This window comes from Micromonospora sp. NPDC049151 (assembly GCF_040648395.1).
In the GTDB taxonomy this organism is placed as follows: domain Bacteria; phylum Actinomycetota; class Actinomycetes; order Mycobacteriales; family Micromonosporaceae; genus Micromonospora.
The window spans coordinates 155,849-212,567 of sequence record NZ_JBEZDP010000009.1; the positions used below are offsets into that span (position 1 = coordinate 155,849).

The window sequence follows — 56,719 nt, forward strand, 5'->3', positions numbered from 1 at the left end:
CTCCTCGCGCTCACGCTGCTTCGCCGAACGCGAGGTCGCTGGCGAGCACGGCCGCGCCGGCGACGCCGGCGCGCGGGCCCAGCTCGGACAGGACGACGGGCAGGTTGCCGGTGGCCAGCGGCAGCGACCGGCGGTAGACCACACTGCGGATCTCGGCGAGCAGGATGTGGCCGAGCTGGGCGAGCCCGCCGCCGATGACGATCATCGACGGGTTGGTGAAGCTCACCAGCCCGGCCAGCACCCCGCCGACCCGCCGGCCGCCGTCGCGGATCAGCCGGATGCAGGTGACGTCCCCCTCGACCGCCCCCTGCGCCACGTCCAGCGCGGTCACCCCACCCCGGGCGGACAGCCGCTCGGCCAGCACCGGGGACGTCTCGGCGCGGGCCGCGACCGCCGCCTCCCGGGCCAGCGCGGCGCCGCTGAACACCGCCTCCAGGCAGCCGAGGTTGCCGCAGGAGCACATCGGACCGTTCGGGTCGACCTGGATGTGACCGATGTCCCCGGCGCAGCCGTCGGTGCCCCGGTAGACCTCGCCGTGCAGGTAGATGCCGCAGCCGATGCCGGTACCGATCTTGATGAACAGGAAGTCGTCGACGGAGTGGGCCACGCCGCCGTGCCGCTCCCCGATCGCCATGATGTTGACGTCGTTGTCGACCACCGCCGGGCAGCCGTGCTCGCGGGTGAGCAACTCGCGGACCGGGAACCGGTCCCAGCCCGGCATGATCGGCGGGGAGACCGGCACGCCGTCGCGGAAGCTCACCGGCCCGGGTACGCCGATGCCGACCGCGTCGAGCCGCTCGTACGCGCCCTCCACCCTGGCCTTGTGCAGCAGCTCGTTCACCCGCTGGAGCGTCACCTTCGGGCCGGAGCGGATGTCAGCGGCCTCGGTGTAGGCGGCCACCGCCTCCAGCCGGCCGTTCACCACCTCCACGTCGATCGAGCTGGCACCCAGGTCGACGGCGGCGAAGCGCAGGTGCGGGCTCAGCTCGACGAGCGTGGATCGTCGCCCGCCCCGCGAGGCGGCCAGTCCGGCCTCGGCCACGTACCGGAGGGAGACGAGCCGTTCCAGCTCGGCGACCAGTCGCGGGCGGGGCATCTGGAGCCGGTCGCCGAGTTCGGCGCGGGACACCGGGCCCTCGTCCCGGAGCAGCCGCAGCAGCCGTACGTGCAGGGGGTCGACCGTCCGCACCGGCAGTCACCTCCGCATCGGAGTCCGCCACATCGACGATGACGATGTGTGTCGTGCCCGACACAGTAGGAGCCTTCCGGGTCGCATGTCCATAGCTTCGGCACGCACGATGCAAACTTTTGTCCATACGAACAAAAGCATGGCGTGGATCATGAAAAGCAGCACCCCGCCCGTATTCCTTCCGGGCGGGGTGCTGCGGTTTTCGGGTCAACGGGAGTTCTTCCGGTCCTTCTTGCGCAGCTTGCGGTCGTCACGCAGCTCCACGTAGGGCTCCTCGTCGGCCGGGTGCCCGGCCGCGATGGCGCGGCTGCGCTCCAACTCGGCGTCGAACTCCGCGCCGAGCAGGATGGCGACGTTGCTCAACCACAGCCACACCAGGAAGATGATCACGCCGGCCACCGCGCCGTACGTCTTGTTGTACGAGCCGAAGTTGCTGACGTAGAGCGCGAACAGGCCGGAGACCACCAGCCAGAGCACCACCGCGAGCACGCCACCCGGACTCACCCAGCGGAAGCCACCGTGCCGGGCGTTCGGCGAAGCCCAGTAGAGGATCGCGAACATCAGGCTCACGATCAGCAGCAGCACCGGCCACTTGGCGATGTTCCACGCCGTCACGGCGGTCTCGCCGAGCCCGATCGCGTTTCCCGCCTGCTCGGCCAGGCCGCCGGTGAACACCACGATCACGGCGCTGACGAGCAGCATCACCCCGATCACCGCGGTCACGCCGAGGCGTACCGGCAACGTCTTCCAGATCGGCCGCCCCTCCGGCACGTCGTAGATGCTGTTCGAGGCGCGCATGAACGCGGCGATGTAGCCGGAGGCCGACCAGAACGCCGCCACCAGACCGACAATCGCCGCGATGCTCGCCAGCCCGCCGGACTGGCCGGCCTGGTCGATCGCGCTCTCGATGATGCGTCGGATGTTCGGCTCCGGCACCGCCTGCCCGACGGTGTCCCGTACCCCCTCGGTGGCCCGGTCGCCGAGCAGGCCGAGCAGCGAGATCAGCACCAGGACGCCCGGGAAGATGGAGAGCACGCCGTAGTAGGTGAGCGCGGCGGCCCAGTCGGTCAGGCTGTCGTCCTGGAACTCCCGTACGGTCCGCTTGAGCGTCGCCATCCAGCGCGTGCCAGACAGGTCGGCCGGGCTGTCCGGCCCGTCGTCGGGCCCCACCGGCCCCACCCGGTCCCGCCCGGCCGGCCGGTCGCCCCGGTCGCGGGGTGCGGGCCGGCCTCCGGCACCGGGCTGGTCGTGCGAAGCGGGGGCGTCGTCGTGCCCGTCTCGGGCGTCGTCGTGGACGTCGCGGGCGGCCATGGCACCTCCTGATCGGCATGTCGTCCCGGACGACATGCCCTGACGGCGGCGGCGATAACCACCGCGCCCGCAACCGGCCACTCGACCGCCACCCGTCGCCCCGCTCACCCCGTCGGTTGGCGCCCCACTCGGGCTTCCACCGCGTCATGCCAATGCCTTGCTCTGCAGCCACCCGCGCGACAAACACGCTCCGTGATCATGTGCGCCGACGGATGCAGAGCAGCAAGGGCGACGCGGCACCCTCACCGGCACCCCGCCACCCCCTTCCGCGACAGTGGCGACTTGTCGGCCGCCACAAATATCCACTCGCGCAATATCTCGACGGTCGTCACGGCGAGTGGAACGTCATGGGTGTCTCCGCCCGCCGTTGACACCCATGACGTTCCACTCCCCGGAGCCGGCGGCGCGGTTGGGCGAGCGGGCAGACCGGGGCGCGCATGACGACACCGCCGGCTCGACGAAGCGGCGGTGTCGTCGCGGGACCGATGTCACCACCTCGGCGAAGTCGCTACGGGCGTGGTCGCGCGCGGTCCCGCCAGCGGCTCACCCGCCGCTCGACGCCCCGGCGGCGTGGCCGACGCCAGGGCGGACAGCCCGGCTCGGGCCGGTACGGCGGGTGCCGCTCCCACGAGAGGACACCGGACCTATCGACCACGTTCCGTGACGGCAGCAGTTCCAGGGGAACGCGTTTGCATCGTTGCAGAAACCGCCCGCCCACAGTCGTGAGTGAGCTGCGAGAGACCGCCCTCAGCCATTGCGAAACGGTTTCAAGAAATGAGTCCCATGAGTGAGCGAAGCCCCATTCCGTCACTCATTGCAATCACGATCGGCAATGTTCCCACCATGCGCGCTATTCGCGTATCGTGCCCCCTCGTGCCGTCCGTTCGCCCCCCCGACGCGACTCCCCCCAAACCCCGGCCGCCGTCCGACGGACGACCGGGGTCCGACGTGGACGCCGAGGTGGTGCCGCTGCCTCCGGACGACGGGAGCGTGGCCGGCCCCGAGTGGGCCGACGACGGGCCGGGCGAGACGCACCACCACAGCCGGGCCGAACACCACGCCGCGGCCGAGCAGCACAGCACGGACGAGCGGCACCGGACGGACGAGCAGCACCGGACGGACGAGCAGCACAGCCCCGGCGGAAGCGACACCCACACCCCCGGCCAGAGCCTGGAACAGACGAAGGACGCCCGGGAACTGGCGGCCCGGTTCGAGGAGGAGAAGCCGGGACGGGTGCTCGCCGGGCCGGTCGGGCTCCTCTTCACCGGCGTCACCGTCGCGGTCGGGCTGCTGACGCTCTGGCAGGTGTTCTTCCCGCTGGCCCAGGGCAGCAAGTACTACCTCATCTTCTTCCTGGCCGGCATCCTGCCGATGGTTTTCCTCGCGTACCCCTCGGGGGTGCGGCTGCGCCGCACGGCGACCGAGGTGGACGACCGGCACGGACCGACGCCTGTGGACTGGCTGCTGGCCGCCGCGGCGCTCGTGGTCTGCCTCTACCCGGTACTGCCGGTCACCGTCGGCGCCGGTGGCGGCGGCTACGACGCCTTCCTCGACCGGCAGGGCCTGCTGGATCCGCTGGACGTGGCGTTCGGCACCGGGCTGCTGCTCCTGCTGCTGGAGGCGTGCCGGCGCACCACCGGCTGGATCCTGCCGGCGGTCTGCGTGCTGTTCCTCGGGTACGGCTACTACGGCGGGCTGCTGCCGCAGGGCTGGCCGGTGGCGCACGCGGGGCTCGACTTCGGGCAGCTCGTCGACGCGTTCTACAACTCCGACAGCGGCTTCTACGGCACCCCGCTGGACGTGGCCGCCTCGTACATCGTGCTGTTCACCATCTACGGCGCGGTGCTCGACCTGTCCGGCGCGGGCCGGTTCTTCGTGGAGCTGTCCGCGGCCGCGTTCCGCCGCTCCCGGACGGCCGCCGGGCGCACCGCCGTCGCCTCGGGCTTCCTGCTCGGCACGGTCTCCGGTTCCGGCGCCGCCACCACCGTCAGCATCGGCGCGGTGACCTGGCCGATCCTGCGCCGCGCCGGCTACCCGGCCGAACGCGCGGGCGGCATGCTCGCCGCCGCCGGAGTCGGGGCGATCCTGTCGCCGCCCACGCTCGGCGCCGCGGCGTTCATCATCGCCGAGTACCTGGGTGTGTCCTACCTCCAGGTGCTCGGCTGGGCCACCGTGCCGACGATCCTCTACTACCTGGGGATCCTGCTCTCCGTCGAGATCGACGCCCGGCGCTCCGGCGTCCGGCCGGTGGTCATCGACACCGGCTCGGCCTGGCGGCTGCTGGCCCGCTTCGGCTATCACTTCCTCTCGCTTCTCGTGATCATCCTGGTGCTGGCGCTCGGCGCCTCGGCGACGCGGGCGGTGGTCATCGCCACAGTGATCGCGGCGGTGCTGTCCTTCCTGGACCGGCGGCACCGGCTCACGCCCGCCCGGCTGGTGGCGGCGCTGCGCGACGGCGTACGCGGGGTGCTCGCGGTGAGCGCCGTCTGTGCCGCGGCCGGCATCATCACCGCCACCACCACGAAGACCGGCCTCGGGCCGCAGGCCGCCGCGCTGCTGATCGACGGCGCGCAGTCGGTCAGTTCCGAGCCGGCCGTGGTGCTGGCGCTGACCGCCGTGCTCGCCGCCGTCGCGTTGAGCCTGCTCGGCCTCGCCGTGCCGGTCACCGCGTCCTTCGTCATCGGCTGGGTGATCATCGGTCCGGCGCTGCTGAACCTGGGCGTCGCCGCGCCCGCCGCGGCCATGTTCGTCTTCTACTTCGCGGTGCTGTCCGAGGTCTCGCCGCCGACCGCGCTCGCAGCGGTCGCCGCCGCCGCCGTCACCGGCGGCCGGCTGGTGCCGACCATGTGGCAGACCCTGCGGTACGCGCTGCCGGCGTACCTGATCCCGCTGGCCTTCGTGGTCACGCCGACCGGTCTCGGGCTGCTCGGCATCGGCGGCGCCGGGCGGATCGTGACCGCCGGCCTGGTGTCGGCGCTGGGCGTGGCCGTGCTGGCGGTCGCGGCCGGTGGCTGGCTCCCCGGTGTGGGCCCGGCCGGCGCGCCGGAGCGGATCGTCGGCGCGTTCGCCGGACTGGTGCTGCTCTGGCTGGAACCGCTGCCCATGGCGATCGGCGCGGCGCTCACCGCGCTCGCGGTCGCGGGCGTGTACGTCCGACGTGGCGCCGCCGGGCACGCCGGCCACCCGTCGGTCGAAAAATCCGTGGACCATGGGGAGGAGAGAGAGTGGGACGGATCGACGCGAGGATAGTGGCGGGTGTCGGAGCGCTCGTCCTGGTCGCCGCCGGTGCCGCCGGCTGCGGGGGCCGTCAGGACGGCGCGGCGAAGGACGACGCCGCCCGCGAGGTCAGCTGCAAGGTCACCAAGGACACCCGGGTCGGCATCGCCACCGGCAACGCCACCGGCGTGTACTACGTGGTCGGCAACGCGCTCGCCGGTGAGCTGAGCAAGGCCACCGACGGCAAGCTCACCGGGACGGCCGCCGAGACCGGCGCCTCGGTGCAGAACGTCGAACAGCTCGTCGCCGGCCAGTACGACGTGGCGTTCTCCCTGTTCGACACCGCTGTCAACGCGGTGCAGGGCAAGGGGAGCTTCAGCTCGCCACAGCCGGTCAAGGCGCTGGCCCGGATCTACGACAACTACACCCAGGTGGTGGTCCGCGCCGACGCGGGGATCACGTCGGTGGCCGACATGAAGGGCAAGAAGATCTCCACCGGCTCGCCCAAGTCCGGCACCGAGGTCATCGCCAACCGGCTGCTCACCGCCGCCGGGCTGGACCCGGCAAAGGACGTCCAGGCGCAGCGGCTGGACCTCACCAAGACCGTCGACGGCATGAAGGACGGCAGCGTCGACGGCTTCTTCTGGTCCGGCGGCGTCCCGACCGGCGGGGTCACCGACCTGTTCACCACGTCCGGTGACAAGGTGAAGTTCCTCGACATCAGCCCGCTGCTGCCGAAGATGGCCGAGCTGAACCCGGCGTACCAGGCCGGCACCATCGGCAAGGACGTCTACCGGACCCCGGCCGACGTGCCCACCATCGTGGTGCCGAACGTGCTGCTGGTGCGGGACAACCTGGACGCCGACGTGGCCTGCGCGATCACCCGGACGGTCTTCGACTCCAAGGACGCCCTGGCCCAGGCGAACCCGGCGGCGAAGGGCATCGAGCTGGGCAACGCACGCAAGACCGACCCGGTGCCGCTGCACCGTGGCGCGGAGCGGGCGCTGAGCGACCTCGGCGCGAGCTGACCCGAACGGGCCGGGCCCGGACGTGCGTCCGGGCCCGGCCCACCGACCCGACCCGGAGACCCCCGTGCCGCTGCCCCACCCGGCTCGCGTACGCCGGCATCACCGCTCCGCGGACCGCACCGGACGCCTCCGCTCGGTCCGCGTCCAACTGCTGGCCCCGATCCTGGTGGCCACCGCCGGCCTGATCGTGCTGGGGACGGCGCAGACCGGCGCCGCGCTCGACGCGTCCGCCGACGCCGACCGGGCACGCGTCCTGGCCGGCACGGCCACCGCGACCGTGCGGCTGGTGCACGAGCTGGAACGCGAACTGGCCGAGACGGCCGCGTTGCGTCAGCGCGGTGGCACGTCCGGCCGCCCGCTCGTGGACGCGCAGCGCCGCCGGGTGGACACGGCCGTGGAGCGCTACCGCTCGGCCCAGGGGGACGCGCGCCGGGCCGCCCCCGATCTGGCCGGGGTGCTGGACGACGCGCGCGGGCGTCTGGAACAGCTCGCGCCCACCCGGGATCTGGCCCTGGCCGGTGAGCGTGGCGATCCCGCATACGTGTCGCTGGTGGAGTCGCTGCTCGCGGTCGCGGACGCGCTGCCGAGCCAGCTCCGCGACGCCGGCCTGGCCAACCAGGCGCGCGAGGTGGCCTCGGTGGCCGCCCAGGAGCATCTGTCCGCGCTGGAGCGCGACCTGCTGCGGGCGGTGTTCGTCCGGGGTGGACTGCAAAGTGGCGAACTGGCCCGGCTGGGCCGGCTGCGGGGCGCCCGGGAGCAGCGGCAGGCCGAGTTCCTGCGGATCGCCTCCGCCCCGGCGAACAGGGCCTGGTACCGCCTGGTCGACGGCACCGACGTGACCACTGCCCGCCGGATAGGTGACGCCGTGCTCGACTCCGACGGCGCGCCGGGCACGGTGAAGACCGACGGTGACGCCTGGTACGTGGCGCAGAGCGGTGCGATCCGCCGGTACAACCTGCTCGGCCGTGACCTGACCGACGGGCTGGACCGGGACGCGGCAGACCTGGCCGGCGCGGCCCGGGTGCGTGCGGTGCTGACAGCTGGCGCGACGAGCACAGTCGCGCTCGGCTCGCTGGTCACCGCCGTGCTGCTGGCGGTACGCACCAGCCGGCGGCTGCGCCGGCTGCGGGTAGCCGCCCTGACCATGGCGAACCGGGAGCTGCCGGAACGGATCACCGCGATCGCGGCGGGCGAGCGGACACCCGCCGAGGGTCCGGCGACCCGGATGACCGACGGGATCCGGCGTGGCCAGGACGAGGTGGCGCAGGTCGCCGAGGCGTTCGACACGGTGAACCGGGCGGCGTTGCGGCTGGCCGGGCAGCAGGCCGAGTTGCGGCTGGACGTGACCCGGATGGCGGAGGCGCTGGCCCGCCGCATCCGTACGCTCATCACCCGGCAGCTGCGGCTGCTCGACGACTTCGAGCGCGAGGAGACCGACCCGGACGCGCTGGCCCGGCTGTTCGCGCTCGACCACCTCGCCGCCCGGCTGCGGCGCAACGGGGAGAACCTGCTGGTGCTCGCCGGTGGCGAGCCCGGCCGGGGCCACGAGGGCGCGTTGCTGCTCGACGACGTGGTGCGGGCGGCGGCCTCCGAGATCGAGGACTATCCGCGGGTGGAGATCGACGTGCCGACCGCGGCGGTGCACGGCGCGGCGGCCGGCAACCTGGTGCACCTGCTGGCCGAGCTGCTGGAGAACGCCACCGTCTACTCGCCACCTGACGCCCGGGTGCTCGTCGACGGGCGGCGCACAGTCGACGGGCTGGTGCTGCGCGTACACGACCAGGGCATCGGCGTCAGCGAGAGCCGGCTTGCCGAGATCAACGAGCGGCTGGCCGCGCCGGCCACGCTCTCCAGCGCCGCGGCGGGCAGCATGGGCCTGCACGTGGTGGCCCACCTGGCCGCGCGGCACGGCATCCGGGTGCAGTTGCACAACCCCGGCACCGGCACGGTGGCGCAGGTCGACGTACCGGAGTCGGTGCTGACCCGGGTGGAGTCGGTGGCGTCCCGGCCGGTTGTGGAGCGGCGACCGCGCGCCGCAGCCTGGTTCAAGGCGGGGCCCGCCGCACGGTCGGCGGCCGGCTCCCGTGACCTGGTCACCGCGGCTCCGGCAGCCGTCGGCCCGGTGCGCGGGGTCGCCGCCGTCCGCACGCCCGGTGGCGCCTTGCTGGCACCGAGCGCGGCGCGGATCCGGCCGGTGAGCACGCCGCCGACGCCCGTGCCGACCACCGCCGCCGGGCTGCCCCGGCGGCCGGTGGGCGGGCACCTGCCCGAGCAGATGCCGGGCGCCGTCGCGCCGCCGCCGGCGACCGATCTGCTCGACCCCGAAGTGGTACGCGCCCGGCTGTCCGCCCTCGCCGAGGGGGTGGCCAGCGCCACGCGCCGTGCCCCGAACACCACACCCAACGGGAGAAGACCATGACCTCACCGTCCTCCACGGGACTGGACTGGCTGCTGGCGAACTTCGCCGAGCAGGTGCCGGACGTCTCACACGCGCTCGCCGTCTCCGAGGACGGACTGCGGCTGGCGTCCTCGCCGGACCTCTCCCTCGACCAGGTAGACCAGCTCTCGGCGGTGATCAGCGGACTGGCGAGCCTGACCGTGGGCGCGGCCCGGCTGATGTCCGCCGGCCGGGTACGCCAGCAGATCGTGGACATGGACGGCGGCGTGATGCTGGTGATGGCGGTGGGCGAACGGGCGCTGCTGGGTGTGCTGGCCGCGCCCGGCTGCGACCTGGGCCAGATCGGTTACGAGACGGCGACGCTGGTGCAGCGGGTCGCGGAGGCGCTGGAACCGGCGGTCCGCCGGTGACCGGCCGGCCGCTGCGGCTGGTGGCCGCGCTGATGACGGCGGTGCTGGTGACCGCCGGCTGCGCGGCCGAGGACTCCGCCCCCGAGGCGTGGCACGGCGGCCGGATCTTCCTGGCCACCGGCAACACCACGGGCGTCTACTACCAGCTCGGCGGCGGGTACGCCGACCTGATCACCCGCCACCTGCCCGGGTACGAGGCGCGGGCGGAGCCGACCGGCGCGTCGGTGGAGAACATCACCCGGGTGGCGAGCGGGGACATGGAGATCGCGTTCAGCCTGGCCGACACGGCGGCGGACGCGGTCGACGGGCGCGGCGCGTTCGACAAGCAGCCGCAGCCGGTACGGGCGCTGGCCCGGGTCTACAGCAACTACACCCACGTGATCGTCCGCGCCGACGGCAAGATCCGCAGCTTCGCCGACCTGCGCGGCAAGCGCATCTCCACCGGTTCGCCGAAGTCCGGTACCGACATCATCGCCGGGCGCCTGCTCACCGCCGGTGGCATCGACCCGACCCGGGACATCCAGCGGTTCAACCTGTCGCTGCCGGAGACGGTCAAGCGGATGCGGGCCAAGGGCCTGGACGCCATGTTCTTCTCCGGCGGCCTGCCCACACCGGGTGTCAAGGACCTGCTCACCTCCGCTCCGGGCACGTTCCGGCTGCTGCCGCTCAACGAGCTGATCGAGCCGTTGAGCGCGCGCTTCGGCGCGGTCTACACCACCGCGACGCTGCCGAGGGAGGTCTACGGCACACCCGAGCCGACACCGACGATCACTGTGGCGAACGTGATCCTGGTGGCGGCGGACATGCCGGAGCAACTCGCGTACGACCTGACCCGGGTGCTGTTCACCTGGCAGGGCGAGCTGATCCAGGTGCACCCGGAGGCGGCGAACTTCAACCGGGCGAGCGCCGCGGCGACCCGGCCGATCCCGCTGCACCCGGGCGCGCAGCGGTTCTACCGCACCGGCTGAGCGCGAGACCGCCTGCTACGGCGTCCAGTCGCGCCGTAGCAGGCCGTAGATCACCAGGTCGGTGAAGCCGTCGCCGTCGTACTCGCGGTCGCGCTGGGTGCCCTCGTGGACGAAGCCGCACTTCTCGGCGGTACGCCGCATGGCCGTGTTGCCGGCCAGCGTCTCGATCTCCAGGCGGCGCAGGTTGCGGTTGCGGAAGCCGTACCGGCAGAGCAGCCGGATCACCTCGGTGCCGTAGCCCTGGCCACGCGCGTCCGGCAGCAGCGTGATGCCGAGGTGCGCGTACCCGTTGAAGGTGTTGATGCCCCACAGCACGCCGGTGCCGAGGAATGTGCCGTCGGCGACGGCCTCGGCCAGCAGCGACACCGGAGCGCCGGCGTCCGGCTGCTCGGCGGCGCGCTTCTCCAGCCGGGCCCGGACCTGCCCGACGTGGTGCGGCAGGAACGGCTCGTCGTCGGTGACCAGGTGCAGCTCCGGATCGCCGTGCAGGCGGAAGATGTCCGGCGCGTCGTCCGGGGTGGGCGGGCGCAGGCGGACCCGGTCGGTGGCGAACATGCCGCGACGCTAACGGCGGGCTGGCCTGCCGACAACCGGATTTGGCCACCCTACCGACCGGTCGGTAGGGTGGCGGCATGACCCCGCTCGTGCTCGCCACCGCCCTCACCAAGACCTACGGCAGCCGCGACGCCCTGCGCGCGCTCGACCTGACCGTCGCGCCCGGCGCCCGGTTCGTCGTGCTCGGCCACAACGGCGCGGGCAAGTCCACGCTGCTGGAGATCATCGCGACGCTGCGCACCCCGACGTCCGGCTCGGTACGCGTCGGCGGGTTCGACACCGTCACCCAGGCGCGGGACGCCCGGCGCCTCATCGGCCTCGCGCCGCAGTCGAACGCGCTTGACCCGCTCGCCTCCCCGGCCGAGGTGCTCGACTTCCACGGCGTGGCGCTCGGGCTGGGACGCCGGCAGCGGGCCCACCGCACGCGGGAACTCGTCGACCTGTTCGGCCTGGGCGAGCACCGCTCGACCCGGGTCGCCAAGCTCTCCGGCGGCACCCGCCGCAAGCTGGACCTGGCCGTGGCACTCGTCGCCGAGCCCGCCGTGGTGATCCTGGACGAGCCGACCACCGGCCTGGACCCGCTCGCGCGCATCGACTTCTGGAACGAGCTGACCCGCCTCAACCAGGCCGGAACGTCGCTGCTCATCTCGACCCAGGACCTGCACGAGGCGGACGTGCTGGCCACGGAGATCGCGGTGCTCCGGGACGGCCGGGTGGTCGCCCAGGGCTCACCGGCGTCGCTGAAGCAGCGCGTCGGCGCCCGTACGCTCACGCTCGACCTGTCCGGCGCCGCCGCCGCGAACGCGCTCGTCGCCGCCTCCGAGGCCGGGTTCCGTGCCGACCCCGATCACCCGGACCGGGTACGCCTCGCCGTGCCCGACGATCCGCGGGCCCTGGCGAGCGCCCTGACCGAGGCCGGCCACGTCGCCGCCGACATCACCGGTCTCCACCTCGCCGAGCCCTCCCTCGACGACGTCTTCGTCGCCCTCTCCGCCCGCTGACGCGTGCTCCCACCGCGACCCGAAAGGCCCGAACCCGTGCTCCCGCAGGCAGTCGCCTCATCCCGCCGGTCTCCGGCACCGGTCGTCCTCGCGGCGATCGGACGCTCGACCCGCGCCGTGCTCCGTACGCCCGCGCTGCTGGTCGCCCCGGTCGCCCAGTCCCTGTTCTTCCTGCTCGTCTACGCCGGACAGCTCGACGCCGTCGGCAGCACCTACCTGGGCGGGACGAGCTTCACCGCGTTCCTGCTGCCGCTGATCCTCCTCACCGGCGTCGCCACCGGCGCGGGTGCGGCCGGCACGCTGGTGCTGGGCGACCTCACCAGCGGATACCTGGACCGTCTCCGGCTCGCCCACGGCACCACCACACCGTTCCTCGTCGGCCCGGCCGTCGCCGCGCTGGTCGCCGTCGTACTCCAGATGGCGGTGACCGTCGCCGGGGCAACGGCGCTCGGCTACCGGCCGGCGAGCTGGTCCGGCGTCGCCGCGATGCTGCTGCTGATGCTGGCCCTGGGCCTCGGCGTCGCGCTGCTGAGCATGGCGCTCGCGATCCGGTCCGCCTCGGCGTCGGCCACCAACCTGGTCACGCTCGCCGTGTTCGGCCTGTCGTTCTTCACCGGCGTGTTCGCGCCGGTCGACGAACTGGCCGGCTGGATGCGGGCGATCGCCGTCGTCAACCCGCTCACCTATATCGTCGACACCGCCCGCCAGCTCGGCGGCGACGCGGCGCTCACCGCGGCTCCGATCGGCGTCACGGCGATCGCCGTCCTCGCCGTCGCCGGAACCGCCGCCTGCGCCCTCGCCCTCCGCCACGCGAGAGAGAACCGATGAGCCCCACCGACACCCGCACCCAGATCATGGACGCGTTCGCCGAGCAGCTCGCCGCGACCGGCTACCAGGGCATCTCCCTGGTCGGCGTGGGCCGCAGCGTCGGCATCCAGAAGCCGTCCATCTACCACCACTTCCCCGGCGGGAAGGAAGATCTCTACATCGCGGTGGCGGAACGGTACATCCGCGACGTCGGCGGCCTGATCTCGGCGGCGTTGTCCGGCCCCGGCGACGTGCCGCGGCGGCTGCACGCGCTCGCCACCGTCGCCGCCGGGCAGCACGGCGACGCGATCACGTTCGAGCAGCGCATCTACGACACGCTGCCGCTCGTCTCCGCCGCGACCAGCGAGCACGTCTCGGGCCTCTACGTCGCCCTGATGCTGGCGCCGGTGACCCGGTTCTTCGCCGACGCCCGGGCCGAGGGCGCCGTCACCGGCGAACCGGAGTTCCTGATGAACGCGTTCCTGCACCTGGCCCGCGCGGCCGACCTCACCGACGAGACCGGACCCGCCCGGGTCGTCGCGCTCTTCCTCGACGGCGCCCGCCCACGTGCCTAAACTAAGAACTTAGCTAACCGAGGAGGGCGCGCCATGTCGGCTGAGGCTGTGCACTACAACATGCATGACGCCAAGACCCACCTGTCGCGCATCATCGAGCGGGTGGAACGCGGCGAAGAGATCATCATCGACCGGGCGGGCACCCCGGTGGCGAAGGTCGTACCGCTGGTGCGCCGGACCGACCGCACCGCGATCGGCTCCCTCGCGGGGCAGGTGGACCTCTCGGGTGACTGGGATTCGCCACAGACCAACGCCGAGATCGCCGCCGACTTCGGGATCGGCGCATGACCCTGCTGCTGGACACCCACGTCGCGCTCTGGGCCATCACCGGCGACGCCACCCTCGCCGTCGAGTTCCTCGACCGGCTACGCCACGACCCCGATGTCTTCCTCTCCCCGGTCAGCCTCTGGGAGATCACCATCAAGCAGCAGGCGGGAAAGCTCTCCGGTCCTCCCGACCTCGCGGAACGGGTGCGGGACATGGGTTTCCGTGAACTCCCGGTGACCCACGACCACGCCATCACCGCAGGCCGCCTGCCGCCGCATCACCGGGATCCCTTCGACCGGATGCTGGTGGCGCAGGCGATCACGGAGAACCTGACCCTGGCCACCCGCGACGCCTCCATCCCGCTCTACGAGGTCGACGTCCTCAAGGTGTAGGCCTCAGGCGTCGGCGGGGGCGGTGGCGGCCCGCGCCGCCGCTACCAGCCGGGCGGTCTCGGCGGTCACCGCCTCGTCGTCGGGCGTCCCCGGGTCGTAGCGGACCGTCCAGGTCAGCCCGTCGACCCCGGACACCCGCCGGGCCGCGATCCGCCCGGAGCCGCCGGGCATCTCGTGGTGCGAGGTGTACGCCACCGAGCCGGTGACCCGGGCCCGGACCTGGTGCGGCAGGTCACCCGGGTCGACGAGCAGATACGTCTCGGGCAGGCCGTCCGCGACCACCAGGTAGCCGTCGTGCTCGCCGACCGGTTCGGCCGGGGTGACTGTGAGTTCGCGGCCGGACCAGACCGCCTTGAGGATGTCGTGCCAGCCGAGGCGCTCCACCCGGCCGGGCAGCCACAGCCCGCGGTTGCTGGCCACCAGCACGCCGTCGTTGCCGCCCTCGCCGGTGCCGGCGGCGGCCCAGGCGAGCACCCGCTCGTCGGCGGCCAGCGGCGGCCGGTCTGCCGACGGGAGTTTCGGCCGGCGGTTGAACAGTCCCATCACAATCCTCCGGCGGCCTGCTCGCGCAGTGCCCGTGCGTGCTGTTCCAGCGAGAGCAGTTCCCCGAACAGGGCGAAGTACTCGTCCTTGTTGCTCACCGGGTTGATCCGCTGGATCTTGGACTTCAGGTCGCGGATGCGGCCGGTGACCGAACTCCACTGGAGCCGGGCCATGGTGATCGAGACGTACCGCGGGTCGGGCTCGCCGTCGATGCGCAGCGGCTCCACCGCCAGCTCGCCGACCAGCGCCTGCCCGGCCAGGTCGTCGCAGGCGTCGCGGACCCGCTCGATCCAGACCGCGCCACCGGTGGCGGCGGACGCGCCGCCGGCCGCGGCGACGGCGGCGCGCACCGCGACGTGCACCGGGTGCTGGTAGTCGGTCGCCTCGACCGCGTCGAACATCGGGCCGGCCAGGACCGGCTCCTGCAACGCCAGCTTCAGCGCCTCCCGCTCCACCATGGAACGCGGGCTGTCCACGGCGGGCGCGGCCGGGCCGCGGCGTGCGGGTGCGGCGGGCGCACCGGGCCCCGGTTGCCCGTGTGCTGCCGCCAGCACCGCGCGCTGCACCGGCTCGATCTCCATGCCGAGGTCACCGGCGAGCTTGCGCACGTACTCCGGGCGCTTCTCCCGGTCCTTGATCTTCGCCACCAGGGGCGCGGCGCGGCGCATGGCCTCGACCCGGCCGTCGACGGTGTCCAGGTCGAACCGGCTGATCACGTGCCGGAGCGCGAAGTCCACCAGCGGCTCGCGGCGGGCCACCAGGTCGCGTACGGCCAGGTCGCCCTTTGCCAGGCGCAGCTCGCACGGGTCCATGTTGTCGGGGCTGACCGCGATGAAGGTACGCCCGACGAAGCGCTGGTCGTCCTCGAAGGCGCGCAGCGCGGCCTTCTGCCCGGCGGCGTCGCCGTCGAAGGTGAAGATGATCTCCCCGGCCCGCTCGTCGCTGTCGAACAGCACCCGGCGCAGCACCGAGATGTGGTCGCCGCCGAACGCGGTGCCGCAGGTCGCCACCGCCGTCGGCACATCGGCGAGGTGGCAGGCCATCACGTCGGTGTAGCCCTCGACGACCACCACCTTGCCCTGCTTGGCGATCTCCCGCTTGGCCTGGTCGATGCCGTAGAGCACGTGCGACTTCTTGTAGATCGGCGTCTCGGGGGTGTTGAGGTATTTCGGGCCGTCGTCGTCGTCGAACAGCTTGCGGGCCCCGAAGCCGATCACGTCGCCGGTGATGTCCCGGATCGGCCACATCAGGCGGCGGCGGAACCGGTCGATCAGCGAGCCGGAGCGCGCCGGGCGGGAGAGCCCGGCGGTGACCAGCTCGTCGTGGGTGAAGCCCTGCTGACGCAGGTGCTTGGTGAGCAGGTCCCAGCCGTCCGGGGCGAAGCCGCAGCCGTACCGCTCGGCGGCGGCCCGGTCGAACCCGCGCCCGGCGAGGAACTCGCGGGCCGGGCGGGCGCCGGCGGTGGTGAGCTGGGCCCGGTAGAAGTCGACGGCGGCGGCGTGCGCCGCGATCAGGCGCTGCCGCTGCCCCTGCTGCGGCCGGGTACGCGGCGCGGACCTGTCGTCCTCGACGTAGCGCAACTGGATGCCGGCGCGCGCGGCCAGCCGCTCGACGGACTCGACGAAGCTGAGGTGCTCGGCGTCCATCAGGAACTTGATCGCGTCGCCGCCGACCCCGCAGCCGAAGCAGTAGAACACGTTGCGGGCGGGCGAGACGTTGAACGACGGGCTCTTCTCGTCGTGGAACGGGCAGAGCCCCTTGAGGTTGCCGCCGCCGGCCGACTTGAGCGTCACCACCTCGGAGATGACGTCCGCGATGGCGGTGCGCTCGCGGACCAGCGCGATGTCCTCGTCCCGGATCCGCCCCGCCATGACCGCCACCCCCCTCGGCGTACATCCTGCCCTGCCGGACCGACGTTCCGGCGGCCGGGGGGACGGGCGTGTGGCCGACCACGCCCGTCCCCCGGCTCAGGCCGAGCGGGCCGCCGCGGGGTCGCCGATGCGCGGGAACGGCTCGATGGAGAAGACCACCTCGACCGGCACCTCGAAGTACGCCGCGATGCGCAGCGCCAGGTGCAGGCTCGGCCGGAACTCGCCGCGTTCCAGGTAACCCACGGTCTGGTAGTGCACACCGAGCGCGTCGGCCAGTTGCCGGCGGGAGACGCCCCGTTCGGCGCGCAGCACCGCGATGCGGTTGTGCACGGTCTCGCTCATCGCCGCCCTCTCATCCGACCCGCTGCATGGCCCGTTCCCGCCGGGCGGCGACCCGCGAGCCGGACTCCCGGCGGGCCATCCGGCGCAGCACCACAGGGGCCAGCACCAGCCCGAGCACCGCCCAGGCGCCGAGCACCCCGAGCGTCTCCAGGTGCCGCCAGGAGCCGCCGAGTTCGACAGCCGCCAGGTCGGCCGGGAGCAGCGCCGAGCGCATGCCCAAGCCTAGCCAGTAGAGCGGGAAGACCTGGGCGATGCCCTGCACCCAACCGGGCAGGCCGTTGATCGGATAGAAGATGCCGGACAGCGCGATCAGACCGAAGATCGGCATCACCACCAGGCCCATGTTGCGCGGGTTGTCGATCAGCGAGCCGATCACCGCGCCCAGCGGCAGCGTCGCCACCAGCCCGAGCGGCACCACCCAGGCCAGCGTGAGCCACGCGCCCGGGTCACCGAGTCGCAGGCCGTCCAGGAAGAACAGGCCGGGCGTGAGCTGGATGGCCACGCCGATCAGCGAGACCGCCGAGACCAGCACGATCTTGCCGACCAGGTAGCCGAGCATGCCGTCCGGGATCGCCTTGGCGCGCAGCAGCGTGCCGTCCTCCCGGTCGATGACGAGCTGGTTGGCCAACCCGAGCAGGCCGCCGAAGAGCAGGCCCATGCCGAGCGCGCTGGGCAGCGTACGGGCACCGAGGGAGAAGTCGGTGCCGGGCACGGTCGAGCCGCGCATCCAGAACACGGCGACCAGCAGCACCACGGTGGGGAAGAAGTAGGTCCACAGATCCTGGCCGTTGGTGAACGTCGCGCGCAGCTCGATGACGCCGCGCCGCAGCCCGGCCCGCAGCGCGTTCGTGGTCGGGTTCATCGGTTCGCCTCCTGCTGCCACACCCGCTCGGCCCGGCCGGTACGGATACCCGTCTCCTCCTCGTGCACCAGGGTCAGGTACGCGTCCTCCAGGGTGGCCCGGCGCACCTCCAGCTCGCGTATCCGGTCGCCGTGCTCGCGGAGCAGGTCGCGCAGGAACGCGGTGGCGTCGGGCGTGGCGTGCACGTACCGCTCGCCGTCACGGGTCCAGCGCACCTCGGCGTCCCCGGCGACGCGCCGGGCGAGCTGGTCGGGTGAGCCCTCGGCGATGATCCGGCCGCCGGCCAGGATGAGGATGCGGTCGGCCAGCTTCTCCGCCTCGGCCAGGTCGTGCGTGGTCAGCACGATCGTGGTCTCGTCCAGGTCGGCCAGCCGGTGCACCAGCTCGTGGAATTCGCGCCGGGCGGCCGGGTCGAAGCCGACGGTGGGCTCGTCGAGGAAGAGCAGTTCCGGCCGGCCGACGATGCCGACCGCGACGTCGAGGCGGCGGCGCTGGCCGCCGGAGAGCCGGGCCACCCGGCTGCCGGCGTGCGCGCTCAGCCCGACGGTGTCCAGCAGGTCGTCGACCGGCCACGGGCGCGGGATCCGGTCGGTGGCGTAGGGCGCGTAGAAGTCGCCGAGGTGGGCGAGCAGCTCCCGCACCCGCCACTTGCCGTGGTCGCGCCAGGACTGGAGCACCACGCCCAGCCGCGCGCGCCACCGCTCGTCGCCGCGTGCGGGGTCGGTGCCGAGCACGCGCACCGTGCCGGCCGAGGGCAGCCGGAAGCCTTCGAGGATCTCGATGGTGGTGGTCTTGCCGGCGCCGTTGGGCCCGAGCAGCGCCACCACCTCGCCCCGCCGGGCGGTCAGGTCGACGCCGTGCAGCACGTCGACGGCGCCGTAGCGCATACGCAGATCCCGCACGTCGAGGACGAGATCCTCGTCGGGCGGTCGGGGGGACGCGACGGCCCCAGGGAGTTCGACCGCAGTCATACCTCGGAATGTAGCATCTCTACTATAAATCGAGGTATCCCCACTCAACGGCGAGGGCGATGGAACCATCTCGTGACGGGGGCCGGATCCTCCTCCTCGTACGACCGCGCCGCCCGGACCGCCGCGGCCAGGCCGGAGCGGCGGGGCGGAGGCCCGGGGCGGATCATCGGATCGACAGCCATCTCCCGCACGACCGCCACGGCCAGGCCCAGCATCACCACGACGAACGGCAACGCGACCAGGATGGTCGCCTGCTGCAACGCGGCCAGACCTCCGGCCAGCAGCAACGCCCCCGCCACCGCGCCGATCAGCACGCCCCAGAGCACCACCACCCCGCGGTGCGGCCGCAGCGCGCCCCGCGAGCTGAGCGAGCCCAGCACCAGGGACGCGGAGTCGGCGCTGGTGACGAAGTAGAGCCCGATCAGCACCATGGCGAGCACGCTCGTCAGCGTGGCCAGCGGCAGCGCGTCGAGCAGCCCGAACAGCGCCTGCTCCGAGCTGGCACCCACATCCGCGACCAGGTCACGGGTGCCGGTGGTCTGGGTACGCAACGCGGTGCCGCCCATGATCGCGAACCAGACGGCGCTGGCACCGCTGGGCACCAGCAGCACCCCGATCAGGAACTGCCGGACCGTACGGCCGCGCGAGATGCGGGCGATGAACGTGCCCACGAACGGTGCCCAGGAGATCCACCACGCCCAGTAGAAGATGGTCCACGAGCCCAGCCAGCCCGGGTCGGAGAACGCGCCGGTCCGCGTCGACATCCGCACCAGGCCGCTCAGGTAGTCACCGATCGAGGCCGGCAGCACCTCCAGCGTGTAGACGGTCGGACCGACCACGAACACGAACAGCATCAGCACGACAGCGATCAGGACGTTCGTGGTGGAGAGCCACTTGACGCCCCGGTGCAGGCCGGAGAAGGCGGACACGACAAACGCGAGCGTGAGCGCGCCGATGATCGTCAACTCGACGGCCCGGCTGTCCGGCACGCCGGCCACCAGGTCGAGGCCGGCCGCCACCTGGAGCGCGCCCAGGCCGAGACTGGTCGCGGAGCCGAACACGGTGGCGAAGACGGCGAGCAGGTCGATCGCGCGACCGATCGGACCGTCGGTCCGGTCGCCGAGCAGCGGTGCGAACGCGGACGAGATGCGGTTGCCCCGCCCCTTGCGGAACGTCGAGTAGGCCAGTGCCAGCGCCGCGATCGCGTAGATGCCCCACGGGTGCAGCGTCCAGTGGAAGAGCGTGTACTGCATGGCCGTCGCGGCGGCGGCCCCGGTCTGCGGCTCGACCCCGGAGGCCGGCGGCGGCGCGGCGTAGTGCTGGATCGGTTCGGCGACGGCGAAGAACACCAGGCCGATGCCCATGCCGGCACTGAACATCATGGCGATCCAGGCCAGCGTGTCGAACTCCGGCTCGTCGTCGTCGGCGCCCAGCCGGATCCGGCCGAACCGGGTGGCGGCGATCACCACCGCCAGCACCAGGAACGCGTCGGCCGCGACCACGAAGAACCAGCCGAAGGTGCCCACGGTCCAGGCCAGGCCGGACTCGCCGAAGCGGGCCAGTGAACCCCTGGCGAGCACGCCCCACAGCACCACGGCGACCACACCGGCGACCCCGACCCCGAGCACCACCCGGTCGACCGGCTGGGTCGCGGGCCGTTGCCCCATCCGTCCCGTCATGCCCTCATCGTGGGCGGACCGGCCGTATCGGCGGGCCGGAACGCCGCAGGACGCCGGTCAGGCAGCGACGGTGGCGGCCTCCTCGGCCTCCACGGCGGCGTTCCAGGCCGGCTTGGTCGACCGCCAGCCCTCGTCGTCCATGCCCCGCCGCCAGTAGCCGGAGATGGACAGGTCACCCCGGGGCACGCCGCGCTCGACCCGCAGCAGCCGCCGCAGCTCCTTGACCGCCCCGGCCTCGCCGTGCACGAACGCGTGCACCCGGCCGGGCGGGAACTCCAGCGCCCGGACCGCCTCGACCAGCGGCTCGCCGTACGGGCGCCCGGCCCGGTGCAGCCAGCGCAGGTCGACGGTGGCGGCGCTGTCCAGCGGCAGCTCGTCGGGCGGACCGTCCACCTCGACGTACACCGTCGCGCGGGCCCCGGCGGGCAGGCGTTCCAGGGCGGCGGCGATGGCGGGCAGCGCGCTCTCGTCGCCGGCCAGCAGGTGCCAGTCGGCCACCGGGTCCGGCGCGTACGCGCCGCCCGGCCCGGTGAACAACACCCGGTCGCCGGGGCGCAACGCCGCCGCCCACGGCCCGGCCAGACCCTCGTCGCCGTGGTGCACCACGTCCACAGTCATCTCACCGGCCGCGGCGTCCCAGGCCCGCACCGTGTACGCGCGCAGGCGCGGCCACTGCTCCGCCGGGAACTCCCGCTTGATCGTCGCCAGGTCGACCGGGTCCGGGTAGCTCACCCCGGCCGGCGGAAAGGCGAACTTCACGTAGTGGTCGGTGTACGCGCCCACCGGCAGCCCGGCCAGCTCCGGACCCCCCAGCACGAGGCGGATCAGGTGCGGGGTGGGCCGCGTGGTCCGGACGACCGTGGCGGCGGTGAGCTTCTTCGGGCGGTCCGTCATAACGCTTAGGCTAGCCTAAGCGCCGCGTCGGCGGCTCCGTCAGCTCGGTGGCACCAGGCGGGCGTGCCAGGCCAGCGCGGCCGGATCGGTGAGCGAGGCGACCTGGTCGATCACCACGCGCAGCCGCGCGGCGTCGTCCGGCGCGTCCCGCCACAGCGGCGCGAACATCGGGTCCAGCCCGTCCGGCGCCCGGTCCAGCAGCGCCGCGACCAGCCCGGCCAGCACGTCCCGCTGCCGCGCGTAGCGCTCCTCCGCGCCGGGGCGGCGCATCACGTACCGCAGCGCCACGCCCTTGAGCAGCGCGCACTGCGCCCGGATCCGGCGCGGCACCACCAGGTCGGCCTGGTAGCGGCGGTGCGGGCCGGGACCGTGGCGCTGCTGGGTGGCGGCCACCACCGCGGCGACGAACCGGCCGGTGAGCACGCTCGTGGTGGCCTTCAGGGCGGCGAGGGCACGGTGGCTGCCGTCGTACGCCGCCAGCGGGGCGAGCACCGGATCGGCGAGCAGCTCGCCCAGCACCTCACCCAGGTCCTCCGGCGCCTCACCGGAGTAGGTGGCCGCCACGTCGGCGCAGAGCGCCCGCCGCTCGTCCGGGTCGGCCAGCAGCGGGCGCAGGTCGACGTACCCGCCGTGGATGCCGTCCTCGACGTCGTGCACCGAGTACGCCACGTCGTCGGCCCAGTCCATCACCTGGGCCTCCAGGCAGCGCCGGTCGCCGGGCGGGGCGCCCTCGCGCAGCCAGTCGAAGACCGGGCGGTCGTCGGCGTACACGCCGAACTTGCGTTCGCCGGGCCGGCGGGGCCACGGGTACTTGCTCACCGCGTCCAGCCCGGCCCGGGTCAGGTTCAGCCCGGCCGAGCGCCCGTCCGGGGCGAACACCTTCGCCTCCAGCCGGGTGAGGACCCGCAGCGTCTGCGCGTTGCCCTCGAAGCCGCCGCAGGAGGCGGCCAGCTCGTCCAGCGCGTACTCCCCGTTGTGCCCGAACGGCGGGTGGCCCAGGTCGTGCGCCAGCCCGGCGGTGTCCACCACGTCCGGGTCGCAGCCCAGCCGGGCGCCCATCTCGCGGGCGATCTGCGCGACCTCCAGCGAGTGGGTCAGCCGGGTACGCAGGAAGTCGTTCGTCCCGGCGACGTGCACCTGTGTCTTCGCGGCGAGCCGGCGGAACGCCGCCGAGTGCAGCACGCGGGCGCGGTCCCGCTCGAACGGCGACCGGCCGTACCCGGTGTCCTTGGGCGCCTCGCCGACCAGCCGCGCCGCGTCGTCAGCCCCGGTCACCGCTGCCGCGTTGGCGCAACGGCCGGAGGTCGCGACTGCGGGGCTCGCAAAACCGGCTCACCCCTCGCGCTCCCGCAACACGCAGAACTCGTTGCCCTCCGGGTCGGCGAGCACCGTCCACTCCACGTCTCCCTGGCCGATGTCGACGTGCCGCGCGCCCATGTCGACGAGGCGCTCCACCTCGGCCTCCATGTCGGCCGGTCGCAGGTCGATGTGCAGCCGGTTCTTTCCCTCCTTCGGCCCGGCGACCGGGACGAAGACGAGACCGGGTGAGGTGTCGGGCGTGCGGCGGATCTCCACCTCGTCCGGCTTGTCGGTGATCACCTGATAGCCGAGCGCCTCCGCCCACCAACTGGCGAGCCGGGACGGGTCCCGGGCGTCGATGGTCAGGTTCTCCCAGACGGCGGTCATGCGCCCACCCCTCCTGATCGACACGTGGCGGAAGCTCAGGTTACGCCGAGGAGACCGGAAAGGCGCGTCGGGCGTACGCGGGGCCGCCGGCGAACACCGGCGGCCCCGCGCCTCCTCAGCGGGAGTCCGAACCGGTGGTGGTGATGGCTGCGCGACCGGCCTCCAGCCGGGCCACCGGCACCCGGAACGGCGAGCAGGAGACGTAGTCCAGGCCGACGGAGTGGAAGAAGTGCACCGAGTCCGGGTCGCCACCGTGCTCGCCGCAGACGCCGAGCTTCAGCCCCGGCCGGGCCGCCCGGCCCTCCTCGGCGGCGATGCGCACCAGCCGGCCGACGCCGTCGGCGTCGATCGACTCGAACGGCGAGATGCCGAAGATGCCCAGCTCCAGGTAGCGCCAGAAGAACGCGCCCTCCACGTCGTCGCGGGAGAAGCCCCAGCCCATCTGGGTCAGGTCGTTGGTGCCGAAGGAGAAGAACTCGGCCGCCTCGGCGATCTGCCCGGCGGTCAGCGCCGCCCGGGGCACCTCGATCATCGTGCCGATCAGCACCTCGACGCCGCTGTCCCCGACCACCTCGGCGATGATCCGCTCGGCCTCGGTGCGTACCGTCTCCAGCTCCTGCACGGCGCCGACCAGCGGCACCATGATCTCCGGGCAGGCCTTGCCGCCGTCGCGGACGACAGCGACGGCGGCCTCGGAGATCGCGCGGACCTGCATGGCGAACAGGCCCGGGATGACCAGGCCGAGCCGGACGCCGCGCAGGCCCAGCATCGGGTTCTCCTCGTGCATCCGCCGCACGGCGGCGAGCAGCGCCTCCTCCTTGGCGACGTCCTCGCCGCGCTCCTGGGCCACCGCGACGTTCACCGCGAGCTGCTCCAGCGGGGGCAGGAACTCGTGCAGCGGCGGGTCGATCAGCCGCACGGTGACGGGCAGGCCGTCCATCTCGCGGAAGATCTCGATGAAGTCGGCCCGCTGCAGCGGCAGCAGCGCCGCGAGCGCGTCCTCCCGCTCCTGCGGGCCGGAGGCCAGGATGAGCCGCTCGACCAGTTCGCGCCGGTCGCCGAGGAACATGTGCTCGGTGCGGCACAGGCCGATGCCCTCGGCGCCGAAGCGCCGCGCCCGGGCCGCGTCCGCGCCGGTGTCGGCGTTCGTGCGTACCCGCAGCCGCCGCGTGGCGTCGGCGTGCGTCATGATCCGGTGTACGGCGCGGACCAGCGCGTCGTCGACGTCCTCCGGGTCGAGTTCGCCCTCGAAGTACTGCACCACCTCGGACGGCATGACCGGCACCTCGCCGAGGTAGACCTTGCCGGTGGTGCCGTCGACCGAGATCACGTCGCCCTCGTTCACCACGTGCCCGCCCACTGTGAACTTCTTCGCCGGCACGTTCACGTCCAGCTCGTCGGCGCCGGAGACGCAGGTCTTGCCCATGCCGCGGGCCACCACGGCGGCGTGGCTGGTCTTGCCGCCCCGGGAGGTGAGGATGCCCTTGGCGGCGATCATGCCGTTGAGATCGTCCGGGTTGGTCTCCCGGCGGACCAGGATCACCGCCTCGCCCTCGGCGGCCAGCTCGACCGCCCGGGCCGAGGTGAAGACGACCTTGCCGGACGCGGCGCCCGGTGAGGCGCCGATGCCCTTGGCCACCGCCTCGAACCCGTGGTCGAGCTGGAAGCGCGGGAACATCAGCTGGGCGAGCTGCGCGCCGTTGACCCGGTGCAGCGCCTCGTCCAGGTCGATCAGGCCCTCGTCGACGAGCTGCCCGGCGATGACGAACGCGGCGGCGGCGGTGCGCTTGCCGACCCGGGTCTGCAGCATCCAGAGCTTGCCGCGCTCGATGGTGAACTCGATGTCGCAGAGGTCCTTGTAGTGCTCCTCCAGCCGGGCCATGATGCCGAGCAGCTGGTCGTAGGAGGTCTTGTCGAGCTGCTCCAGCTCCTGCAACGGCACGGTGTTGCGGATGCCGGCCACCACGTCCTCGCCCTGGGCGTTGGCCAGGTAGTCGCCGTAGATGCCCTGCGCGCCGCTGCCCGGGTCGCGGGTGAACGCGACGCCGGTGCCGGAGTCGGGACCGAGGTTGCCGAACACCATCGCCACCACGTTGACGGCGGTGCCCAGGTCGGCAGGGATGCGCTCCTGGCGGCGGTAGAGGATCGCCCGCTCCGCGTTCCACGAGTCGAAGACCGCGCGGATGGCGAGGTCGAGCTGCTCGCGCGGCTCCTGCGGGAACTCGCGGCCGGTGTGCTTGGCGAAGATCTTCTTGTACGCGTCGACCAGCCCGCGCAGGTCGTCGGCGTCCAGGTCGAGGTCGTTGTGCGTGCCCTTGGCATGCTTGATCTCGTCCAGCGCGTGCTCGAACTCCTCGCCCGGCACCTCGCAGACCGTCTTGCCGAACATCTGGATCAGGCGGCGGTAGGAGTCCCAGGCGAACCTGTCGTTCCCACCCGCTTGGTTGCTCAGGCCGACCACGCTGCGGTCGTTGAGGCCCACGTTGAGGACGGTCTCCATCATGCCCGGCATGGAGAACTTGGCGCCGGAGCGTACCGAGACCAGCAGCGGGTCGTCCGGGTCGCCGAGGCGCCGGCCCATCTCGCGTTCCAGCGACTCCAGGTGCGCCTCGATCTGCGCGGCCAGGCCGTCCGGCTCGCGCCCGGTCGTCAGGTACGCCTTGCAGGCCTCGGTGGTGATCGTGAAGCCGGGCGGGACCGGCAGGCCGAGGTTCGTCATCTCGGCCAGGTTGGCCCCCTTGCCGCCGAGCAGATCCTTGAGATCCTTGTTGCCCTCGGCGAAGTCGTAGACGTACTTCTGCTCGACCGAATCGTGCGCTGCCACCAGAGCCCTCCCACGCGCGCCATTGACACTTAACGAAGGTTCAGTTCGGACATACCCCGGTAGTGACCACCGGTAATCCCGGCTCGTCAGCGTCGGTGGGCCGAAGGCTAGGCGAACTTCGCGAAACCTGGGAGCGTTCGGTGACTTTCGGCACAACGGTCACCACAATCCGCGTTCGTACGGGTTTTTGGGAACGCTTCCACGAGCACGATCACGCAATTCCGCTTCCTCTCGTACTCTTGACGTCACTGCGTCTCGCGGATCCTCACCTTTGCCATATCCCGCGCGAATACACCCCTCGGAGCTGTCGCCGTGCCGACCACCCCCACCGCCCCGGAGACCGGTCCGGAGCCGACCGCCACCCGTCCTGCCAGCACGTCTTCCGGTGACGTACCCGCGATGTCGCCGTCCGGCGCGGCGGCCCCCGCCGGCGTCGCGGCATCCGCCGATGCGGGACCGTCGGCCGACGTCGCGGCGGATGCAGGGCTGCCCGGCGTGCCGGCACCCGCCGCCGAGTTGGCGCGGGTCGCCGCGAGCCGGGCCGACGGCGCGCTCGCCGCAGCGGCGCCGGTCCGTCTCGACGACGTGGTGCCGGCGCCCGAGCGGGTGGTCCCGGACCCGGCGGCGGACTTCACCCTGAGCGCGGACGCGGTGCTGCGGGTCAGTCCCGCCGGCCGGGACGTGGCCGAACAGCTCGCCGCCTGGCTGCGCCCGGCCACCGGCTTCCCGCTCCCGGTCGCCGACGCCCCCGAGGGCGGCCCGCTGACGCTCACGCTGTCGCCGGCGGCTCCCGGTCCCGAGGCGGCGACAGGCTCCGGCGAGCCGGACGGCGCAGCCCTCGGCGACGAGGGCTACCGGCTCGACGTGACCGCCGACGGCGTGCGGATCACCGCCGTCAACCCGGCCGGGCTGTTCCACGGGGCGCAGACGCTGCGGCAGCTGCTACCCGCGCCGATCGAGAGCCCGACCGCTGTCGCCGCGCGCTGGGCGGTGCCCGGCGGCACCATCGTCGACCGGCCGCGCTTCCCCTACCGGGGCGCCATGCTCGACGTCGCCCGCCACTTCTTCGGCGTCGAGGACGTCCTGCGGGTGGTCGACCACCTGGCCCGCTACAAGCTCAACCACCTGCACCTGCACCTCACCGACGACCAGGGCTGGCGGATCGCGGTCGACTCCTGGCCCCGGCTCGCCGAGGTCGGCGGCGCGACCGAGGTCGGCGGCGGCCCGGGCGGCTGGTACACCCGTGACGACTACCGCCGCATCGTCGCGTACGCCGCCCGCCGCCACGTGACAGTGGTGCCCGAGATCGACCTGCCGGGCCACACCAACGCGGCGCTCGTCGCGTACCCCGAACTGGCACCCGGCAAGATCGGGCCGCCGCCGTACACCGGCACCGAGGTCGGGTTCAGCTACGTCGACCCCGCCGACGAGCGGACGTACGACTTCGTCGCGGACGTGGTCGGCGAGGTGGCCGCGCTGACGCCCGGGCCGTGGCTGCACCTCGGCGGCGACGAGGCGTTCAAGGTGCCGGCCGACAGCTACCGCGCCTTCGTGGCGCGGGCGCAGCGGCTGGTCGCCGCCACCGGCAAGACCGTCGTCGGCTGGCACCAGCTCGCCCCGGCCGAGCACGTCGACGGGCGCGTCCTGCAGTGGTGGGGCACGAACGGCGACGACCCGGAGACCGCCGACGCGGTACGCCGGGGCGCTCGGCTGATCCTCTCCCCCGGCAACCACGCGTACCTGGACATGAAGTACGCCCCGGACACCCCGATCGGGCACGACTGGGCCGGTCTGATCGACGTACGCCGGGCGTACGAGTGGGATCCGGGCACCCATGTTCGGGGCGTACCGGCAGAGGCCGTGCTGGGCGTGGAGGCGCCGCTCTGGACCGAGTCGGTCTCGACGCCGGCCGAGGTCGAGTACATGCTCTTCCCGCGCCTGCCCGCCGTCGCCGAACTGGGCTGGTCGCCACGCGAGACGCACGACTGGTCCCGGTTCCGCAGCCGGCTCGCCGGCCACGGCCCACGCTGGGCGGCTGCCGGCATCACTTTCCACCCCTCCCCCGAGATCCCCTGGCCCTCAACCGCCCCCCACATCCCCACCCAGCCCACCCCCACCCCCACCCCAACCACCACCCCCTAACCGCCCCCGGCCCCGCCGACCCCAAGCCGATCGATCATGAAGTAGACGGCGACAAACCAGGCACCACCAACTTCATGATCGACGCCCCATCCCAGAAACCGACATTCGGCACCATCACGACTCACCCCCATCGGTCCGGTGATCAAGGATTTTGTGTCCGTTCGAGGCCGCGCGCCGGACACAAACTCCTTGATCACCGGGGTGGGGGGAGGGAGGGAGCCCTTGGGGCGGCGGGGGCGGAGCCCGGGGCAGCCTCGACGGGGTTGGTGTCCGGAATCGGGGTGGTCGGGGTCACCGGTCGGGTGGAATCGGGGGTGGGTGCGGGGCGTTGTACATGGCAGACCGCGCCGCACCCGCCGACCGCCCCGCCCCTCGGTCCGGGAATCAGGCCGGGACGCCGGTCGTTACATCACCGGGCCGTCGAGCAGGCCGACGGATCCCGCCGCCGGAGCAGGCCGACAGCGCCTGTCGAGCAGTAAGACCGGGCGACGCGCGCCGGGAATGACCCCGGGTCCCCGGTCGTTGCATCCCCGAGCCGCCGGAGCAGGCCGTCCCCCTGGCCGCCCGAGCGAGCCACCGGCCCGACGCACATACCGGGCCACCTGATCTCTATTCGCGGCATCCCCCATTGCCGCGTACCCCCGACAGAGAGGCAACTGATCATGGCTACCACTCTGCTGCGCAAGACCGCTCTGACCGTCGCCGGTATCGCCGCCACCGCTGGTGGCATCGCCGGTCCCGCCATCGCCGCCCAGGCCACCCCGGCCGAGCGCGCCGCCGCGCAGGTCACCACCGACCGCAAGCACGGCGAGCGGGAGCTGGACGTGCGCTACGAAGCCCAGCCCAACTTCTACTTCTGCGGCCCGGCCGCCGCGCGTAACGCCCTGAGCGTGCAGGGCAAGAACATCGACGTGCACGCCATGGCCAAGGAGATGGGCACCACCGAGTCCGGCACCAACTCCATCAACGACATCACCCCGGTGCTGAACAAGGAGACCGGTAAGGACGTCTACAAGTCCACCGAGATCCCCGTGGACAAGGCCCGCGACCGGGACAAGGTCGACAAGCTGCGTGCCGACGTGGTCAAGACCGTCGACGACGGCCGGGCCGTGGTCGCCAACATCGCCGGCACCGCCACCGACACCGACGGCAACACCCACTCCTTCGAGGGCGGCCACTACATCAGCGTCGTGGGCTACCGCGACAACGGCAAGGTCGTGACGATCGCCGACTCGGCCAACCCGAACCAGGCCTCCTACCGAATGGACGTCGACGAGCTCGCCCGCTGGATCGCCAGCCGCGGCTACAGCTCCTGACCGAACGACATGACGAAGGGCCCGACCCCAACGGGGGTCGGGCCCTTCGTCATATCCGGGTCAGCCGCCGGAGTCGTCCAGCTCGGCGCCGTCCGGCGGGGTGTCGTCGTCGCGGCTGGCCAGCCACCCGTCGGGCAGGAACACCTTGCCCGGGGAGTTGGTGCGGCCACGCGGCTGGCCGAGGTTCTCCACCGGGAACGGTACGGCCGGGTCGAGCTTGCCGAGCAGGTCGTCCAGCTGCGCCAGGCTCTCGATCATGGCAAGTGAGCGGCGCAGCTCGCTGCCGATCGGGAAGCCCTTCAGGTACCAGGCGACGTGCTTGCGGAAGTCGGTGCAGCCGTCCCGCTCGCCCCGGGCCGGGTTCCGGGCGCCCGCCACGAACTGTTCCACCAGCAGCTCGGCGTGCCGCCGCATGGTCACCGCCACCTCGCCGAGGCTCGGTAGCCGCCGCCCGGCACTGCCGTTGAACGCGGCCTCCAGGTCGGCGAACAGCCACGGCCGGCCCAGGCAGCCACGCCCGATCACCACGCCGTCCACGCCGGTGTGCGCGACCATCCGCAGCGCGTCGTCGGCCTCCCAGATGTCGCCGTTGCCGAGCACCGGCACGTCGAGCGCCGACTTGAGCGTGGCGATGGCGTCCCAGTCGGCGGTGCCGGAGTAGCGCTGCGCTGCCGTACGCCCGTGCAGGGCGACCGCCGCGACGCCCGCGTCCTGGGCCGCCAGCCCCGCCTCGACGTACGTCAGATGGTCGTCGTCGATGCCCTTGCGCATCTTGACGGTGACCGGCACTCCGGCGGGTGACGCGGCGTCCACCGCGGCCTTGACCAGCCGGGCGAACAGCCGGCGGCGCCACGGCAGGGCCGAGCCGCCGCCACGGCGGGTCACCTTGGGCACAGGGCAGCCGAAGTTCAGGTCGATGTGGTCGGCGAGATCGCGCTCGACCACGATCCGCACGGCGGCGGCGGTGATCTCCGGGTCGGTGCCGTAGAGCTGGAGGCTGCGGGGGTGCTCCTCGGCGCCGAAGGCGATCATGCGCAGCGTCTTCGGGTTCCGCTCGACGAGCGCGCGGGTGGTGATCATCTCGCAGACGTAGATGCCGCCGCCCTGCTCACGGCAGAGCCGGCGGAAGCCGACGTTTGTGATCCCGGCCATCGGCGCGAGCACCACCGGCGGCCACACCTGGTGCGGGCTGATGGTCAGCGCGGGCAGCGTCGGAGCAGTCACCGCACAAGTGTAAGGAAGGGCCCCCTCTTAACGTCTCCGGTAGAGCACGGGCCCCTTTTTAACAGGGCGCATATCACAGCCGGCCCGTCCGGCGGGCGTTCTCCACAACCGGGGCGGCTGTCCACAGGCCGGGCGCACGGGCAGGAGGAGCAGCGGTCGAGCCCGCAGGCTGCCGGGCATGCGCGAACAGCCACCCGAACTCAGCGACCTGGCCGAGCGCCAGCAGCAGATCGTCACGCGGACGCAGCTGCTCGGCGTCGGATACGACGACATGTACCTGTACCGGCAGACCCGGCGCGGCCTGTGGCAGCGCGTGCTGCCGGCCACGTACGCACTCGTCACCGGCACCCTCACCGACGAGCAACGGCGCATCTCAGCGGCGCTCTACGCGGGCGCCGACGCGCAGCTCACCGGCCTGGCCGCCCTGGTCTGGTACGGCTTCCGGCACAGTCCGCGCAGCACTGACGTACACCTGGTCCTGCCGCACCACGTGCGGCGCCGCTCGGCCGGTCACGCGGTGATCGCGCGGGCTCTGGAGCTTGATCCGCGGGCCCGGCGGACCGCGCTGTACCCGGTGTGCTCACCGGCCCGGGCGGTCGTGGACGCCGCCCGCGACCTGCGCCAGCTGCGGCCGGTACGGGCGACGGTGGCGGAGGCCGTGCAGCGCGGTTTCACCGACCTGGACAGCCTGGACGCGGAGATCCGCCGGGCCCGGCGCAGCCGCACCGCCCTGATCCGGAAGGCATTCGCGGAGATCACCGACGGGGCCCGCTCCGCGCCGGAGACGGAGCTGCGGGAGTGTCTGGGCGGCAGCGGCGTGCTCGGCCGGATCCTGTGGAACCCGCGGCTGTCGGCGGCCGACGGCACCCGCCTGCCGACGCCGGACGGCTACCTCGCCGACTGCGCGGTGGCGCTGGAGGTCGACTCGCGGGAGTACCACCTCAGCCCGGCCGACTGGGCGCGGACGCTGGACCGGCACAACGAGCTGAGCCGTTACGGGGTGCTCATCCTGCACTTCACGCCGGCGCAGATCCGCAGGGAGCCGGGCCGCGTGCGGCGCACGGTGGAGGACGCGTACGCGGCCCGGCGCGGGCTGGGCGCCGGGACCGGCGTACGGGCGGAGCCGATCTCCCCCGGATGAGGGGTGTTAAGAAGGGGCCCCTTCTCTACGCGAGGCGTTAAGAAGGGGCCCTTCCTTACACGCGGTCAGCAGCCGGGGAGGCGCTCGATCAGGTAGCGCTCGACCTGGTCCAGCGACACCCGCTCCTGGGCCATGGTGTCGCGGTTGCGGACGGTCACCGCGTTGTCGTCGAGCGTGTCGAAGTCGACGGTGACGCAGAACGGCGTGCCGATCTCGTCCTGCCGGCGGTAGCGGCGGCCGATCGCCTGCGAGTCGTCGAACTCGACCACCCAGCGCTTGCGCAGGTCGGTGGCGAGCTGCTTGGCCTTCGGCGACAGCGCCTCGTTGCGCGACAGCGGCAGCACGGCGACCTTGACCGGGGCCAGCCGCGGATCGAAGCGCATGACGGTGCGCTTGTCCACGCCGCCCTTGGTGTTCGGCGCCTCGTCCTCGTCGTACGCCTCCAGCAGGAACGCCAGCACCGCGCGGGTGAGGCCGGCGGCCGGCTCGATCACGTACGGCATCCAGCGCTCGCCCTTGCCCTGGTCGAAGTACGACAGGTCGACGCCGGAGTGCTTGCTGTGCGTGGACAGGTCGAAGTCGGTGCGGTTGGCGATGCCCTCCAGCTCGGCGAACTCGCTGCCGCCGAACCGGAACCGGTACTCGATGTCGACGGTGCGCTTCGAGTAGTGGGAGAGCTTCTCCTTGGGGTGCTCGTAGAAGCGCAGGTTCTCCTCGGACAGGCCGAGGTCGAGGTACCAGTTCCAGCGCTCCTGAAGCCAGTACTCGTGCCACTGCTCGTCGGTGCCGGGCTCGACGAAGAACTCCATTTCCATCTGCTCGAACTCGCGGGTCCGGAAGATGAAGTTGCCGGGGGTGATCTCGTTGCGGAACGACTTGCCGGTCTGCGCGATGCCGAACGGCGGCTTCTTGCGGGCGACCGTCTCGACGTTCTTGTAGTTGACGAAGATGCCCTGGGCGGTCTCCGGGCGCAGGTAGTGCATGCCCTCGTCGCTCTCCACCGGGCCCAGGTAGGTCTTCATCAGGCCGTTGAACATCTTCGGCTCGGTGAAGGTGCCCTTGTTGCCGCAGTTGGGGCAGTTCAGCTCCGTCAGCGAGGTCAGCGGCTTGCCGTGCTTGGCCTCGTACGCCTCTTCCAGGTGGTCGGCCCGGAACCGCTTGTGGCAGGACTGGCACTCGGTGAGCGGGTCGACGAACTCGGCGATGTGGCCGCTGGCCTCCCAGACCTTGCGGGCCAGGATGACCGCCGAGTCGAGGCCGACGACGTCGTCGCGTTGCTGCACCATGGTCCGCCACCACTGCCGGCGGACGTTCTCCTTCAGCTCGACGCCGAGCGGACCGTAGTCCCACGCCGACCGGGTGCCCCCGTAGATCTCGCTTGAGGGAAAGACGAAGCCCCGGCGCTTGGCGAGGCTGGTGACGGCGTCGATACGGTCGGCTGGCATGTTTCCTCCTACGCCGGCTGGCGGTCGGCGCGGTTGAGATGGATGGAACCGGGCTGTTCGGGACAACGGTACGACCGTGTCCGTCCCGAGCCCAGCAGAATACCGGGGGCCGGTCAGCTCACCCCGCAGACCTCCACGCCGCCCGACTGCTGGTCCGGCGCGAGTGTCACGGTCTGCGCCTCCCGCCGGCCGCCGGCGAGCGTGACGTCCACCGGCACGGTGAGCGTGGCGAGGTCGACCTCGCCCACCCGGTAGCCGGAGATCTGCGGCTCGGCGGCGACCCGCCGCTCGAACTCGCGCCGGGGCTCCTGCCTCCGGATGTCCTCGCAGAGCGTGTCGTACGCCTTCGACCACTCCCGGGCCACGAGCGCCTGGTAGTAGTCGTTCGTGACCGCCCGGCCCTGCTCGCCGATCGCCTGGGCGTTGCTCACCGCCAGGCCGACCACCGCCGCGCCGCCTCCACCGCAGCAGATCAGCACCGCCAGCGCGCCCGCGCCGAGGCCGAGCCAGAGCCGGGTCCGCCCGCCCTCTGTGGGCGGGGCGGCGAACGGCGGCGCGACGCCGGGCCCCTGCGGCGGCGCGGGCACCCCGGGGTCCGCCGGCGGCGCGGGCGGAACTGCTGGCGGGGGTGGCGCGGCCGGTCCGGGAGCGGTCATACGCGCCAGGGTAGTGCCCCGGCACTCAGCGGTACGGACCTGCGGCACGATCGCTGGCGACGACGACGATCTCCCCCTCGGGAGCAGCGCTGGCGAGCGTCTCGTACGCCGACGGCTCGTCCACCGATCGGGCGAGCAACGGCACGGCGGTGACCTTGACGTCGAAGCCGCCCAGCGCCCGCCGGTACGCCCCGACCGACTCCCACTCGGTGACCAGGAGCCAGTGGTCCGGGTCGTCGAGGGCGCGCAGCAGTTCGCCGCGCAGGTAGCCGGGGCGGGCGGCGAGCGCGGCCAGCGCGGCGTGCGCCTCCCGGGTGAACTCGTCCACCGTTTCGGCTTCCACCACGAACCGGTTGGTGACCAGCACGGCGTTCCTCCTCGTAGAGTTTGTGGCATGCAGCGTACGCAGAGTCCCGTGCTGTCCCGGTTGGCACGGCTCAACCCGACGGCGGTGTTCCTGGCCGTGCTGGCCCTGGTGCTTGTCGGCCTCTTCGCGCCCGGCCCGGCGGGCGGCGTCCTGCTGCTCGTGCTGGCCGGCGGGCTGGTCTGGCTGATGTCCGTCACCTGGCCGGTGCAGGCCCCGGCGACCCGGCTGCTCCGGCTGGTGATGCTCACCTTGTTGATCGCGGTGGCGCTGGCGAAGCTCATGGTCGGCTGACCGGAGAAGCCGAGCTGACCTGCGCTGACATGCAATCATGCGTTTTTGACAATAGTTTTCGTTGTCGCGGACAGTTGAGCCCATGACCGTTCGCGCACCTCGCCGTACCCTGATCGCCGCCGCCACCGCCCTGCTCGCCACCGCCGGCCTGACCGCCTGCGCGGACGGCACGGGCGGCGCGAGCGAGCCGGGCCGGGTGGGCGTGGTGGCCGCGTTCTACCCGCTCCAGTTCCTGGCCGAGCGGATCGGCGGCGACACGGTCGCGGTCAGCAACCTGACCAAGCCCGGCGCCGAGCCGCACGACCTGGAACTCAACCCGCGGCAGGTCGGCCAGATCGTCGACGCCGACGTGGTCGTCTACCTCGGCGGCTTCCAGCCGGCGGTGGACGAGGCGGTGGAGCAGAACGGGGGTGACCGCGCGTTCGACGTGGCGGGCGTCACGCCGCTGCGGGACGCCGCCGGCGGGCACGACCACGACCACGACGGCGAGGCCGGGCACTCCGACGAGGGCGGCGGCAAGGACCCGCACGTCTGGCTCGACCCGACCCGGCTCGCCACCATCGGCGACAGGCTCGCCGAGCGCCTCGGCAAGGCCGACCCGGACCACGCCGCCGACTACACCGCCCGCGCCGGCGCGCTGCGCACCGAGCTGACGAAGCTGGACACCGAGTACGCCGACGGCCTGCGCACCTGCCAGCGCCGGGAGGTGGTGACCAGCCACGCCGCGTTCGGTTACCTGACCGAGCGCTACGGGCTGGAGCAGATCGGCATCAGCGGGCTCACTCCGGAGACCGAGCCGTCCCCGCAGCGGCTCACCGAGGTCGCGAAGGAGGCCCGGGAGCACCAGGCCGGGACGATCTTCTTCGAGAGCCGGGTCAGCCCGAAGGTCGCCGAGACCATCGCGCGCGAGGTCGGGGCGAAGACCGCGATGCTGGACCCGCTGGAGGGCCCGCCCGCCGAGGGCGACTACCTCTCCGCGATGCGCGCCAACCTGCAGACCCTGCGAACCGCTCTGGACTGCTCATGACCCCACCCGTGATCGAGATCGCGCACGCCACGGTCGGCTACGACGGCCGCCCGGTGCTGCGTGACGTCTCGTTGACAGTGACCTCCGGAGAGGTGGTCGCCGTGCTCGGCGCCAACGGCTCCGGCAAGTCGACGCTCGTGCGCGCCGCGCTCGGCCTGGTGCCGGTCGGTGCCGGGTCGGTCACCCTCTTCGGCACGCCGCAGCGCCGCTTCCGGCAGTGGCACCGCATCGGGTACGTGCCGCAGCGGCTCGGCGCGGGCAGCGGAGTACCAGCGACGGTGCGCGAGGTGGTGGCGTCCGGGCGGCTGGCCCGCCGGGGCGTACTGCGGCCCGCCGGGCGCGCGGACCGGGAGGCGGTGACGGCGGCGCTGGACGCGGTCGGGCTCGCCGACCGGGCCGGTGACCCGGTGTCCACGCTCTCCGGCGGCCAGCAGCAGCGCACCCTGATCGCCCGCGCCCTGGCCGGCGGGCCGGAGCTGCTGGTGCTCGACGAGCCGACCGCCGGGGTGGACGCGGCCAGCCAGGAGGCGTTCGCCGAGGCGCTGCGCGGGTTCCGCGACGGCGGCGGCACGGTGCTGCTCGTCGCCCACGAGCTGGGCCCGTTGCGCCCGCTGATCAGCCGGGCCGTGGTGGTGCACCAGGGCGGGATCGCCCACGACGGCGCGGTGCCGGAGCCGGCCGGCCACCACGCCGACCCGGACCACGAGCACGTGCACCCGCACTGCGACGAGGAGCCCGCCCGGCTCTGGACAGGCATCTGAGATGGATCTCTTCCAGTACGACTTCATGCTCCGCGCCCTGGTCGGCGCGCTGATCATCGGGCTGGCCGCCCCGGCGCTCGGCATCTACCTGGTGCAGCGCCGGCTGGCGTTGATCGGCGACGGGCTCGGGCACGTGGCGCTCACCGGCGTCGGCGCGGGACTGCTGCTCAACCGCTCCCCCGTGCTGGTGGCGGTGATCGCGGCGACGCTCGGCGCGATCGTGATCGAGCTGGTCCGCGCGTACGGGCGCACCTCCGGCGACCTCGCGCTGGCGTTGCTGTTCTACGGCGGCATCGCCGGTGGCGTGATGCTGGTCGGGCTCTCCGACGCCAGCAGCGGGTCGCTCAACGCGTACCTGTTCGGGTCGCTGACCACCACCTCGCCGGGCGACCTGGTCACCATCGGCGTGCTCGGCGCGGTGCTGCTGGTGACCATGCTGGTGCTGCGCCCGGCGCTGTTCGCGGTCTGCCACGACGAGGAGTACGCGCGTGTGTCCGGCCTGCCGGTGCGGACGCTGAACCTGGTCATCGCCGTCGGCACCGCGGTCACCGTGACCATCGCCATGCGGGCGGTCGGGGTGCTGCTGATCAGCGCGCTCATGGTCGTGCCGGTGGCCACCGCGCAGCAGGTGACCCGGGGCTTCCGGTCCACCATGACGGCGGCCATGGCGCTGGGCGTGTTCGCCGCCGGCACCGGCGTCTGGGTGGCGGCGACCGCCAACACGGCGCCCGGCGCCTCGGTGGTGATCGTGGCGATCGGCTCGTTCCTGCTGGTGGCGATCGCCGCGGCCGGTCTGCGGGCGGTGCGGCGGCGGGTGCGGGCCGACCGGTCCACGCCGCCGCCCGAGCCGGCCGAGCACGAGGTGCTGCTGGGATGAGGCCCTGCCCGCCGGCGCAGCTGGGATTGGTTACCGTTACAGGGTGACCGGCACGAACGGGTACGACGCCTTCGAGGGTGCAGGTGACCTGCTGCGCGCGCTCTCCGCCCCGATCCGGCTCGCGATCGTCAGCGAGCTGGCCGAGGGCGAGCGCTGCGTGCACGAGCTGGTCGAGAAGCTCGGCGCCCCGCAGCCGCTGGTCTCCCAGCACCTGCGGGTGCTGCGCGGCGCCGGGGTGGTGCGCGGGTCGCGGCGCGGCCGGGAGATCGCGTACGCGCTCGTCGACGACCACGTGGCCCACATCGTCAGGGACGCGGTCAGTCACGCCGGCGAAGGGTCGCACTGAGCGGGAAATCGGCCAGGTGCCGACGCGCCCGTGTCGTGGGACGCTGTCCGGCGTGAAGATCTACGCCGACCGTTTTCCCACCGCCGTCCGCCAGTTCCTCACCGACCTGCTCGTTGTCGTCTGGGTGTACGCGGCGATCCGCTTCGCGCTGTGGCTGCACGACGTGGTCGAGAAGCTCGCCGTACCCGGGCAGAAGCTGGAGGGGGCCGGCGGTGGACTCGCCGACAACCTGGCCGACGCCGGCGGCAAGGTCGGCCGGGTGCCGATCGTCGGCGACGAGCTGACCGCGCCGTTCACCCGGGCCGCCGACGCCGCCCGCGCGGTCGCCGAGGCGGGCCGCGACCAGCAGGAGTTGGTCGGGCAGCTCGCGCTCGGGCTGACCGTCGCGGTGCTGGTGTTCCCGCTCGGCCTGGTGTTGTTCGGCTGGCTGCCGCTGCGCCTGCGCTGGATGCGCCGGGCCGGCGCGGCCAAGGCCCTGGCCGGCGTGCCGGCCGGCCGGGACCTGCTGGCGCTGCGCGCGCTGGCCGGTCAGCCGCTGTCGAAGCTGACCCGGATCGCGCCCGACGTCGCCGAGGCGTGGCGGCGCGGCGACGACGCGACAGTCGACGCGCTCGCCGCGCTGGAGCTGCGCGAACTGGGGCTGCGCGGCGGCCGGTGAGGTGTGCCGCGCGGTCCGCGCACCCGGTCGGCCGCACCCAGGCGGCCGACCGGGCGGCACGGCCGCCGGGCGGTCCGGTCAGCCGGTGGGCGGGATGCGGCGGCGGACGTCCGGCCCGGTGGACGGGCCGGGTTCCCAGCGGGCCACCCAGGGCAGGTCGGCCGGCGGGGTGACCACGCCCTCCTCCAGCGAGGCGTACCGGCCGGCGACGATCCGTTTGGCTGCGGCCACGTCCACCGAGTCGGTGTTCGACCACAGGCCGGTGAACAGCTCGTCGACGCGCAGCCGCGCCTGCCGGCAGAACAGGTCGGCCAGCTCGACGTTCTCCGGGTGCGCGTCGCGCTCGGCGTAGGCCCGGACGCAGACCGCGCTCATCGCGAACAGCTCCGCGCCGATGTCCACCACCCGGCCGAGGAACGCCTGCTTGCGCTCCATCTTCCCCTGCCAGCGGGACATCGCGTAGAACGTCGACCGGGCCAGCTTGCGGGAGGTCCGCTCGACGTGGCGCAGGTGCCCGGCCAGCGGCCCGAACTCCTGGTACGCCCCGGGCGTCTGCCCCTTGCCGACGGCCAGCGTGGGCAGCCACTTCGCGTAGAAGGCGCCGGCCCGCGCGCCCGCCTTGGCCTTGCGGCCCAGCCCGGCGTCGGGATCGATGATGTCGCCCGCGACGGACAGGTGCGCGTCGACCGCCTCGCGGGCGATCAGCAGGTGCATGATCTCGGTGGAGCCCTCGAAGATCCGGTTGATCCGCAGGTCGCGCAGGAGCTGCTCGACGGCGGCCGGCCGTTCCCCACGGGCGGCCAGCGAGTCGGCCGTCTCGTAGCCGCGGCCACCGCGGATCTGGATCAGCTCGTCGGCGATCCGCCAGGCCATCTCGCTGGCGTAGAGCTTGACCAGCGCCGCCTCGATCCGGATGTCGTTGCGGTCGTCGTCGGCGAGCATGCAGGACAGGTCGAGCATCGACTCCATGCCGTACGTGGTGGCGGCGATGAAGGACAGCTTCTTCGCCACCGCCTCGTGCTCGCCCACCGGGCGGCCCCACTGGACCCGGTCCGCCGCCCACTCCCGGGCCACGTTCAGCGCCCACTTGCCGGCGCCGACGCACATGGCCGGCAGCGAGAGCCGGCCGGTGTTCAACGTGGTCAGTGCGATCTTCAGGCCCTTGCCCTCACCGCCGATCACATTCTCCTTCGGCACGAAGACGTCGTGGAACCGGGTGAGGCTGTTCTCCAGGCCACGCAGCCCGACGAAGGAGTTGCGCCGCTCGACGGTGATGCCGTCGCTGTCGCCCTCCACCACGAACGCGGTGATGCCGCCGCGCCTCCCCTCGCCGGCCGGCACCCGGGCCATCACCACGAGCAGGGTGGCGAGTGTGCCGTTGGTGGCCCAGAGCTTCACCCCGTTGAGCCGGTAGCCGGTGCCGTCGGCGGTGGGCTCGGCGGTGGTGGCGAGCCGGGCCGGGTCGGAGCCGACGTCCGGCTCGGTGAGCAGGAACGCGGAGACCTCACCGGCGGCGAGCCGGGGCAGGAACCGTTCCTTCTGCTCGGGCGTGCCGAACATCTTCAGCGGCTGCGGCACGCCGATCGACTGGTGTGCGGAGAGAAGCGCGCTGACCGCCGGGTTCACCGAACCGACGAGCATCAGCGCCCGGCAGTAGTGCAGGTTGCTCAGCCCGAGCCCGCCGTACTTCCGGTCGATCTTCATGCCGAACGTGCCCAGCCCGGCCAGGCCGTGGAACACCTCGTCGGGGATGTGGGCGTCCCGCTCGATCGCCTCGCCGTCCACCTCGGACGTCAGGTACGCGCGCAGCGCGCCGAGGAACTCGTCCGCGCGGGCCACCTCGGCCGGGTCGGGGCGGGGCCACGGGTCGATCAGGTCGAGCCGGAACCGGCCGAGGAACAGTTCCTTGCCGAAGCTGGGCCGGTCCCAGGCCGACTCGCGGGCCGCCTCGGCGACCTGGCGGGCCTCCTTCTCGGAGACCCGGCCCGCCTCGGTGGGCAGCGGCCCCGCGCCGTCGGGTGACTCGGGCCGGCTGTTGTGTGTCGTGGTCACGGCTGCCTCCTCGTCGGTCCGGCTGCGTCGACGCGTTCGACGAAACGACGCTACCCCCGGGTGTTACCCAGGGGTAGCGCCGCGTGCACGTCCGATTTGGCGGACGGTCAGCCGCCGGTGAGCGTCTGCGGGTCGTCGTCCTCGTCGTCGATGTCGTCCTCACCCCAGTTGCGGCGGCTGAACGGAAGGATCGCCCAGAAGATCAGGAACCACAGGCCGGTGAGCGCGCTGAGCAGGAACGCGATCGGCCGGTCGAGTACGAAGTCGGAGACCAGCAGGACCGAGCTGACCATCGCGATGAGCATGAAGAACAGGCCGCCGGTGGCCATCCGGTGGGCGAAGCGGACCAGTTCCGGCTTGCGTCCCTGGCGGAACAGCGCCCGGTGGAACGCCACCGGAGAGATGATCATGGCGGCGGACGCGGCGGCGGTCAGCAGCGCCAGGATGTAGATGTCGCGCTGGAACTCGGTGGTCCGGTCGAACCCGGCGCTGAACGGCAGCGTCAGCAGGAAGGCGAACAGGATCTGCACGCCGGTCTGCGCGACCCGCAGCTCCTGCAACAGATCGGCGAAGTTGCGCTGCCAGCGCTGCTTCTCGGATTCCTTCGACACTCGCGGACCTCCCCGGGAGACGGCACGGCCGGCGGGAAACGCCCACCGGCGCACCGCCTGTGCCCCGTACGGATGATTACGAAACCGGCTCAGGAACCCCTGCGGATCCGGCCCGCGTACCGGGCTTCGAGTTCGGCGTTGTGCTCGTCGCCGCCGGTGATGTTCGCGGACAGGTAGACCGGCGGGCGCTGCCCCGCCGCGACCAGCCGGGCCACCACCTCGGCGACGATCTGCTGGGCGAGCAGCGCGGCGGTGATCGAGGAGACCGCGCCGACCGCGCCGCCACCGGGCAGCGGCAGCGTGGCGTCGCCGTACGGGGCGCCGTTGTCCAGTACCACGTCGGCGAAGTCGGCGAGCTTGCGGCCGGACGGGTGCCGCGAGGTCATCCGGGCCGAGTGCCGCGCCGAGGTGATCGCCACCAGGCCGTGCCCGCGTTCCTTCACGATGGACGCGAACTCGACCATCGCCCCGTTCACGCCCGAGTTCGAGGCGAGCACGAACACGTCCTGCGGCCGGATCGGCGCCAGCTCGTAGAGGCGGTGCGCCACCGCCGGGTCGCGTTCCAGCTTCGGGCCGAGCACGTCGACCGGGTCGCCGCCGACGAGCACCAGGTCACGCAACGCGATCCGGTTGGTGGGCACCAGCCCGCCGGCCCGCCCGGCGATCTCCATGGCCAGCGCCTCGGAGTGCCCGGTGCCGAACGCGTGCACCACCCCGTCGGCGCTCACCGCCGCCGCGATCAGGTCGGCCGCGGCGGCCACGTTGCGTCGCTGCTCGGCGGCGACCCGGCCGATGGTCTCGGTCACCACCGCCAGGTACGCCTCGGCGCTCACCGTCATGCTTCCTCCGTTTCCGCACACCGGGCGAGGATCGCCTCGGCCAGCGGGCCGGGCGCCTCGTCCGGGATCCAGTGGCTGACCCCGGACAGCGTCACGAACCGGTAGTCGCCGGTGACGTGCGCGGCGCAGGCCTGCGCCGCCGTCCGGCCGATCGCCACGTCCTTGTCGCTCCAGACGAACGTGGTGGGCACCCCGACCGGGGCGACCGCCTTCATGTCCGCCCCGGTCATCGCGCGGTACCAGTTCAGCGCCGCCGTCAACGCCTCCGGCTCGCGCATCGGCTCGGCGTACCGGGCCACCGCGCCGGCGTCGCCCACCCCGCTGAGCAGCCTGCGCAGCGCGGTGGCGTTCAGGGCCAGGAGCACCTTCTCCGCCATACCGGGCTTGCGGAACAACGTGATGTAGGCGGACTTGACCTTCTGCCGCGGGTCGGTGGCGAGCGCGTGCCCCATCGCGGCCGGGTGCGGCACCGACACCGCGGTCAGCGTCCGCACCCGCTCCGGGTGCGCCGCCGCCAGGCCCCACGCGACGATCGCGCCCCAGTCGTGGCCGACCACGTGGGCACGCGTCACCCCGAGCGCGTCGAGCACGGCCGCCGCGTCGGCCACCAGCTCCGGGATCCGGTACGCCCCGACGTCGGCCGGCCGCGCGCCGGGCGAGTAGCCGCGCTGGTCGGGCGCGTACGTGCGCAGCCCGGCGGCGTGCAGCGCGGGCGTGACCGCGTCCCACTCGCCGGAGTGCTGCGGGAAGCCGTGCAGCAACAGGACCGGGTCACCGTCCCCGGGGCCGCCGGCGCGTACCTCGAACGTCAGTCCCCGCGCATCCACCAGCATGATCGCCACCATACCGACACTCGCCCTGCTGGGCCGGGGCCCATTGTCGGTGCTAGCGTCTGCGACGAGACAACTTCACATCCGACAGGGGAGCGCACAGCGCTGAGAGTGCGGGCCGGTGCCCGCAGACCCTCGAACCTGATCTGGGTAATGCCAGCGCAGGGAGTTCGGTCGACCTCCAGCCGCGTCGCCGTCCGGTGACCACCGGGCGCGGCGTGCGTCTTCTCCTGGTTCACCTCGACGAACTGGGAGCCAACCGTGAACCACACCGACAGCAACCGCTGGCGTACCGTCGACATCGTCGTCGCCTCGGTCATCGCCGTCGCCTTCGGCGTCGTGTTCTGGGCCTGGGGCCTGCTCTGGAGCGCCACCGACGCGGCGTTCGCGTTCTTCCCGCCGGCCCAGGCCGTGCTCTACGGCGTGTGGCTGATCCCGGCGGTGCTCGCCGGCCTGATCATCCGCAAGCCGGGCGCCGCCCTGTACTGCGAGACGGTGGCCGCGATCGTCTCCGCCCTGCTGGGCAGCCAGTGGGCGGGGATCGTGATCCTCCAGGGCCTGATGCAGGGCATCGGTGCCGAGCTGGCCTTCGCGGCGTTCCGGTACCGCTCGTTCAAGCTGCCGGTGGCGGTGCTGGCCGGTGCGATGACCGGCCTCGGTGCGGCCATCTTCGACTTCGTCTACTGGAACAAGGCGCTCGACTTCGCCTCCTACCGCCTCCCGTACGCGCTGATCACGATCGTCAGCGCCACGATCGTCGCCGGCTTCGGCGCGCACATCCTCACCCGCGCCCTGGCCAACACCGGCGTCCTGGACCGCTTCCCCGCCGGCCGCGACCGAGCCCTGGTCTGACGGCTCGCACCACCCCACCCACCCCGGTGATCAAGGAGTTCGCGTCCGCCGGGCACGGTTTTCCGGACGCGAACTCCTTGATCACGCAGGCTGGGGCGGGAGAGGGGTGGTGGGGGGGTGAGCGGGGTGGTGCTGCGGGGGTTCGGGTGGCGGCACGGGGGACGTCGGCGCTGGGCTCTCCGTGGGGTGGATCTGCGGGTGGAGAGCGGCGAGCGGGTGCTGCTGCTCGGGCCCTCCGGGGCCGGTAAGAGCACCCTGCTGGCCGCGCTGGCCGGGCTGCTGCCGGAGGACTCCGGCGAGCAGGAGGGCACCGTCGAGATCGACGGGCTCGATCCGCGTAAGGCCCGCGAGCGCGTCGGCATCCTGTTCCAGGACCCGCAGACCCAGCTCGTGATGGCCCGCTCCGGCGACGACGTCGCGTTCGGGCTGGAGAACCGCGGCGTACCGGCCGACGAGATCTGGGCCCGCGTCGACGAGGCGCTGCACCGGGCCGGCTTCCCGTACCCCCGGGACCGCCCGACCGCCGCGCTCAGCGGCGGCGAGCAGCAGCGGCTGGCGCTGGCCGGCACGCTCGCGCTGCGCCCCGGCCTGCTGCTGCTCGACGAGCCCACCGCCAACCTCGACCCGGCCGGCGCCGCCCTGATCCGTCGGGCCGTCGCGGACGCGCTCGACCCGGACACCACGATGATCCTGGTCGAGCACCGGGTCACCGAGGCGTTGCCGCTCGTCGACCGGGTCGTGGTGCTCGAACCCGGCGGCGGGGTGCGCGCCGACGGGCCACCCGACGTGGTCTTCGCCGCGCACGGCGACACGCTGGCCGCCGCCGGGGTCTGGGTACCCGGCCACGTCGCGCCACCCCGGCACGCGGCCGCGCCGCCCGGCGACGTGTTGCTCACCGCGGAGCGGCTCGGCCTGCCGCCCCGGCTGAACCCCACCGACCTCCGGGTACGCGCCAGCGAGGCGCTCGCCGTCCTCGGCCCCAACGGTGCGGGCAAGTCGACGCTGGCGCTGCTCCTGGGCGGCCTGCTGAGACCCGGAACGGGCGCGGTCACCGCGTCGGCGGAACTGGCCGGGCGGGACGCGCGCACTCCCCCGCACCGCTGGCGGGCGCCCGCGCTGGTACGCCGGATCGGGTCGGTGTTCCAAGACCCGGAGCACCAGTTCGTCACCGCCACCGTCCGCGACGAGCTGGCGCTCGGCCCGCGCCGCACCGGGCAGCCCGAGACGGCGGTGACCGCCACCGTGGACGAGTTGCTGCACCGGCTGCGGCTGGACCGGCTGGCCGGCGCCAACCCGTACACCCTCTCCGGTGGTGAGGCGCGGCGGCTGAGCGTGGCGACGGCCCTGGCCACCGCGCCCCGCCTGCTGATCTGCGACGAGCCGACGTTCGGCCAGGACCGGCGCACCTGGCTGGAGCTGGTCGACCTGCTGGCCGGGCTGCGCGACGCCGGGCACGGTGTGGTCGCGGTGACCCACGACGCGGACTTCGTGGCCGCGCTGGCCGACCGCACGCTCACAGTGGACCGCTCCTCCGCCGGGGTGGTCCCGTGATCGACCTCGAACCGGTCGCCGCGCCCGGTGCGGCGCTGGCCCGGCGCAACCCGGTGGCCAAGCTGGCCGCCGCGCTGGTCTTCACAGTCATCCTGGTGGCGACGCTCGACCCGGTCGCCCCGGCCGTCGCCATCGCCGTCGAACTCGCGGTGCTGCCGCTGTTCGGCGTCCGCTACCGGGTGCTCGCCCGGCGGGCCTGGCCGCTGCTCGCCGGTGCCGTCGGCATCCTGGTCACGCTGGTGCTCTTCGCCGCCGACCGCTCCGGCCGGGTGCTCGTCGAGGCCGGCCCGGTCCTGGTCACCGAGGGCGTGCTCGTCACGGCGCTGGGCCTGGTGCTGCGGATGCTCGCCGTGGCGCTGCCCGGCGTCGTCGTGTTCGCCACCACCGACCCCACCGACCTGGCCGACGCGCTGATCCAGAACGCGAAGGCGCCCGCCCGGTTCGCCATCGGGGCGCTGGCCGCCTTCCGGATGGTGCCGCTGCTGGAGCAGGAGTGGCGGATGATCAGCATGGCCCGGCGGGCCCGCGGCGTGGACGCCGGCCGCAACCCGCTGGCCAAGCTGCGGCTGTTCGCGTCCACCGCGTTCACGCTGCTGGTCGGCGCGATCCGGCGGGGTACGCGGCTCGCCGTGGCGATGGACGCCCGTGGCTTCGACGCGGGTACCCCGCGCACTGTGGCACGCCCGCAGCGCTTCACCGCCGCCGACGCGCTGTTGGTCGCAGGCGCCGCCGCCCTGGCTGCCGCCGCCCTGGCCACAAGCATCGCCCTGGGCACCTTCCGCCCCTTGATCGGCTGACCCCTCCCCTATCCGCGCCGTTGACCATGAAGTTGACGGCACCGGTTGCCGGGTTTATCGCCGCCAACCTCATGATCAACCGGGCCGGGCGAGATGTTGGTACGGAATGGCCCCTACGAGGGTCGGGGACGCTCGGGCAGGCCCTGGACGGGCCTGCCCGGTGGACGGCTGACCGGGAACGGGACTGTCGATCAGCTGCGGCGGAAGGCGTAGAACCGGGTCTGGCCGGCGCGCTGGCTGCGCCCGGTGAACCGGGCCTGCCGCCCTGCCGGTGGACCCGACCTGGGCGGCGTCGCGGATGCGCCTGGCAGGACCGGGGTCTCCAGAGACTCCGAGGGCGACACCGCCGGCACAGCCGGGACTGGCGACACCGCATCCGGAGACACGGTCGGTGCCGCCAGCTCGGTCGGGAGTACCACCGCGGGCGGCGACGCGGTGAGCGCGTCGAGCTTCGGCGGGGTCACCTGCGGCGCGGACGGCTTACGGGACTTCTTCGGGTTGCGCTTCGCGGGCATTCGCGGGCCTCCTGTCGTACGGACGCGCCGACCGGGACGCGCCGAGCGGGGGCTCCGGTGCGTTCCGATCACGACGGACACCGCGACCGACGGTGGCGGGGAAGGAATGCGGACGCCCGGAGCAGGACGGGTCCACGGGCACTGACGGCGGTGGACCGGGCTCGGAGGTGGGACGTCACTTACGCATGCGGCAACGCTATCCCGTCGCCCGGACGTCCCGCACCCGAATTACCGGAAAGCGAGGCGTGAACGCGCCGCAGACGCACGGCCACCCACCGGTCACGCCCTGTCGACGTCCCCGCCCACTCTCCCGACGACCGCGATACGGTCGCAGCACAGCAGTGCAGACGAGAGGTGGCGGTACGCATGGCAGAGCAGGCGACGGCGCAGATCGGGGTCACCGGTCTGGCGGTGATGGGCCGCAACCTGGCCCGGAACCTGGCCCGCAACGGCTTCGCCGTGGCGGTGCACAACCGGTCGCCGGAGCGCACCCGCAGCCTGGTCGCCGAGCACGGCGACGAGGGCACGTTCGTGCCGTCGGAGTCGCTCGCGGACTTCGTCGCCTCGCTGGAGCGGCCCCGCGCGGTGATCGTGATGGTCAAGGCCGGCGCACCCACCGACGCGGTGATCGACGAGCTGGTGCCGCTGCTGGAGGAGGGGGACATCGTCGTCGACTGCGGCAACGCGCACTTCGCCGACACCCGCCGCAGGGAGGAGGCGCTACGCGAGCACGGCCTGCACTTCGTCGGCACCGGCGTGTCCGGCGGCGAGGAGGGCGCGCTGCTCGGGCCGAGCATCATGCCCGGCGGTTCGGCCGAGTCGTACCGCAAGCTCGGGCCGATCTTCGAGCGGATCGCCGCGCAGGTGGACGGCGAGCCCTGCTGCCGGCACATCGGGCCGGACGGCGCGGGCCACTTCGTGAAGATGGTGCACAACGGCATCGAGTACGCCGACATGCAGCTCATCGCCGAGGCGTACGACCTGCTGCGGGCCGGGCTGTCGGCGAGCCCGGCGGAGATCGCGGAGATCTTCCGGGAGTGGAACGGCGGCGAGCTGGGGTCGTTCCTCATCGAGATCACCGCCGACGTGCTCGGCCACACCGACGCGGCCACCGGCCAGGCGTTCGTGGACGTGGTGCTCGACCAGGCCGAGCAGAAGGGCACCGGCCGCTGGACCGTGCAGAGCGCGCTCGACCTCGGCATCCCGATCACCGGCATCGCCGAGGCCACGTTCGCCAGGTCGCTGTCCGGCCACGCCGACCAGCGCGAGGCCGCCCGCCGGGTGTTCGCCGACGCGGGTGACAAGTGGCAGGTGGACGACCGGGAGACCTTCGTCGAGGACGTGCGCCGCGCGCTGCTGGCCAGCAAGATCGTCGCGTACGCGCAGGGCTTCGACCACATCCGGGCCGGCAGCCGGGAGTACGACTGGGACATCGACCTGGGCGGCACCGCCACCATCTGGCGGGGCGGCTGCATCATCCGGGCCGGTTTCCTGGACCGGATCCGGGAGGCGTACGACGCGGAGCCGGACCTGTCGACGCTGCTCGTCGCGCCGTGGTTCGCCGAGCGGGTCAGCGACGGCGTACCGGCCTGGCGACGGGTGGTGGCCGACGCGGCCCGGGCGGGCGTGCCGGCCCCGGCCTTCGGGTCGTCGCTGGCCTACTTCGACGCGCTGCGGGCGCAGCGGCTGCCGGCCGCGCTGATCCAGGGCCTGCGGGACAACTTCGGCGCGCACACCTACCACCGGGTGGACCGGGACGGCTCGTTCCACACCCGCTGGGCGGGCGACCGCTCCGAAGTGCGGGCGTGAGCCGGGCAGGCAGCCTCGCGGCGCGCCTGCGCCGACCGTAGAGCGGAAACGCCCCGCGCCCGGCGGGAAGGCCGGATGCGGGGCGTTTCGGTCGGGCCGGGCGTCGCGGTCAGAAGAACCGGCGACGCTTGGCCTTCTGCGGCCGGACCAGGTCGGCGCCCTTGGTCAGCAGACGGCTCACCCCGGACGGGCCGCGACGGGCCTCCAGGGTGTGGCTGAGCCGGCGCGCGCCGGCCGCCGCCAGCGGCACGGCGACCGCCATGACCGCCCACTGCGCGATCCGCTTCTGAATCATGTGGTTCACCTCCGCGTTTGCTGTCTGGAGGTATCGGTACCCAGCTCGGCGCGTCGGTAAGCGTGACGTCAGACGCCCGGGGCGACCGGGTTGGGCAGTGCGCCGCCGAAGCGGCGGTCGCGCTGGGCGTACAGCTCGCAGGCGTACCAGAGGTGGCGGCGGTCGAAGTCGGGCCAGAGCGTGTCCAGGTAGACCAGTTCGGCGTACGCGGTCTGCCAGAGCAGGAAGTTGGAGATGCGCTGCTCGCCGGAGGGGCGCAGGAACAGGTCGACCTCGGGCACCTCGGGGTGGTAGAGGTACCGCGCGATCGTCTTCTCGTTCACCTTGGCCGGGTCGAGCTTGCCGGCCGCCACGTCGCGCGCGATCCCGGCGGCGGCGTCGGCGATCTCGGCCTGGCCGCCGTAGTTGACGCAGAACTGCAGCGTCAGCGTCGAGTTGCCGCGGGACATCTCCTCGGCGGTCTGCAACTCGGAGATGACGCTCTTCCACAGCCGGCCCGCGCGACCCGACCAGACCACCCGTACGCCCAGGTCGACCAGCTGGTCGCGGCGGCGGCGGATGACGTCGCGGTTGAAGCCCATCAGGAAGCGGACCTCGTCCGGCGAGCGCCGCCAGTTCTCGGTGGAGAACGCGTACGCCGACAGGTAGGGGATCCCCATCTCGATCGCGCCCTCGACGGCGTCGAACAGGCTGTGCTCGCCCTGCTCGTGCCCCTTCGTGCGGGGCAGCCCGCGCTCCTTGGCCCAGCGGCCGTTGCCGTCCATCACGATGGCGACGTGCCGGGGCACCGCGGCGGGCGGCAGCGCCGGCGGGCGCGCGCCGGAGGGGTGCGGGGTCGGCGGCACCGGCTCGCGGCGGATCGCCCTCGTCGATCGGATCACTCGGTCATCTCCCTGTTCACTCCGGCGACGGGCCCGGCGCCGGAGCGCGGCGGCGGGACCACATCCGGCCCCGCGCCGCCGGGCGGCGGGACCGCGCCGGACGCCGGGGCGCCCCGGTCGACCAGCGGCAGCGAGCGTAGCGCGCGCTCCAGATGCCACTGGAGGTGCGCCGCGACCAGCCCGCTGCACTCCCGGCGTACGCCGGTCTCGGCGGCGTCGGCGTACCCCCAGTCGCCGGAGGTCAGCGCGGACATCAGCGCCAGCGTGGCGGGCGCGGGGTGGGCGGCGCCGGGGGGCCGGCAGTCCGGGCAGACCGCGCCGCCGGCCGGTACGGAGAACGCGCGGTGCCGGCCCGGCTCGCCGCAGACCGCGCAGGCGGCGAGCGCCGGCGCCCAGCCGGCGAACGCCATGCCGCGCAGCAGGTACGCGTCGAGCACGAGCGTGGTGGCGTGCTCGCCGCGGGCCAGCGACTTCATCGCGCCGAGGGTGAGCTGGAACAGCCGCAGCGAGGGCTCCCGCTCGACCGGGGTGAGCCGCTCGGCGGTCTCGGCTATCGCGCTGGCCGCCGTGTAGCGGGGGTAGTCGCCGAGGAAGCGCTTGCCGTACAGCTCGATCGCCTCGACCTGGCTGACGGTGTGCAGCGAGCTGCCCTGGTTGCCCTTGGGGTCACCGGCGAGCTGGAGGTCGACGTGCCCGAACGGCTCCAGCCGCGCGCCGAAGCGGCTCGTGGTGCGCCGCACGCCCCGGGCCACCGCGCGCAACCGGCCGTGCCGGCGGGTGAACAGGGTGATGATCCGGTCGGACTCGCCCAGCTTCTGCACACGCAGCACCACCGCGTCGTCGCGGTAGAGCTGTCGGCGGTACCCGGCCATCAGGCCATTCTCCCTCCGGGTGCGATCTCAGGGTCGGCTCGGGGTGGACCGTCGGGCGATCCCCGATGTGCCGGGCGTCCGGCCGGTCCTAGTGTGCTGGCCATGGCTTCGCTCCGCACCGCACCCCGGCTGCGTGGCGTGGTGGCCGCCACCGCGGCCACCACGCTCATCGTGCTCGCCGGGTGTGACACGCTCTCGTTCCGCCGGCTCGACTACGACCACACCGAGCGGACGAAGATCACGAAGATCACCGTGGACGACGACGGTGCCGGCGACGTGGTGGTCCGGGCCAACGGCCCCGCCGACCAGGTACGCGTCAAGCGCGTGGTCCGCTACCAGGGCGACGAGCCGACCAGCCGGTACGAGATCAAGGGCGACGAACTCGTCCTGCCCACCGACTGCGGGCACCGGTGCAGCATCTCCTGGGAGGTGACAGCGCCGCCCGGCGTGGTGGTACGCGGCGGCACCGGATCCGGCAACGTCGACCTCACCGACGTCGGCGCGGTCGACTTCACGCTCAGCTCCGGCGACCTGACCGTCAGGGGCGCCACCGGCGAGGTCCGGGCGTCCACCACGTCGGGCAACATGCGGGTCGTCGAGGCGGCCGGCCCGGTGCGGCTGCGGGCCCGCTCCGGCGACATCGAGGCCCGCCGGCTCGCCTCCGCCGCCGACGTGGAGACCACCTCCGGCAACATCGTCGTCGAACTGGACCAGCCGGCTCCGGCCCGGCTGCACGCCACCAGCGGAGACGTCGACCTGGCCGTACCGGCCGGCCGCTACCGGGTGCGCGCCACCGCCACCTCCGGCGACACCGACGTGCGCGTCACCGACGACCCGACCGCGTCGATCCAGCTCGAAGCGTCCGCCACCAGCGGCAACGTCACGGTCAGCACGCGCTGAGCCGACGGCGTCCGGCCGGGTGACTGCATCCACGCACCCCCGACACCCCCACTCCCCCGAACTGGTGCCGCGACCCCGCCCTCACCTCGGCGATCATGACGTTGGCGGCGACAAATCGGGCACGAACTGCCGCCAACCTCATGATCAACGGGGACAGGCGGCCGGGCGGTCGCGGACGTCGTGAGGACCGGGGCCGTACCCGGTGGTGCTCAGCCGGGCCCGTCCCGCCGGGACGCCGGGGCGCTGTCCCGGCCGGGGCGCACGGGGGCCTCGGCCGGGCGGCGCGGCGCCGGCACCCGGGCGCTGACGCTCACCAGCGCGTCCTCCGCACCGGCGGGGGCCGGGCTGGCCGGAGCGGCCGCCGCCCGGTCGGCCACCGTCCGCCGCGGCTTGCCGGGAAGCAGTTCGGGGGTACGCCGGGCCGCCACGTCCTCGACCCAGCCGACCATCAGCGTCACCACGCCGACGAGGGCGAAGACCAGCCCCACCCGCAGCCACAGGCCCACCGGGTCGCGGGGCGACCAGCCGACCAGGCCGACCAGCGGGGTGAGCGCCACCACGAACGGCATGTGCCACAGGTAGATCGTCAGCGCGCGCCGGTTCACCACCGTCACCGCCCGGCCGAACGCCGGCACCCGGTCGACCCAGCTCACCCCGACCGGCGCCCGGCCGATCGCCACCAGGATGAACGCGGCCGACCAGAGCGCGTTACCAAGCGGGATGTCGTTGATGTCGTATCCGCGCGGGCCCTGGTGGGTGAGGATCCAGGTCAGCCCGGCGGCGCCGACCACAGCGGCCACCGGCAGCAACACCCGGTTGCGCATCCGGCGCAGCAGCCCGTCGTGGTGGGCGAAGCCCAGCAGCCAGGCGCCGAAGTAGAGGCCGAACTCGCGCAGCACCGTGTGCGGGTTCGCCAGGACGCCGGCCTCGATCGCGATCAGCAGCAGGTACGGCGCGGCGAGCGTGGGCAGCGGCGCCCGGCGGAACAGCCAGAGCACCAGCGGTGAGGCGAGCACGAACCACAGATAGTCGCGCAGATACCAGATCGGGCTGAGCGCCAGCCCACCCCAGTAGTTGGCCGGCGGGTCACTGATCGGGAAGAGCCAGAGGAACACCTTCGGGCTGAACGTCAGCCCGGTGAGCAGCATGGCCGGTACGAAGACCGCGGCGACCACCCACAGCGACGGCAGGAGGCGGCGCAGCCGGCGGCCGACCGCGCGCACCCCGCTGCGGTCGAGTGACGCCGCCATCAGCGACCCGGCCAGGGCGAACATCACCGACATGGCCGGGAACACCAGCGTGAGCGTGGCGTAGCCGGTGACGTGGTAGGTGACGACGCGCAGGATGGCCAGGAAGCGAAGCAGGTCCAGGTAGCGGTTTCGCATCAGCTCGCGGCGGGGTCCGGGGGCAGAGACAATGCTCCCTACCCTGCTCCGGGACCCTGTGAAACAGCCAAGAACACCTATGGAAAGTGAGATGTCCCATAGGTCTGGCTGATCCTGATCACCTACCGCCGGGCCGTGGCCGGCCGCCGGTCAGAAGCCGAGCTTGCGCAACTGCTTCGGGTCGCGCTGCCAGTCCTTTGCCACGCGTACGTGCAGGTCGAGGTAGACCCGGGTGCCGAGCAACTCCTCGATCTGCCGCCGGGCGGTGGTGCCCACATGCTTGAGCCGGCTGCCCCGGTGCCCGATCACGATGGCCTTCTGGCTCGACCGCTCCACGTACACGTCGGCGTAGATCTTGGTGAGGTTGCCCTCCGGGATCATCTCCTCGACCACCACGGCGATGGAGTGCGGCAACTCGTCGCGGACGCCCTCCAGCGCCGCCTCGCGGACCAGCTCCGCCACCAGCACCTGCTCCGGGTCGTCGGTGAGCATGTCGTCCGGGTAGAGCTGCGGTGACGACGGCAGATAGCCGGTCATCACGTCGACGAGCGTGTCGACCTGGTGGCCGGAGACCGCGCTGACCGGCACCACGTCGGCGAACTCACCCAGCTCGCTCACCGCGAGCAACTGCTCGGCCAGCCGCTTCTTGTCGACCAGGTCGGTCTTGGTGACCACCGCCAGCACCGTGGCCTTGAGGCTGGCCAGCTCGCCGGTGATGAATCGGTCGCCCCGGCCGACTGGCTCGTTCGCCGGGACGCACAGGCCGATCACGTCGACCTCGCTCCAGGTCTCCCGTACCAGGTCGTTGAGGCGTTCGCCGAGCAGCGTCCGGGGCCGGTGCAGGCCCGGGGTGTCGACCAGCACGAGCTGCGAGTCCGGCCGGTGCAGCACCGCCCGGATGATGTGCCGGGTGGTCTGCGGCTTGTTCGAGGTGATCGCGATCTTGGTGCCGACGATCGCGTTGGTGAGCGTCGACTTGCCAGCGTTCGGCCGCCCGACGAAACAGGCGAAACCGGCCCGGTAGGGACGTGCCTCGGGCGTGGTCACTCGACCACCGTGCCGAGGACGGTGCCGTCCGGCGCGGCCACGTGGATCGGCGCGTCGGCGGACAGGTCCCGCACGGCGGCGTGCCCTGCCCCGTCCAGCGTCGACGCCTCGGTCACCACCACGGCGGCCTCCAGCCGGCTCGCGCCCGCCGCCACCGCCGAGGCCACCGCGAGCTGGAGCGCGGTCAGCGTCAGCGACGGCAGCGCCACGCTCGCCGCCGCGTACGTCCGGCCGTCCTGGTCGCGGACCGCGGCGCCCTCCACGGCCGCCACCCGGCTCCGCGCGCCCCGGGCCAGGACGACCAGCTTGGCGTCCTCGGCGCTCAGCTCGGCCGGATCGGCGGGGGTGGGCAGGGCAGCCGGTACGGCGGGTGTCTCAGGCATCGGCGGGTTGCCTCTCCTCGGAACGGTTGTTGTCGCCACGGGAATCGGGCGGCTCACTTCGGTTGGTGCCCTCCGGGGCGTCGCCCCGGTCGACCCGGCTCACCAGGACCGTGTCTATCCGGTTGCGCCGGCCGGTCGTGCCCTCGGCGACCAGCCGCAGGCCGGCCACCTCGGCCTCGGCGCCCGGGATGGGCACCCGGCCCAGCGCCTGGGCGAGCAGGCCACCGACCGTCTCCACCTCGTCGGTGGGCAGGTCGATGTCGAACAGCTCGCCCAGATTCTCCACCGGCAGCCGCGCGGTCACCCGCACGGCCCCGTCCGGCAGGTGCTCGACCGGCGGGCGTTCGACATCGTACTCGTCGGTGATCTCCCCGACGATCTCCTCCAGGATGTCCTCGATGGTGACCAGCCCGCCGGTGCCGCCGTACTCGTCGACCACGATGACCAGGTGGTTACGGGCCGCCTGCATCTCCGAGAGCAGGTCGTCCACCGGCTTGGACTCCGGCACGAAGGTGGCCGGGCGCATCAGCTCGGCCACCGGCATCTGCCGGGCGGCCTGGTCGCCCTGCACCCGCCGGATCAGGTCCTTGAGGTAGAGCACACCGAGCACGTCGTCGACGTTCTCGCCGATCACCGGGATGCGGGAGAACCCGGAGCGCAGGAACAACGCCAGCGCCTGCGCGAGCGTCTTGCGTTCCTCGATCCACACCATCTCGGTACGCGGCACCATCACCTCGCGGGCGATGGTGTCGCCGAGCGCGAAGACCGAGTGGATCATCTGGCGCTCGCCGTGCTCCACCACCCCGCGCTGCTCGGCCAGGTCGACCAGCTCACGCAGCTCCACCTGGGTCGCGAACGGCCCCTCGCGGAAACCCTTGCCGGGAGTGACCGCGTTGCCGATCAGGATCAGCAGCGACGCCAGCGGGTTGAGCGCGCGGCCCAGCCACCGCACCAGCGGCGCGACCGCCCGGCCGACCGCGTAGGCGTGCTGACGGCCGAGCGTACGAGGGCCGACCCCGACCGCCACGAAGCTCACCACCGTCATCGCGCCCGCCGTCACCAGCGCCGCCCGCCAGCCCGCGCCGAACGTGTCGACGGCCACCAGCGCGACGAGCGTGGTGGCGGTCAGCTCGGCCAGCAGCCGCAGCAGGAGCAGCAGGTTCAGGTGGCGGACCACGTCACCGGCGACCACCTGGAGGGCGCGAGCGCCGCGCGCGCCGTCCCTGGTCAGTTCGGCGGCGCGGGCCGGCGAGACCGCTGCCAGCGCCGCCTCGGTCATCGCGATCAGGCCGGCGAGCACCACCAGCCCGGCGGCGAAGAACAGCAGCTGGAGATCGGGCAGACCGGCGGGGGCCCGGACCGCCGCCAAGGCGTCCATCACCGCGACCGGGTCGACCGCCAGCTGGCCAGCAGCCGGGCCTGGAGACCGAACATCTCCCGCTCCTCCTCGGGCTCGGCGTGGTCGTAACCGAGCAGGTGCAGCACGCCGTGCACGGTGAGCAGGTGCAGCTCGTCGGCCGCCGAGTGCCCGGCCGCGGCGGCCTGCTTGGCCGCCACCCCCGGGCAGAGCACGATGTCGCCGAGCAGGGCCGGCTCACCGCCGGCCGGGGTGCTCTCACCCGGGCCGTGGTCGACGCTGCCCTCGTCCATGGGGAAGGCGAGCACGTCGGTCGGGCCGTCGCCGCCCATCCAGCGGTGGTTCAGCTCCGACATGTATTCGATGTCGACGAGCAGCACGGACAGCTCGGCGAGGGGGTTGACCCCCATCTCGTCGAGGGCGTGCCGCGCGACGGCGAGCACGGCGTCGGTGTCGACGTCGACACCCGACTCGTTGGCGATCTCGATGGACAACTGTCTTCCTCTGGTGGTTAGCGGCGCCGGCCCGGCCGGCTGCCCTGGGCCGTCCGGCCCGGCACGGCGTGCACGCTCTGCGCCTGCTGGTTCTCCCGCTCGGCGTCCCAGCGGGCGTACGCGTCGACGATGTCGCCCACCAGCTTGTGGCGCACCACGTCGGAGCTGGAGAGCTGGGCGAAGTGCACGTCCTCGACGTTGTTCAGGATCTCCCGGACCACCCGCAGGCCGCTGGTCGTCCCGCCGGGAAGGTCCACCTGGGTGACGTCGCCGGTGACGACGATCTTGGAGCCGAAGCCGAGCCGGGTGAGGAACATCTTCATCTGCTCGGGCGTGGTGTTCTGCGCCTCGTCCAGGATGATGAACGCGTCGTTGAGCGTGTTGTGAGTCACCAGGAAGTCGTCGGTGACGTAGAGCGAGTCCTCCGCCGCGACCTGGATGCACATCGTCTCCCGCACCCCTGCCGGGATGATCGAGTCGATGAACCGCATCGGTCGGCCACCGCCGTGCTCGTCGTAGAGCCGGCGCTTGCGCGACAGGCGGAACGGCGCGATACCGGCGGGCAGCCGGATCTCCACGACATAGGCGTCGGACCGGTACGGAACCGGCCGGCCTTTCGCCAGACCGGGCTTGCGTCCCTCGGCGGGACGAACCCGTGCCGTGGCCACCCCTCCGAGCGACTCGACCAGGTGGACCACGTCGTCGCACAACCGGGGAGACGTGGTCGAGTACTGCACACGGCACGTGCGTCCGGCCTGGGTGACCGGCCCGCCGTCGGTGTCCAGCAGCCCTTGCAGGACCGCCAGCCGGACGCCGACGCTGTTGTTCTTGTAGACCTCGGGGACGAACTTCGTGCCCGAGGTGGCCCCGGCCAGCCCCAGTTCGCGGACGGCCACCGTCACCGGGTTCGCCACGATCACGCCGCCGCGGTGCCCGTTGACGTGCCGGAGGACGTAGTCGTAGTCACCCTTGCGAACCAGTTGGATGTCGACGAGCGCATCCTCCAGCGCGGTCGCCAGCTCCGGGTCGGCAGTGCAGAAGGCCGGCGTGGCGCGGGACGAGATCGTGCCGTCGCCGAGCAGCAGCCCGAGCGCGTACGGGTCGAGCGGAACCGCCCGCGGCTCCATCTGCACCGGCGCGACGAGCGGGAGTTCGTAGCGACGGGTGTGGCCTCGCCACTCCTTGCCGATCATCTCCTGCGTCTCGATC

At 72.9% G+C, this 56,719-nt stretch carries 53 protein-coding genes, 2 pseudogenes and 1 riboswitch (1 of these 56 only partly in view); of the genes and pseudogenes, 24 read left to right on the forward strand and 31 right to left on the reverse strand.

The features are described 5' to 3' along the window. Positions 1-10 precede the first annotated feature (10 nt). Both AB0B20_RS13480 and AB0B20_RS13485 read right to left on the reverse strand, forming a co-directional pair. Positions 11-1,189: an ROK family protein gene (locus AB0B20_RS13480; RefSeq protein WP_357470598.1), complete on the reverse strand. Its 1,179-nt coding sequence runs from the start codon at positions 1,187-1,189 to the stop codon at positions 11-13. A 207-nt stretch (positions 1,190-1,396) separates the two neighbouring features. Then, positions 1,397-2,500: a YihY/virulence factor BrkB family protein gene (locus tag AB0B20_RS13485; RefSeq protein ID WP_357388622.1), complete on the reverse strand. Its 1,104-nt coding sequence runs from the start codon at positions 2,498-2,500 to the stop codon at positions 1,397-1,399. 948 nt (positions 2,501-3,448) lie between these two features. Between AB0B20_RS13485 and AB0B20_RS13490 the strand changes: the two genes are divergently transcribed. The 5 genes from AB0B20_RS13490 (at position 3,449) to AB0B20_RS13510 (ending at position 10,520) form a co-directional block, all read left to right on the forward strand. Beyond that, entirely contained in the window at positions 3,449-5,749 is a 2,301-nt protein-coding gene (locus tag AB0B20_RS13490) for a TRAP transporter fused permease subunit (protein WP_357470601.1), read from the forward strand. Next, positions 5,725-6,744 carry a TAXI family TRAP transporter solute-binding subunit gene (locus AB0B20_RS13495; RefSeq protein WP_357470605.1) on the forward strand — a complete coding sequence of 340 codons (1,020 nt, stop codon included), beginning with the start codon at positions 5,725-5,727 and terminating at the stop codon, positions 6,742-6,744. Before AB0B20_RS13490 ends, AB0B20_RS13495 begins: the two co-directional genes overlap by 25 nt. A gap of 64 nt (positions 6,745-6,808) precedes the next feature. Next, entirely contained in the window at positions 6,809-9,163 is a 2,355-nt protein-coding gene (locus tag AB0B20_RS13500) for a sensor histidine kinase (RefSeq protein ID WP_357388628.1), read from the forward strand. Continuing rightward, positions 9,160-9,552, forward strand: a complete 393-nt coding sequence (locus AB0B20_RS13505; protein ID WP_357388630.1) for a roadblock/LC7 domain-containing protein — start codon at positions 9,160-9,162, stop codon at positions 9,550-9,552. Before AB0B20_RS13500 ends, AB0B20_RS13505 begins: the two co-directional genes overlap by 4 nt. Then, positions 9,549-10,520, forward strand: a complete 972-nt coding sequence (locus AB0B20_RS13510) for a TAXI family TRAP transporter solute-binding subunit (protein ID WP_357388632.1) — start codon at positions 9,549-9,551, stop codon at positions 10,518-10,520. The genes AB0B20_RS13505 and AB0B20_RS13510 overlap by 4 nt, the downstream gene beginning before the upstream one ends. A 15-nt stretch (positions 10,521-10,535) precedes the next feature. Here AB0B20_RS13510 and AB0B20_RS13515 read toward each other — a convergent pair whose 3' ends face one another. After that, on the reverse strand, positions 10,536-11,075 hold the full coding sequence (locus AB0B20_RS13515) for a GNAT family protein (protein ID WP_357388634.1): 540 nt from the start codon (positions 11,073-11,075) through the stop codon (positions 10,536-10,538). 77 nt (positions 11,076-11,152) lie between these two features. On the opposite strand from AB0B20_RS13515, the gene AB0B20_RS13520 reads away from it, so the two are divergent. The 5 genes from AB0B20_RS13520 to AB0B20_RS13540 are packed head-to-tail and all read left to right on the forward strand — an operon-like array spanning position 11,153 to position 14,117. Beyond that, positions 11,153-12,076, forward strand: a complete 924-nt coding sequence (locus tag AB0B20_RS13520; protein WP_357388636.1) for an ABC transporter ATP-binding protein — start codon at positions 11,153-11,155, stop codon at positions 12,074-12,076. Between the two features lie 36 nt (positions 12,077-12,112). Next, a complete protein-coding gene (locus AB0B20_RS13525) occupies positions 12,113-12,904 on the forward strand; it encodes an ABC transporter permease (protein ID WP_357388638.1) in 792 nt (263 codons plus the stop codon). Then, a complete protein-coding gene (locus AB0B20_RS13530; protein ID WP_357388640.1) occupies positions 12,901-13,458 on the forward strand; it encodes a TetR/AcrR family transcriptional regulator in 558 nt (185 codons plus the stop codon). Before AB0B20_RS13525 ends, AB0B20_RS13530 begins: the two co-directional genes overlap by 4 nt. A 33-nt stretch (positions 13,459-13,491) precedes the next feature. Next, a complete protein-coding gene (locus tag AB0B20_RS13535) occupies positions 13,492-13,746 on the forward strand; it encodes a type II toxin-antitoxin system prevent-host-death family antitoxin (RefSeq protein ID WP_043329066.1) in 255 nt (84 codons plus the stop codon). Then, positions 13,743-14,117 (forward strand): type II toxin-antitoxin system VapC family toxin, encoded by a 375-nt coding sequence (locus AB0B20_RS13540; protein ID WP_357388642.1) that lies wholly within the window; start codon positions 13,743-13,745, stop codon positions 14,115-14,117. The genes AB0B20_RS13535 and AB0B20_RS13540 overlap by 4 nt, the downstream gene beginning before the upstream one ends. Positions 14,118-14,120: 3 nt before the next feature. Here the strand turns inward: AB0B20_RS13540 and AB0B20_RS13545 are convergent, their stop codons facing one another. The 10 genes from AB0B20_RS13545 to ppdK form a co-directional block, all read right to left on the reverse strand. Then, the gene (locus AB0B20_RS13545; RefSeq protein ID WP_357388644.1) at positions 14,121-14,660 is read right to left on the reverse strand and encodes a hypothetical protein; all 540 of its coding nucleotides are present in this window, start codon (positions 14,658-14,660) and stop codon (positions 14,121-14,123) included. After that, the gene (gene dnaG, locus AB0B20_RS13550; protein WP_357388646.1) at positions 14,660-16,531 is read right to left on the reverse strand and encodes a DNA primase; all 1,872 of its coding nucleotides are present in this window, start codon (positions 16,529-16,531) and stop codon (positions 14,660-14,662) included. Before dnaG ends, AB0B20_RS13545 begins: the two co-directional genes overlap by 1 nt. Positions 16,532-16,627: 96 nt before the next feature. Next, positions 16,628-16,873: a helix-turn-helix transcriptional regulator gene (locus tag AB0B20_RS13555; RefSeq protein ID WP_357388648.1), complete on the reverse strand. Its 246-nt coding sequence runs from the start codon at positions 16,871-16,873 to the stop codon at positions 16,628-16,630. Positions 16,874-16,883: 10 nt separating this feature from the next. Next, the gene (locus AB0B20_RS13560) at positions 16,884-17,735 is read right to left on the reverse strand and encodes an ABC transporter permease (protein ID WP_357388650.1); all 852 of its coding nucleotides are present in this window, start codon (positions 17,733-17,735) and stop codon (positions 16,884-16,886) included. Next, positions 17,732-18,706: an ABC transporter ATP-binding protein gene (locus tag AB0B20_RS13565; protein ID WP_357388652.1), complete on the reverse strand. Its 975-nt coding sequence runs from the start codon at positions 18,704-18,706 to the stop codon at positions 17,732-17,734. Before AB0B20_RS13565 ends, AB0B20_RS13560 begins: the two co-directional genes overlap by 4 nt. Positions 18,707-18,750: 44 nt before the next feature. Continuing rightward, positions 18,751-20,385 carry a BCCT family transporter gene (locus tag AB0B20_RS13570; protein ID WP_357388654.1) on the reverse strand — a complete coding sequence of 545 codons (1,635 nt, stop codon included), beginning with the start codon at positions 20,383-20,385 and terminating at the stop codon, positions 18,751-18,753. Positions 20,386-20,442: 57 nt separating this feature from the next. Continuing rightward, on the reverse strand, positions 20,443-21,279 hold the full coding sequence (locus AB0B20_RS13575) for a siderophore-interacting protein (protein WP_357388656.1): 837 nt from the start codon (positions 21,277-21,279) through the stop codon (positions 20,443-20,445). A 39-nt stretch (positions 21,280-21,318) separates the two neighbouring features. Then, positions 21,319-22,554, reverse strand: coding sequence for a deoxyguanosinetriphosphate triphosphohydrolase (locus AB0B20_RS13580; RefSeq protein ID WP_357388658.1), 1,236 nt, complete (start codon positions 22,552-22,554; stop codon positions 21,319-21,321). Positions 22,555-22,611: 57 nt separating this feature from the next. Beyond that, complete coding sequence (locus tag AB0B20_RS13585) at positions 22,612-22,965, reverse strand: VOC family protein (protein WP_357388660.1); 354 nt, start codon at positions 22,963-22,965, stop codon at positions 22,612-22,614. A 115-nt stretch (positions 22,966-23,080) separates the two neighbouring features. Then, complete coding sequence (ppdK, locus tag AB0B20_RS13590; RefSeq protein WP_357388662.1) at positions 23,081-25,789, reverse strand: pyruvate, phosphate dikinase; 2,709 nt, start codon at positions 25,787-25,789, stop codon at positions 23,081-23,083. Between the two features lie 312 nt (positions 25,790-26,101). On the opposite strand from ppdK, the gene AB0B20_RS13595 reads away from it, so the two are divergent. Both AB0B20_RS13595 and AB0B20_RS13600 read left to right on the forward strand, forming a co-directional pair. Then, positions 26,102-27,931 (forward strand): family 20 glycosylhydrolase, encoded by a 1,830-nt coding sequence (locus AB0B20_RS13595; RefSeq protein ID WP_357388664.1) that lies wholly within the window; start codon positions 26,102-26,104, stop codon positions 27,929-27,931. Positions 27,932-28,593: 662 nt separating this feature from the next. Then, a complete protein-coding gene (locus AB0B20_RS13600; protein WP_357470610.1) occupies positions 28,594-29,247 on the forward strand; it encodes a C39 family peptidase in 654 nt (217 codons plus the stop codon). 60 nt (positions 29,248-29,307) lie between these two features. Here AB0B20_RS13600 and dusB read toward each other — a convergent pair whose 3' ends face one another. After that, entirely contained in the window at positions 29,308-30,471 is a 1,164-nt protein-coding gene (dusB, locus tag AB0B20_RS13605) for a tRNA dihydrouridine synthase DusB (protein ID WP_357388668.1), read from the reverse strand. A 178-nt stretch (positions 30,472-30,649) separates the two neighbouring features. On the opposite strand from dusB, the gene AB0B20_RS13610 reads away from it, so the two are divergent. Next, positions 30,650-31,612: a type IV toxin-antitoxin system AbiEi family antitoxin domain-containing protein gene (locus tag AB0B20_RS13610; RefSeq protein ID WP_357388670.1), complete on the forward strand. Its 963-nt coding sequence runs from the start codon at positions 30,650-30,652 to the stop codon at positions 31,610-31,612. Between the two features lie 65 nt (positions 31,613-31,677). On the opposite strand, the gene AB0B20_RS13615 is transcribed toward AB0B20_RS13610, so the two are convergent. The 3 genes from AB0B20_RS13615 to AB0B20_RS13625 form a co-directional block, all read right to left on the reverse strand. Then, positions 31,678-33,057, reverse strand: coding sequence for a glycine--tRNA ligase (locus AB0B20_RS13615; protein WP_194802327.1), 1,380 nt, complete (start codon positions 33,055-33,057; stop codon positions 31,678-31,680). 113 nt (positions 33,058-33,170) lie between these two features. Next, entirely contained in the window at positions 33,171-33,644 is a 474-nt protein-coding gene (locus AB0B20_RS13620) for a hypothetical protein (protein WP_357388531.1), read from the reverse strand. Between the two features lie 94 nt (positions 33,645-33,738). Continuing rightward, the gene (locus AB0B20_RS13625) at positions 33,739-34,080 is read right to left on the reverse strand and encodes an antibiotic biosynthesis monooxygenase family protein (protein WP_357388516.1); all 342 of its coding nucleotides are present in this window, start codon (positions 34,078-34,080) and stop codon (positions 33,739-33,741) included. A gap of 27 nt (positions 34,081-34,107) precedes the next feature. Here AB0B20_RS13625 and AB0B20_RS13630 point away from each other — a divergent pair, with 27 nt between their 5' ends. The 6 genes from AB0B20_RS13630 to AB0B20_RS13655 all read left to right on the forward strand — a co-directional run bounded on the left by AB0B20_RS13630 (position 34,108) and on the right by AB0B20_RS13655 (position 38,040). Then, positions 34,108-34,371 (forward strand): DUF6703 family protein, encoded by a 264-nt coding sequence (locus tag AB0B20_RS13630; protein WP_355512794.1) that lies wholly within the window; start codon positions 34,108-34,110, stop codon positions 34,369-34,371. Between the two features lie 82 nt (positions 34,372-34,453). After that, positions 34,454-35,398, forward strand: a complete 945-nt coding sequence (locus tag AB0B20_RS13635; RefSeq protein ID WP_357388514.1) for a metal ABC transporter substrate-binding protein — start codon at positions 34,454-34,456, stop codon at positions 35,396-35,398. Then, a complete protein-coding gene (locus AB0B20_RS13640) occupies positions 35,395-36,159 on the forward strand; it encodes a metal ABC transporter ATP-binding protein (protein ID WP_357388512.1) in 765 nt (254 codons plus the stop codon). Before AB0B20_RS13635 ends, AB0B20_RS13640 begins: the two co-directional genes overlap by 4 nt. 1 nt (position 36,160) lies before the next feature. Beyond that, positions 36,161-37,036, forward strand: coding sequence for a metal ABC transporter permease (locus AB0B20_RS13645; RefSeq protein ID WP_357388510.1), 876 nt, complete (start codon positions 36,161-36,163; stop codon positions 37,034-37,036). A gap of 43 nt (positions 37,037-37,079) precedes the next feature. Beyond that, the gene (locus tag AB0B20_RS13650; protein WP_357388508.1) at positions 37,080-37,382 is read left to right on the forward strand and encodes a metalloregulator ArsR/SmtB family transcription factor; all 303 of its coding nucleotides are present in this window, start codon (positions 37,080-37,082) and stop codon (positions 37,380-37,382) included. Between the two features lie 52 nt (positions 37,383-37,434). After that, positions 37,435-38,040, forward strand: coding sequence for a hypothetical protein (locus AB0B20_RS13655; RefSeq protein WP_194802331.1), 606 nt, complete (start codon positions 37,435-37,437; stop codon positions 38,038-38,040). Positions 38,041-38,118: 78 nt separating this feature from the next. Here the strand turns inward: AB0B20_RS13655 and AB0B20_RS13660 are convergent, their stop codons facing one another. The 4 genes from AB0B20_RS13660 to AB0B20_RS13675 all read right to left on the reverse strand — a co-directional run bounded on the left by AB0B20_RS13660 (position 38,119) and on the right by AB0B20_RS13675 (position 42,375). Beyond that, a complete protein-coding gene (locus tag AB0B20_RS13660) occupies positions 38,119-40,092 on the reverse strand; it encodes an acyl-CoA dehydrogenase family protein (RefSeq protein ID WP_357470613.1) in 1,974 nt (657 codons plus the stop codon). Positions 40,093-40,199: 107 nt separating this feature from the next. Continuing rightward, positions 40,200-40,703 (reverse strand): DUF6328 family protein, encoded by a 504-nt coding sequence (locus tag AB0B20_RS13665; RefSeq protein WP_357388504.1) that lies wholly within the window; start codon positions 40,701-40,703, stop codon positions 40,200-40,202. An 89-nt stretch (positions 40,704-40,792) separates the two neighbouring features. Next, positions 40,793-41,542 (reverse strand): SIS domain-containing protein, encoded by a 750-nt coding sequence (locus AB0B20_RS13670; protein ID WP_357470616.1) that lies wholly within the window; start codon positions 41,540-41,542, stop codon positions 40,793-40,795. Further along, on the reverse strand, positions 41,539-42,375 hold the full coding sequence (locus AB0B20_RS13675; RefSeq protein ID WP_357470619.1) for an alpha/beta hydrolase: 837 nt from the start codon (positions 42,373-42,375) through the stop codon (positions 41,539-41,541). The genes AB0B20_RS13670 and AB0B20_RS13675 overlap by 4 nt, the downstream gene beginning before the upstream one ends. A gap of 76 nt (positions 42,376-42,451) precedes the next feature. Further along, positions 42,452-42,558: riboswitch (TPP riboswitch) on the forward strand. 75 nt (positions 42,559-42,633) lie between these two features. On the opposite strand from AB0B20_RS13675, the gene AB0B20_RS13680 reads away from it, so the two are divergent. The 4 genes from AB0B20_RS13680 (at position 42,634) to gndA (ending at position 47,896) form a co-directional block, all read left to right on the forward strand. After that, the gene (locus AB0B20_RS13680; RefSeq protein WP_357388498.1) at positions 42,634-43,224 is read left to right on the forward strand and encodes an ECF transporter S component; all 591 of its coding nucleotides are present in this window, start codon (positions 42,634-42,636) and stop codon (positions 43,222-43,224) included. A gap of 117 nt (positions 43,225-43,341) precedes the next feature. Next, positions 43,342-44,775 (forward strand): ABC transporter ATP-binding protein, encoded by a 1,434-nt coding sequence (locus AB0B20_RS13685; RefSeq protein ID WP_357470621.1) that lies wholly within the window; start codon positions 43,342-43,344, stop codon positions 44,773-44,775. Next, on the forward strand, positions 44,772-45,572 hold the full coding sequence (locus AB0B20_RS13690; protein ID WP_357388494.1) for an energy-coupling factor transporter transmembrane component T: 801 nt from the start codon (positions 44,772-44,774) through the stop codon (positions 45,570-45,572). The genes AB0B20_RS13685 and AB0B20_RS13690 overlap by 4 nt, the downstream gene beginning before the upstream one ends. 881 nt (positions 45,573-46,453) lie before the next feature. Beyond that, positions 46,454-47,896: an NADP-dependent phosphogluconate dehydrogenase gene (gene gndA / locus AB0B20_RS13695; protein WP_357388492.1), complete on the forward strand. Its 1,443-nt coding sequence runs from the start codon at positions 46,454-46,456 to the stop codon at positions 47,894-47,896. Positions 47,897-48,005: 109 nt separating this feature from the next. Here gndA and AB0B20_RS13700 read toward each other — a convergent pair whose 3' ends face one another. The 3 genes from AB0B20_RS13700 to recO form a co-directional block, all read right to left on the reverse strand. After that, entirely contained in the window at positions 48,006-48,191 is a 186-nt protein-coding gene (locus AB0B20_RS13700; RefSeq protein WP_073831832.1) for a hypothetical protein, read from the reverse strand. A 68-nt stretch (positions 48,192-48,259) separates the two neighbouring features. Next, the gene (locus tag AB0B20_RS13705) at positions 48,260-49,036 is read right to left on the reverse strand and encodes an isoprenyl transferase (RefSeq protein ID WP_357388529.1); all 777 of its coding nucleotides are present in this window, start codon (positions 49,034-49,036) and stop codon (positions 48,260-48,262) included. A 32-nt stretch (positions 49,037-49,068) separates the two neighbouring features. Then, on the reverse strand, positions 49,069-49,944 hold the full coding sequence (gene recO, locus AB0B20_RS13710) for a DNA repair protein RecO (RefSeq protein ID WP_357470624.1): 876 nt from the start codon (positions 49,942-49,944) through the stop codon (positions 49,069-49,071). 102 nt (positions 49,945-50,046) lie between these two features. Between recO and AB0B20_RS13715 the strand changes: the two genes are divergently transcribed. Further along, complete coding sequence (locus AB0B20_RS13715; RefSeq protein WP_357388488.1) at positions 50,047-50,844, forward strand: DUF4097 family beta strand repeat-containing protein; 798 nt, start codon at positions 50,047-50,049, stop codon at positions 50,842-50,844. Positions 50,845-51,053: 209 nt separating this feature from the next. On the opposite strand, the gene AB0B20_RS13720 is transcribed toward AB0B20_RS13715, so the two are convergent. From AB0B20_RS13720 to AB0B20_RS13750, 7 genes and pseudogenes are all read right to left on the reverse strand, one after another. Then, entirely contained in the window at positions 51,054-52,229 is a 1,176-nt protein-coding gene (locus AB0B20_RS13720) for an acyltransferase (protein WP_357470627.1), read from the reverse strand. A gap of 150 nt (positions 52,230-52,379) precedes the next feature. After that, positions 52,380-53,276 (reverse strand): GTPase Era, encoded by an 897-nt coding sequence (gene era / locus AB0B20_RS13725; RefSeq protein WP_357470630.1) that lies wholly within the window; start codon positions 53,274-53,276, stop codon positions 52,380-52,382. Beyond that, positions 53,273-53,659, reverse strand: coding sequence for a cytidine deaminase (locus tag AB0B20_RS13730; protein ID WP_354873826.1), 387 nt, complete (start codon positions 53,657-53,659; stop codon positions 53,273-53,275). The genes era and AB0B20_RS13730 overlap by 4 nt, the downstream gene beginning before the upstream one ends. Beyond that, the gene (locus AB0B20_RS13735) at positions 53,652-55,061 is read right to left on the reverse strand and encodes a hemolysin family protein (RefSeq protein WP_357470663.1); all 1,410 of its coding nucleotides are present in this window, start codon (positions 55,059-55,061) and stop codon (positions 53,652-53,654) included. The genes AB0B20_RS13730 and AB0B20_RS13735 overlap by 8 nt, the downstream gene beginning before the upstream one ends. Beyond that, positions 55,037-55,510 (reverse strand): rRNA maturation RNase YbeY, encoded by a 474-nt coding sequence (gene ybeY / locus AB0B20_RS13740; protein WP_357388482.1) that lies wholly within the window; start codon positions 55,508-55,510, stop codon positions 55,037-55,039. Before ybeY ends, AB0B20_RS13735 begins: the two co-directional genes overlap by 25 nt. Before the next feature lie 17 nt (positions 55,511-55,527). Further along, positions 55,528-55,890 (reverse strand): annotated as a pseudogene (locus AB0B20_RS13745) (PhoH family protein); the annotation flags it as partial. 264 nt (positions 55,891-56,154) lie between these two features. Beyond that, positions 56,155-56,719: pseudogene (locus AB0B20_RS13750) on the reverse strand (LAGLIDADG family homing endonuclease) (its annotated part continues 254 nt past the right edge of the window); the annotation flags it as partial.

Bases quoted from the DNA above. Each gene is read 5' to 3' on its own strand.
- AB0B20_RS13485 (WP_357388622.1), bottom strand. From the start codon at position 2,500: ATGGCCGCCCGCGACGTCCACGACGACGCCCGAGACGGGCACGACGAC.
- AB0B20_RS13505 (WP_357388630.1), top strand. From the start codon at position 9,160: ATGACCTCACCGTCCTCCACGGGACTGGACTGGCTGCTGGCGAACTTC.
- AB0B20_RS13515 (WP_357388634.1), bottom strand. From the start codon at position 11,075: ATGTTCGCCACCGACCGGGTCCGCCTGCGCCCGCCCACCCCGGACGAC.
- AB0B20_RS13520 (WP_357388636.1), top strand. From the start codon at position 11,153: ATGACCCCGCTCGTGCTCGCCACCGCCCTCACCAAGACCTACGGCAGC.
- AB0B20_RS13530 (WP_357388640.1), top strand. From the start codon at position 12,901: ATGAGCCCCACCGACACCCGCACCCAGATCATGGACGCGTTCGCCGAG.
- AB0B20_RS13535 (WP_043329066.1), top strand. From the start codon at position 13,492: ATGTCGGCTGAGGCTGTGCACTACAACATGCATGACGCCAAGACCCAC.
- AB0B20_RS13540 (WP_357388642.1), top strand. From the start codon at position 13,743: ATGACCCTGCTGCTGGACACCCACGTCGCGCTCTGGGCCATCACCGGC.
- AB0B20_RS13545 (WP_357388644.1), bottom strand. From the start codon at position 14,660: ATGGGACTGTTCAACCGCCGGCCGAAACTCCCGTCGGCAGACCGGCCG.
- dnaG (WP_357388646.1), bottom strand. From the start codon at position 16,531: ATGGCGGGGCGGATCCGGGACGAGGACATCGCGCTGGTCCGCGAGCGC.
- AB0B20_RS13555 (WP_357388648.1), bottom strand. From the start codon at position 16,873: ATGAGCGAGACCGTGCACAACCGCATCGCGGTGCTGCGCGCCGAACGG.
- AB0B20_RS13560 (WP_357388650.1), bottom strand. From the start codon at position 17,735: ATGAACCCGACCACGAACGCGCTGCGGGCCGGGCTGCGGCGCGGCGTC.
- AB0B20_RS13565 (WP_357388652.1), bottom strand. From the start codon at position 18,706: ATGACTGCGGTCGAACTCCCTGGGGCCGTCGCGTCCCCCCGACCGCCC.
- AB0B20_RS13570 (WP_357388654.1), bottom strand. From the start codon at position 20,385: ATGACGGGACGGATGGGGCAACGGCCCGCGACCCAGCCGGTCGACCGG.
- AB0B20_RS13575 (WP_357388656.1), bottom strand. From the start codon at position 21,279: ATGACGGACCGCCCGAAGAAGCTCACCGCCGCCACGGTCGTCCGGACC.
- AB0B20_RS13585 (WP_357388660.1), bottom strand. From the start codon at position 22,965: ATGACCGCCGTCTGGGAGAACCTGACCATCGACGCCCGGGACCCGTCC.
- AB0B20_RS13600 (WP_357470610.1), top strand. From the start codon at position 28,594: ATGGCTACCACTCTGCTGCGCAAGACCGCTCTGACCGTCGCCGGTATC.
- AB0B20_RS13610 (WP_357388670.1), top strand. From the start codon at position 30,650: ATGCGCGAACAGCCACCCGAACTCAGCGACCTGGCCGAGCGCCAGCAG.
- AB0B20_RS13615 (WP_194802327.1), bottom strand. From the start codon at position 33,057: ATGCCAGCCGACCGTATCGACGCCGTCACCAGCCTCGCCAAGCGCCGG.
- AB0B20_RS13630 (WP_355512794.1), top strand. From the start codon at position 34,108: ATGCAGCGTACGCAGAGTCCCGTGCTGTCCCGGTTGGCACGGCTCAAC.
- AB0B20_RS13635 (WP_357388514.1), top strand. From the start codon at position 34,454: ATGACCGTTCGCGCACCTCGCCGTACCCTGATCGCCGCCGCCACCGCC.
- AB0B20_RS13640 (WP_357388512.1), top strand. From the start codon at position 35,395: ATGACCCCACCCGTGATCGAGATCGCGCACGCCACGGTCGGCTACGAC.
- AB0B20_RS13645 (WP_357388510.1), top strand. From the start codon at position 36,161: ATGGATCTCTTCCAGTACGACTTCATGCTCCGCGCCCTGGTCGGCGCG.
- AB0B20_RS13670 (WP_357470616.1), bottom strand. From the start codon at position 41,542: ATGACGGTGAGCGCCGAGGCGTACCTGGCGGTGGTGACCGAGACCATC.
- AB0B20_RS13675 (WP_357470619.1), bottom strand. From the start codon at position 42,375: ATGCTGGTGGATGCGCGGGGACTGACGTTCGAGGTACGCGCCGGCGGC.
- gndA (WP_357388492.1), top strand. From the start codon at position 46,454: ATGGCAGAGCAGGCGACGGCGCAGATCGGGGTCACCGGTCTGGCGGTG.
- AB0B20_RS13700 (WP_073831832.1), bottom strand. From the start codon at position 48,191: ATGATTCAGAAGCGGATCGCGCAGTGGGCGGTCATGGCGGTCGCCGTG.
- recO (WP_357470624.1), bottom strand. From the start codon at position 49,944: ATGGCCGGGTACCGCCGACAGCTCTACCGCGACGACGCGGTGGTGCTG.
- AB0B20_RS13715 (WP_357388488.1), top strand. From the start codon at position 50,047: ATGGCTTCGCTCCGCACCGCACCCCGGCTGCGTGGCGTGGTGGCCGCC.
- AB0B20_RS13720 (WP_357470627.1), bottom strand. From the start codon at position 52,229: ATGCGAAACCGCTACCTGGACCTGCTTCGCTTCCTGGCCATCCTGCGC.
- AB0B20_RS13730 (WP_354873826.1), bottom strand. From the start codon at position 53,659: ATGCCTGAGACACCCGCCGTACCGGCTGCCCTGCCCACCCCCGCCGAT.